Genomic DNA, 57,671 nt, shown 5'->3' with positions numbered 1-57,671 from the left:
CACTTCCTCCAGGAAATAGCCGGCATCGGCGGAGCGTTCGGCGCGCGCGCCTTGGATAAGGCCGAGCGGCATCGCTCTGGCGGCATCGCGCTCTTCCGCGGTGATATGGCCGTTGTCGAACATCTGGCCCAGCACGATATTGCGGCGGACAAGCGCCTGATCAAAGTTTGCTTCGCGGCTGTAGCTTTCGGGTGCCTTGGGCAGAATGGCGAGATAGGCCATTTCGTGCAGCGCCAGATCATCCACATCCTTGTCGAAATAGGCACGCGCGGCGGCCTGCACGCCAAAGGATCGGCGGCCGAGAGGAATTTCGTTGAGGTAAAGCGTGATGATCTCCTCTTTCGAGAGCACGCTTTCAATGCGCGTGGCGAGGATCATCTCGCGCAGCTTTCGGGTGATCGAATATTCGTCCCCGATCATGATATTCTTGGCGAGCTGCTGCGTGATCGTCGATCCGCCCACTGCGCGCTGGCCGGTGCCGATCTTGCTGACGTAATCGATCACCGCGCCGATGAAGCCGCCTGCATCAATCCCGCCATGCGTCCAGAAGGTCTTGTCCTCCGCGCTGGTATAGGCATTGAGCAATTGCGGCGGCAGATCCTTGAACTGCAGCGCCACGCGGCGTTCGCGTTCATACCGGTGCACGATCTCGCCATCTGCCCCACGCACGACCGAAGGCAGGTTGGTCTCGTACTCCAGCAGCACCTCCGCATCGGGCAGGTCGCGTGCCAGCAGGAACCAACCGGCAATCAGCAGCAGCAGCCCTGCACCCGCCGCGAGGACAAGGCGCCGGAACCAGCGGTTCTCGCGCCAATTGCCCTGAAACCAGGCCGCCAGACCGGCAATCGCGCCGCCTGCCTCGCGGCGGATGCGGTAATGCAGCGGCTGGGCGGCGGCGGTATCATCGGTATCGGACATGGCCCGCCTGTAGCACGCGAAAAGCGGTGGTTGCCAGATCGAAAGCACGGCCCATGCTGCGGGCCGGCTACTCCACCGGAACTTCGCGGGTTCGCGCCAACTGCACCCGGATGGCGCGCGCCATCACCTCGGCGAATGCGCGCTGCCCGGCGGGCGACGACAGGCGCTGCGCATCGGCTGCATTGGTGATGAAGCCGGATTCGAACAGCACTGATGGCACGTCCGGCGCGCGCAACACCGCCAGCGCGGCGGATCGCCTGGGCTCCGGATGGAAATCGAGCACGCCTTCTGCCTCGCGCAGGATAACATCGGCAAAGCCTTCCGATGCCGCCGATGTGCGGCGCTGCGCCAGTTCGACAAGAATAGCATTCACATTGGGATTGTCGCCGGACAGGGCCACACCGTTGATGCGATCGGCCTCGTTTTCACGCTCGGCAAACCGGGCGGCCGCCTCGGAGGACGCGCGTTCGGAAAGAGTGTAGACGCTGGCGCCGCTCACGCCCTCGCGGGCGCCGGCAGAATCGGCATGGATCGAAAGGAACAGGTCTGCGCCCAGCGCACGGGCAATCTGCACGCGCTCGGCCAACGCCAGATAGCGGTCATCGTTACGCGTCATCGCCACGCGGATTCCCCCTTCGGCCAGCAACTGGTCGCGCAGCGCACGGGCAAGGCCCAGAACAACGGCCTTCTCCTTGATCGCGGGGCCGGATGCGCCCGGATCATGCCCGCCATGCCCCGGATCGATCACAACGAGCGGGCGGGCAGCATCCTGCGGCCCTTCGATCTCGGGCAGGTCGAGCGCCTTTCCCGCTTCGGGCAGTTCGATGCGGATCACATAGTCGCGGCCCAGATAGGGCACCGGAATGACCTTGCCAAAGACATAGAGGCCCGCAACCGCGATCACCGGCGCGATGAAAAGCAGGGCAATCTGGATGCGATACCAAATCAAGCCGTTATCCGCCCACTATCCCCATATGCGCCCCGTATGCGCCCCGTATGCGCCCCATATGCGCCGTTGCCCATGACCGGGCGCATTACCTGTGCCCCTTGCCGACACAGCCTTGCCGATACCTATGCCGTGTTGAAAGGAAATTTACCAAGCCGCGCAATAAGGTTGCCGTGGCTTTCCCCAAATGCTAGCCCTGCACTTGCCCGAACATTCCGTTTCGGGACACTTCCGAACAGCAGATAATGCAGTTTCGGCAATGAATACAGGTTGATGTCGTGATGAAAAGCAAGAGCCACATGGTCAGCCGGCGGTCGCAAGATCGCCATGCGGCTGCCCCGGCTCTCGCGCAGAAGCAAACCCTGCGCCTTTGCACCCCGGCAGACACATTCCGCAGCGCCCGTGACCGGTTTGCCGGTTGCAGCGCCCACAATCCCTTCCCCTTCGCGCAGCGTATCCCGGCGGCCTGGTCCGCCGGTGGCGATTCGGCGTCTGGGGGAAATCAACAATATCGGCACGCAGTGGATGCGCCCGGCCCCTTGCGGCCCGGTTCCCGCCCTGGATCACGTGCCAGGAGAATTAACTATGGCAACGCGCATGCTTATCGATGCGCGCCACCCGGAAGAAACGCGGGTGGCGGTACTCAAGGGAAACCGGATTGAGGAGTTCGATTTTGAATCTGCTGAACACAAGCAGATCAAGGGCAACATCTATCTCGCCAAGGTAACCCGCGTCGAACCTTCGCTTCAGGCGGCGTTCGTGGATTTTGGCGGCAATCGCCACGGCTTCCTCGCCTTCAGCGAGATCCATCCCGATTATTACCAGATCCCGGCCGAGGATCGCGCCAAGCTGCTGGCCGAAGAACAGGCCGCGGCAGAGGAAGAGGCTGCGCTTCGGGCCGAGGAAGAGGACGAGGAAGACGACTTTTCCGGCGATGACGATCTGGACGGATCGGGCGTCGAGGAAATCGACACTTCCGAAAAGGATGATGTCGCCACGATCGAAGACGGCCAGGTCGCCAATGGCGACGGGGACGAGGATGACGGCGAAAACGGTTCGGACGACGACGCCGGCTCCGAAGGCGAAGAAGCCGAAGCCGGTGACGAGGGGCGCCAGGATCGCGGACGTGGCCGTGGCCGACGCCAGGGCAAGCGCAGCGGCGGCGGCAGCAGCCGCGCCAAGGAAATCGACGATGTGCGCGCCAAGCGCCAGGCGCTGCGCCGCCGTTACAAGATCCAGGACGTCATTCAGCGCCGCCAGGTGCTGCTGGTGCAGGTGGTCAAGGAAGAGCGCGGCAACAAGGGCGCGGCGCTGACGACCTATCTCAGTCTCGCGGGCCGCTATTGCGTGCTCATGCCCAATTCCAGCCACGGCGGCGGCATCAGCCGCAAGATTTCCAGCGGGTCGGACCGCAAGCGCCTGAAGCAGATCGTGGCCGAACTCAATCTGCCTCGCTCGATGGGCCTGATCGTGCGCACGGCGGGCCTTCAGCGCACGAAGACCGAGATCAAGCGCGACTTCGATTACCTCGCCCGTCTGTGGGACGAAATCCGCGAACGCACGCTGGCGTCCTCGGCGCCGGCAATGATCCATTCGGATTCCGACCTTATCAAGCGCGCCATCCGCGACATCTACTCGCGCGAGATCGAGGAAGTGGTGGTGGAAGGCGAAGGCGGCTATCGCGCTGCGCGGGATTTCATGAAGCTGCTGATGCCCAGCCATGTGCGGCGGGTGAAGGCCTATTCCGATCCGGTGCCGCTGTTCCAGCGCTATGGCGCGGAAGATCAGCTGTCCGCCATGTATGATCCGGTGGTGCAGCTGAAAAGCGGCGGCTATCTGGTCATCAATCCCACCGAGGCTCTGGTGTCGATCGACATCAACTCGGGCCGTTCGACCAAGGAACACGGGATCGAGGCGACCGCGCTCAGCACCAACCTCGAAGCCGCGCGGGAAATCGCCCGGCAGCTGCGCCTGCGCGACATGGCGGGGCTTGTGGTGATCGACTTCATCGACATGGAGCATTCCAGCAACACCCGCAAGGTGGAGCGGGCGATGAAGGAGGCGCTCAAGAACGACCGCGCGCGCATCCAGATCGGCCGGATTTCGAGCTTTGGCCTGATGGAAATGAGCCGCCAGCGCCTGCGCACCGGCGTGCTGGAAGCCAGCACCCGCTCGTGCCCGCATTGCGACGGCACGGGCCTTGTCCGCACCGCATCCTCTGCCGGTCTGGCCGCGCTGCGCCTGATCGAGGATGAGGCCGCCAAGGGCAAGGGCACGATCATCACCCTCTACGCCTCGACCGAGGCGACAATCTATCTGCTGAACGCCAAGCGCGCCGATCTGACCGAGATCGAGCACCGCTATGGCGTAACGGTGCAGGTCGTGCCCGAAGGCGAGAACGAGGGCGCCAAGATGCGCGTCGCCTCCTCCGGCCCGCGCCCGGCTGAGCCGCCCAGGTTCGAACCGATCATCGACGAGATCGAGCCGGACGAGGACTTTGCCGAAGACGAGGCAGAGGACGAGGACGAGGAGGACCAGGATCGCGACGCTCGCCGTTCGCGCGATGGTGACGGCGAACGCGGCGAAGGTCGCGCAAAGCGCCGGCGCCGCCGTGGTGGCCGCAATCGCGGGCGTGATCAGGACGATGCCGCCGGGCAGGAAGCCGCCGACGAAGCCCGCGACGAAAGCGATGCGTCCGATGAGGCAACTGCCCCGAATGGCGCTGGCGACGATACGGAAGCCCGCGAAACGCGCCGCAAGCGCCGCCGCCGTGGTGGTCGCGGACGTGGGCGTCGCCGGGATGCCGGCGAAGGCACAGAGACGCAGGAAAGTGCCGAAGGCGAAGCGGTGGGCGAAGTTGACGAAACTCCCGCCGCCGCGGTGGAAGCTGAAAGCACCGGGGAACCTGCCGCTGTCGAGAAGCCCAAGCGCAAGCGGGCACCGCGCAAGAAGGCGGGCGATGCTGAAGCGGGTGCCGAGGAAGCAGCACCTGCAATATCGCAGGAGGCTGCCGCTGTCGAAAATACCGTGGAAGATGCCCCTGTCGAAACCGCAAAGCCCAAACGCACGCGGCGCAAGAAGGCGGACGTAAGCGAAAGCGAGGCGGCTGCGCCTGCGGTTGAGTCGGAAATGGCCGCGGCGGAAGCTCCTGCCGAGCCAGCCAAGCCCAAGCGCACGCGGCGCAAGAAAACAGAGACCGCCGATACCAAGGCGGCCGAGCCCGTCGCAGCGGTGGACGAACCCGCAGCAGAGGCGCAAGCTGCTCCTGTTGCGCAGGATACGGTGCAAGCTGCCAACGATGCCAACGGCTCCGCCGAGGCGAACACCGAAGCTGGCGAACCCCGCCGCGGCTGGTGGCAACGCACCTTCGGCCAGTAAGCAAGGCGCCCAACATCACGAAAAAGGCCGGCTTGGCGCAATGGCAAGCCGGCCTTTCTTTTCGTAAGGCGCGGCGTGAATATTCAGGCTCCGAGACCACCCACGAGCCGGTATTTCAGCTCCAGATATTCGTCCATCCCGTGACGCGATCCCTCGCGCCCCAGTCCCGACTGCTTGACCCCGCCAAACGGCGCGACTTCGGTGCCCAGCAGCCCTTCATTGAGGGCAACCATCCCGTATTCCAGACCATCCATCACCCGCCAGGCGCGGCCGATGTCACGCGTGTAAAGATAGGAGGCAAGCCCGTAATGCGTGGCATTGGCAATGCGCAGGGCCTCCTCCTCGCCCGAAAAGCGCATGACCGATGCAACGGGGCCGAAGATTTCATCCTGCGCAATCTCCATGTCCTGGCGAACGCCGGTCAGCACGGTAGGGGTATAGAACTGCGCGCCCGCATTGTGCCGTCCGCCGCCGCAGGCCAGTTCGGCCCCCTGTTCGCGTGCACGATCCACCATGCCTTCCACGCGTTGCAGCGCGCGGTCGTTGATCAGCGGGCCGATCTGGCTGGCCGGATCGAGGCCATTGCCCACCACCAAAGCGTTGGCGCGCGCGGTGAACCGTTCGACGAAGGTATCGTGGACGCTGTCCTCCACCAGCAGGCGGTTGAGGCCGATGCAGGCCTGCCCCGCATTGCGGAACTTGGCGATCATCGCCCCTTCCACCGCCGCGTCGATATCGGCATCGGCAAACACGATGAAGGGCGCGTTGCCGCCCAGTTCCATGCTGGCGCGCTTGATCGTGCTGCCCGCCTGCGTCAACAGGATGCGGCCCACGGCGGTGGAGCCGGTGAAGCTGATCTTGCGCACGGTGGGGTGCGTGCAGAACACGCGCCCCACCATCGCGGCATCGGCGGATGGCAGGATGCGGAAAATGGCTTCGGGCACGCCCGCGCGCCGCGCCAGCGCTTCCAGCGCCAGAGCGCAAAGTGGTGTGGCTTCCGATGGCTTCACCACCATCGCACAGCCCGCCGCCAGCGCTGGCGCGGTTTTGCGGGTGATCATGGTGAGCGGGAAGTTCCACGGCGTGATCGCAGCGCAGGTGCCCACCGCTTCCTTGGTGACGATCACTTCCTTGCCGGGGCCGAAACTGGGCACGGTTTCGCCATAGGCGCGCTTGGCTTCTTCCGAATACCAATCGACAAAGCTCGCCGCGTAATCGAGTTCGCCGCGCGATTCCGCCAGCGGCTTGCCTGCTTCCAGCGTGCAGATCAGGCTCAGTTCCTCGCGGTGGGCGATGATGAGGTCGAACCAGTCGCGCAGCACCCGGCTGCGGTGCTTGGCCAGCGCCCCTGCCCAATCGCGCCGCGCAGCGTCGGCCTGCTGGATCGCGGCGTCGATCTCGCCTTCGGAATAGGTGCGCACGCGGGCCAGTTCCTCGCCCGTGGCCGGATTGGTCACGGCCATCCCGGCCTCGTCCAGCCCGTGTTCGATCAGGGAAAGGGGAAGCGTGGCCATGGGCAGATCATCCTGTAAGCAAAAGAAGTGGCGCCGATCTGCCCCTTCGCGCCCGCTTTGCCAAGGGACAAGGTTGACATTTTGTCCCCACGGCACCTAGGAGGCCGCGCCCTCTCCGCCGCCGCCCGGGCGCAGCGGATCCCTCGCACGGAGCCCATGTGACCGCGCTTTATGCCCTGCCCGATCACGAAGTGGTCATGGCGCTGCTTCCCCGCATCGGCCAGACCTGCCTTGGCGTGGACGAGGCGGTGGAGCGCATCCGCGCCCTGCCGGGCATGGTGCCGCTGGCAATCGACCATGCGGACGGCCCCGAAAATGCGCGCGTGCTGTGGGGCGATATTGGCGATTACCCGTTCCGCGAATGGCAATATATGTTCACCGTGGAGGCGCTGGCGAAGCAAGGCCGCGTGGGCGAGCATTTCGCCACGCCATTCGCTATCCTGCATGACGATCGCATCCTGCCCGATTCCATCGCGCCGTCGGGCTTCATGTTCCATATCAGCCGTTGTGGTTCCACACTCACCGGCAAGGCGCTGGCCCGCACGCCGCGCCATCTTGTCATCAACCAGGGCGGCCCCTTGCAGCGTGGTTTCTGGGCGACGCTGACGCGCGACTTTACGCAAGGCTTGGAGCCGAGCACGGAGAACCTTGCCGCTTTCCGCAATCTGACGCTGGCGATGATGCGGCGGCGCCTTCCGGAACAGCAGTTTTCGTTCATGAAGTTCATCAGCTGGAACACGCTGTATCTGGATTTCGCCCTGCGCGCCTTTCCGGGCGTGCCTGCGCTGTTTCTCTACCGCGATCCGGTGGAAGTGATCGCCTCTGTGCTCAAGGAAACCAGCGCGGTGCTGTGGGCCAAAGGTCGGCCGCAGGCGGGCTTTCTGGCCGATTGCGACTGGCGCGATACCGCCGCCATGGGCGATGTGGAATATCTCGCCCGCTGCTTTGCCCATTACCTGCGCGTGGCCGAAGCCGCGCAAGGCCCGGTGGCCCATGTGAATTACCGCAACATCAACCCGCCCAATTTTCCGGCCATGCTGGAAAAGGGGCTGCGCTTCACCGCCAGCGCGGATGAGCTGGCACTGATGCTGGAGCAGTTCCAGTTTCACTCCAAGGATGACAGCGATTCCAAGGCTTTCAAGGCGGACAGCGCCGCCAAGCAGGCCGCCATTTCGGATGCGGACAAGGGCCTTGTCGCCCGTTTCTGCGCCGATCCGATGGCGCGGCTGGATACATCGCCTGCCAATCTTTTCCCGCATTCAGCCTGCGTATAAGCTGCGCATGAGACTTGCCGCCGCCCGCCCCGGCCCTACGATACGAACGCATTGATGGAGAACACCGTGACCACCGCCACCGACAAGACGCTCAGCGTCGTCATTCCCAACCACAATTACGGCCGATTTGTGGGTGCTGCCATCGCGAGCGTGGCCGCGCAGACCTATGGCCCGATCCAGCTGATCGTGGTGGACGATGCCAGCACCGACAATTCGGTGGAGGAAATCCACAAGGCGCTTGATGCCGCGACAACGCTGGATGCCACGGTGTTGATCGCGCTGGAGGAAAATGTCGGCAAGCTGGGCGCTTTGAACCGCGCGCTGGAGCACGTGACGGGGCATTATTTCATCATTCTCGACAGCGATGATGTGCTGCTGCCCGAATATGCGGAACGCACCATTGCCGAACTGGAAAAGGCACGCGCGGAGGATTCTTCGATCGCTTTCCTCTATACCGATTGTATGCTCATCAACCAGGCGGGCGAACAGCTGGATCGCGGCAAGTCGGCCGCGTGGGAACCCGCGCTGCTGGAGCGCTATTCCTTCGTGCCCGAACCTGCCACCTGCCTTGCCGCGCCGGTGCTGGAAGCTGCCCCTTATGACGAAGCGATCCGCAAGGGCACCAAGCACCACAAGTGGAAGAAGATCGTGGCGAATGGCTGGAACGGCCGCCATCTGGCCGAACCGCTGTTCTGCTACCGGATGCATGACGCCAATCTTTCAGGCATCGGCAAGCGCGTGACCGCCGAGGTCGAAAGCGGCATTGGCGGCGAGCGCATCCTGTCGGGCTATTGGCCGCTGCAAACCACCGAGCGCTGATTTATATGACAAGCTTTCCGCTGACGCTGGACAATGCGCGCATCTGCGTGGTGGGTCTTGGCTATGTCGGCCTGCCCGTGGCTGTGGCTTTCGGGCAGAAGTTCCCCACGGTGGGCATCGACATCAAGGCGCAGCGCGTGGCCAATCTCAAGGCGGGCCATGACGAGACGAAGGAGGCCACGGCAGAGGAGTTGGCGGCGGCAACGCAGCTGACCTTCACCACCGACTGGGCCGATGCAGCGGATTGCAATGTCTTTATCGTCACCGTGCCCACCCCGCTGAACGATCACAACCACCCCGACCTCTACCCCCTGAAAAGCGCGACCGAGGCGATTGCCCGCGTGTTGAAGCGCGGCGATATCGTGATCTATGAAAGCACGGTCTATCCCGGCTGCACCGACGAGTTCTGCGTGCCGATTCTGGAGGAATTGTCGGGCCTCACCTACAATGCGGATTTCTTCTGCGGCTATTCCCCGGAACGCATCAATCCGGGCGACAAGCTGCGCAAGCTGCCCGATATCAAGAAGATCACCAGCGGCTCGACCCCGGCGGCGGCGGACTTTGTCGATGAATTCTACCGCAGCGTGGTGACGGCAGGCACGCACCGGGCCAGTTCCATCCGCGTGGCGGAAGCGGCCAAGGTGATGGAAAACACCCAGCGCGATCTCAACATTGCGCTGGCGAATGAACTGGCGATGATCTGCAACCGCATCGGCATAGACACGCTCGAAGTGCTGGAAGCGGCGGGCACCAAGTGGAACTTCATGGCGGTGCGCCCCGGCCTTGTCGGCGGGCACTGCATTGGTGTTGATCCCTATTACCTCACCCACAAGGCCGAGGCGATCGGCCACCATCCCGAAGTGATCCTGGCGGGTCGCCGCATCAATGACCGGGTAGGCAAATATGTCGTCAACCAGTTCGTGCGCCTGATGGGCCGCAAGGGCTTGCTGACGGGCGACATCCGCGTGCTGGTGCTGGGTTTTGCCTTCAAGGAAAACTGCCCCGATCACCGCAACACCAAGGTAGCAAGCATTGTTGAGCACCTGAACGAATTCGACATCCCCGCCGATGTCTATGACCCGTGGGTGGACGCCGATGAGTGCGAGCAGGAATACGGCATCCGCCCGATAACCACGCTTGAACCCGGCAAATATGATGGCGTGATCCTGGCCGTGGCGCATGATGATATCGTCGCCATGGGCGCAGAAGGCATCCGGGCGCTGGGCAAGCCGGGCGCGGCTCTATACGATGTAAAGAGCGCGCTGCCCAAGGATGCGGTGGATCAGCGGCTTTAATCTCGCAAAGGAGTCCCTGCGAAGGCAGGGACCTCCCCCCGCAAGACGCCCGACTGCCCGAGATCCCAGCCTTTGCTGGGATTCAGTCCTGCTGCGCTGCCAAGCGCCTCTTGATCAGCGTTTCTTCGGTCAGGTCAAAGCTGTGCTTGTGGTCGACATCGATCGGGCCCCAGGGGTAATCGAGCCAGGACACATCGACCGATACCTTCATTCGGCGGCCAATTGCGTCCATCAGCCCCTGCAATCCGCGCAGCTTCAGCTTGTAAATGATGAACGGCCACACGCCGAACGCCTTCAGGATGCGCATATGGCGCTTGCCGAACTGGCCGCCGCCTTCGAACACTTTCACTGCTTTCAGCGAATTGGGCGTTTTCAGCGCATAGAGGTTGCAGCTCGAAAAGCCGCCATCCTTCAGCCTGTGGAAGGCCAGGCCCGAATTGGCGTAATCCTGCAAGACCACTTCCTCGCGCGTGAAGCCGACCACGGCATCGGCTTGGCTGGCCAGCGCATCGCGCACGAAATCGCGGATGATTTCGGGCGTGTGCAGCGCATTGTCGCCGGTGGTAATGATCATCGGCAGCGGGCTTTCGATCTCGGCCACGGCTTTGAGCACGCTGTCTGCCAGATTGCCGTGCGACTGGACGAACACCACGCGGCCTTCATCCACCCAGCGCTTCATGGCAGGGGTGGCGGTGAGAATATCGGCGCGGTCGACTGAAACGTGGATCTTGGCAAAACAACCGCTGTCCACCAGCGCTTCCAGCACGCGTTCCAGCATCACTTGCCCGTCCAGCGTGACGAGGCACTTGTGCGACAGCCCCTGAATCTTCGCCACCGGGTCATCCACCCCACGGCGGCTGGCGGCCATGACGAGGCAGGAGGCTTGCGTAACGCTCTGGGTCATTTCGGGGCCTTTCCGGCAGGCGTGAAAGCGGCGGCGCGCATCAGATCGCCCGCATCGGCAAGGCTGGCAAAGCGGGTGAGGACATCGCGCAGGGCCGCACGGCCATCGCCTTCCAGCACGCCGATGCAGCATTCGTCGAACTTGGCCCAGTATTCCTCCCAGCTGAACGGCGCGGCCTTGCTGCCCTTTGGCCATTCGTGGACGGATTTCAGGACGCGGCCATCGTTCAGCGTGATGTGGATTTCGGTTGGAAATTCGCCTTCCAGTTTATCTACGGGGTGCCGGTGGATAATCGGGAATAGACTGCGTACATCCTCTCCCCAGACCGCTTCGTCGGTAAAGTCGGCAAGGCTGCACCGCCCACGCGCCAGCACGCAGCCCACCGCATATTCGGCAGAGAACTTGGCCTCCAGCGGGCTTTGCGGATCGGTGTAGAACACATTGTTGAAATGGACGCGCGGCATATGCAGATCGATGCGCGCCACATCGGCGGCGGTAAAGCCATGCGCCGCGCGCAGATCGAGCACCCCGTCCATCGCCCGGTGGATCGCCCCGCAGGTGGGGAAGCGCTTCACGCGGAACTTGTGTTCGGTAATCAGCGGCGGTTCGCCCACGCTTTCCAGCTCGAAACGCAGGTTTTGCCCGTGTTCGATATGCGTGATGGTGTCGCGCAATTGCTCGTAATCCGGCCCCACCATCAAGCGGTTCATGCCGGTACGACCGTCCAGCGTGTCGCGCCCGGCGGTGATCCCCGCGGCGGCCATACGCGCCGCCATGATCCCTCCCTTGGCGGCAAGGCCCGCGTGCACCGGCTTCATCTCGGTGCCGAATTGGCTCATGAAGCCAGAGGACATGGACGTGGCGATGGACAACGCCCGTGCGCAAGCCTCCGCTCCCAGCCCCAGCAGGCGGGAGACAGCAGCAGTCGCGCCCATCACGCCCACCGTGGCGGTGGCGTGCCATCCCCGGTTGCGGTGCGTGGGATTCAGCCCCTGCCCTATGCGTCCCAGGATTTGCAGGCCTACGATATAGGCATCAAGACACGCCGCGCCGGAAAGGTGCTCCTCCTCCGCCACGGCCATGATCGCGGGCAGCAGCACGGTAGTCGGGTGCGCCTTGGGCGGATCGAAATTGTCATCAAAATCCAGCGCATGGGCGATCGTGCCGTTGACCAGAGCGGCCCACGGCGCGGCCAGCGTTTCAGGCCGCCCGAACACGCTGCACGGCCCCGCGCCCCACGGCGCCACGGTGGCAAAGAGCTTGTCCGCCACCGGCTCCACCGCGCCGGGCACCATGACGGCCACCGTGTCCACGAATTCGCGGTGCGCCCAGTCCAGCGCATCGGCAGGCCATTGGGCGGGCACCGTGGCGATCCATTCGCCGTAAATATCGAGCGGATTGGGAGAGGAAAAGTCTGTCACGCGCGCCCCTGTAAACGCGGGGGCCTTTGGGTGCAACTAGGGCGCAATAACCTCGCCATCCCAGCCGATCAGCATCCCCGATTGGTCTGGCCCCACCTGCATCACCACATCGACCAGCGCCTGCGCGGCATCGCGCCGCATCCTGAGCTGGCCGGGCGGCAGGCCCTGCTGAAAGGGTGCGGACAGGCGCGTCTCCACCGTGCCGGGATGCAGCGCCACGATCGCGCCGAGTTTGTGCGTTCGGCCCAGCTCGATCGCCCAGTTCTTGACCAGCATATTGAGCGCCGCCTTGCTGGCCCGGTAGGAATGCCAGCCACCCAGACGGTTATCCGAAATGGAACCAACCCTGGCCGACAGCACCGCAAACACGAAGCGGCGGTCGCGCGGCATCAGCGGCAGGATATGCTTGGCGATCAGCGCGGGGCCGATCGTATTGACGGCAAGGGCCCGCGCCATCGCCGCGGCGTCCATTGCCTTGTAGCTTTTTTCCGGCGGCGTCCCGTCATCCAACGTCAGCGCACCACTTGCCACCAGAACAAGTTCGGGCGGATTATCAGCCATTCTGGCCGCCGCGGCGGCAATGCTGGACTCGTCCGTCAGGTCAAAGGTGAAGGGTGCAACCAGATGATGGCGCGGCACATCCCCGCCTCGCGAACCGGCGCTGACTGGCACCGCGCGATCGGCAAGGACGCGGGTAAAGGCCGCGCCGATCCCCCCACTTGCGCCAAAAACGGCAGCGGAAGCCGGCCAGGTTCCAGTTACAGGCTTGGATAATCCCATCTGGTTGTTCTAGCGACCCCCGCCGGCAGCGCCACAATGGACCTTCTGCCGTATCCTTTCCGGGGGAACTTCCCCGAAAGCGGGGTTGCTGGCAAGGCGTCTCTCACCTAAATGGGCGGGGATTGGAGAAAGCATCGCAATGGCAACCTTCACCCTTCCGAAGAACAGCAAGATCAATGGCAACGGCACGGTTCACAAGGCCGAGGGCGCTGCGCGGGTGAAACGTTTCCGCATCTATCGCTGGAACCCGGATGACGGGCAGAACCCGCGTTACGACACGTTCGAGATCGATCTGGACAATTGCGGGCCGATGGTGCTGGACGCGCTGTTCAAGATCAAGAACGAGATCGACCCCACGCTGACCTTCCGCCGTTCCTGCCGCGAAGGAATCTGCGGTTCGTGTGCGATGAACATGAACGGCAAGAACGGCCTTGCCTGCACCACCGCGATCGAGGATCTGCCGGGCGAAGTGCGCATCACCCCCCTGCCGCATATGCAGGTCATCAAGGATCTGGTGCCCGATTTCACCAATTTCTACGCCCAATATGCCAGCATCCGCCCCTGGCTGCAGACGGTGTCCACCACGCCCAGCGGCAAGGAGCGCCTGCAATCGCCCGAACAGCGCGAAAAGCTCGACGGCCTTTACGAATGCATTCTGTGCGCCTGCTGCTCGACCGCCTGTCCCAGCTATTGGTGGAACAGCGACAAGTTCCTTGGCCCGGCGATCCTGCTTCAGGCCTATCGCTGGCTGGCCGACAGCCGCGACGAGATGACGGGTGAACGGCTGGACGAGCTGGAGGATCCCTTCCGCCTCTATCGCTGCCATACCATCATGAACTGCGCCAATGTCTGCCCCAAGGGCCTGAGTCCCGCGCGCGCCATTGCCGAGATCAAGAAGCTGCAGGCCGAACGGCAGGCCTGACCTGTCGGGCCTGATTTCCCGGTACGAAGCACTGCTGGCATCGGGCGAATTGCGCCCGGATGCAGGGCAACGTGCCGCTGTCGAAGTGCTGGCGCAGGTGCAGGCCGGGCTGGAAAAGCCCGCCGCCACGCCCGGTTTGTTCAAGCGGCTGGTTGGTTCCGCGACGCCGCAAGGGGTGCGCGGCGCCTATCTTTGGGGCGGCGTGGGGCGCGGCAAATCCATGCTGATGGATCTGTTCCACGATACGCTTGCCCTGCCCGCTGCCGCCAAGCGCCGCGTGCATTTCCATGCCTTCATGCAGGAAGTGCACGCGCGGCTGCGCGATGCGCGAAGGGGTGAGACTGGCGACCCCATTCCCCCGGTCGCCGCTGCCATCGCCGCCGGTCTGCGTTGTCTTGCCTTTGACGAGATGGTGGTCAACAATTCGGCCGATGCCATGATCATGAGCCGGCTGTTCCGCGCGCTGATTGTGGATCACGGCGTCACCGTTGTCACAACAAGCAACCGCCCTCCGCAAGACCTCTACAAGGACGGCATCAACCGCGAGTTGTTCCTGCCATTCATTGACCTGATTGGCGAACGGCTGGACGTGGTGGAACTCAACGGCCCTGTCGATTACCGGCTCGACCGGATTGGCGGAATGGCAAGCTGGCACGCACCGCTGGGCGATGCGGCCACGGCGCAACTGCGCGAATTGTTCTTTCGCCTCACCGACTTTGCACCCGAAGATGCCGCCCACGTCCCCAGCGCCGAGCTGGATGTGGGCGGCGGGCGGACACTGCACGTGCCCAAGAGCCTGAAGGGTGTGGCCGTGTTCAGCTTCAAGCGACTATGCGGGGAAGCGCGCGGCGCGGCGGACTACCTCGCCATCGCGCAGGCCTATCACACCGTCATACTGGTCGGCATCCCGCAATTGGGGCCAGATATGCGCAACGAGGCGGCCCGCTTCGTCACGCTGATCGACGCGCTGTACGAAAACCGCGTGAAGCTGTTCGCCAGCGCCGCAGTGGAGCCCGCCGCGCTCTATCCCAAGGGTGACGGCGCGTTCGAGTTTGAACGCACAGTCAGCCGGCTGATGGAAATGCAGAGCGCCGATTACATGGCGCTGGGCCACGGCGAAGACGGCTAGACGACGCCCAAACGCGCCAGCGACTTGTCGAGCATGATAAGCTGCCACAGCAGCCGCGAATGGTCGCTTCGTCCGGAAATATGCGCCTCGGCCAAGCCGCTCAGCACCGTCTTGTCGAACCACCCGGTGCGCGCCAGTGCCGAACCGCTTGCCACGCCGCGCGCTTCGTCCGCCAGCGGCCCGCGCAGCCATTGCGCGATCGGCGTCACAAAGCCTTGTTTGGGCCGGTAGAGGATGTGTTCGGGCAAATGCCGCTCCATTGCCTTCTTCAACAGCCACTTGCCTTGCCGCCCCTTCACCCGCAGTCCTTCGGGCAGGCTGGCGGCAAATTCCACCAGACGGTGATCGAGCAGCGGCTCGCGCGCCTCCAGGCTCACCGCCATGCTGGTGCGATCCACCTTGGTGAGAATATCGCCCGGCAGCCAGAACTTCAGATCGGCATATTGCGCGGCATCGAGGCCCGAACGGGCGGGCGCGTTCTCCATCAGGCGCACCACCGCATCCTCCGCGCGGTAATCGTCAAGGATGCCGCGAAAGGACGCAGAATACAGCGGCAGGCGCACTTCGGGCGGCACGCTGGAGAGTGCGCGAGCGTATCCTTGCGCAGCCGATCCGGCGAGCGCTTGCAGCGTCGATTTGAAGCGCAGCGGACGCGGTGCCCAATCCGCCTTGGGCCATGCCTCGCCCAAGGGGCCGAGCACACCGGAACGCAGCCTGGCTGGCAGCAGTCGCCGCACACGCTCCTCGTGATGGTGGAATACCTGCCGCCGGTATCCCGCCAGCGCCTCGTCCGCGCCATCGCCCGACAAAGCCACCGTTACGCCTTCCCGCGCAAGCTGGCACACGCGCCAGGTTGCCAGCGCGCTGGCATCGGCAAAGGGTTCATCGAACATGGCCGCAAGCTGGTCGATCGCGTCGAACTGGTCGGCGCTGACGGTGCGTGCGGCGTGGTTGGTGCCGAACAGGCGCGCGACTTCGGCGGCATATCCGGTTTCGTCCACTTCCGCGACATCAAAGCCGATGGAACAGGTGTTGACCGGCGCGGCGCTCGCCTCGGCCATCATCGCCACCACGCTGGAGCTGTCCACCCCGCCCGACAGGAAGGCGCCCAGCGGCACATCGGCCACCATGCGGCTGGTCACCGCCTCGCGCAGGTGATGCAGCAGTTCGGCCTCCAGATCGCGCGGCTTGCCGCGGCGCCGCTCCGCAAAGGAGATGTCCCAATATTGCTGCGGCGGCGCAGGCGGGGCATCATGGTGCAGCAATTGCCAGTGGCCCGCCGGCAGCTTGTCCACGCCCCTGAGGATGGAGCGGTGATCGGGGACATAGCCAAAGGCCATGTAATCCTCGATCCCCAGCGGATCGACCTCGCGCCGCAGCAACGGATGGGCAAGCAGGCCTTTCAGCTCGCTGGCAAAGGCCAACGACCCGTCGGACAGCAGCGCGGTGAACAGCGGCTTCACCCCGAACCGGTCGCGCGCCAGAAACAGCGTGCGCTCGGCCTTGTCATATATGGCAAAGGCGAACATCCCGTTGAAGCGGCTCACGCAATCGGTGCCCCAGCGCTGATAGGCGGCCAGAATAACCTCGGTATCGCCCGATGTGCGGAACTCGGCACCCAGCCCTTCCAGCTCGCGCCGCAGTTCGCGGTAATTGTAGATCTCGCCATTGAAGCTGATGACATGGCGATCATCGGCGGAATGCATCGGCTGGGGGGAGCCGGCAAGGTCGATAATGGAAAGGCGGCGATGGCCCAGCCCCACACCGGGAGCCGTCCACACGCCCGATCCATCCGGGCCGCGATGCGCCAGTGCATCGCACATCCGCGCCACGCGGGCGGGATCGACCGGCTTGATTGTGCCGCAATGAAAGAGGCCTGCAATTCCGCACATGGTTCAGCGCCTTAGGGAAGCTGCGCCACGCGGTCCATCCATTCGCCAATGCCAGCGTCGGCGTCGCCCGTCGCCGCCAGGAAACGGCGCAACGCCTCCTCTGCCGGCACGGGGCCGCCTTCAGGGGCGGAAAGAATGAGCGTGATGGTGGGATGCGGGTCGAAAGTCAGCCGGTCGCGGATATTGGACAGTTTCAGCCGCGCCACGCTGCCTGTGGTCAGGTCGCGGTGGCGGTAGAGCGTGAGTGCCAGGCGCTGCGTATCGGAAAACGCCTGCAAGCGGTCGGACAGCCCCATGGCGAAATCGGGGCCGGGCGAATGCCAGCGCCAGTCGGTATCGGGCATCAGCGCCCCTTGCCCGAACGATCCCGCCTCGCGCCCTTCATCCTGCGCGGCATAGAGCGCGTAGAACACATCGACACGCGCCCCTTCGGAATCCTGATAGAAGGCGAGCAGCCGGTGATCCGCGCCGCCTGCACGCGGTTCCCACCACAGGCCGGGCGCGGCTTGCACCTGCTGCCAGCCGGGCACCGCAGGCAAGGTGATCTGCGCGGGGATTTCGGCCTCCACCGTGCGCGCGCTGATCGACCAGGCGGCAATGCCGGCAAACAGCGCGGCAATCACGCCAAGGCACACCGCCCCGCTGGCGCGAAAGCGTTCGATCGGGGCGAGTAGCGGCCAGTCGGCAATCGCCTGCCCATCAATGAAACGGTCATCGCGTGGGCGGTCGAAGAACGGCCAGGCCATCGCCAACAGCAGGCCCATAACCAATGCGAAGAACACCCAGCCGTAGAAGATGTGATCGAAGCCCACGGCAAATTCGATCCCCTGCGACTGCGCGATATAGATCGTGCCCCACGCCCGCACCCCGTTGGCGATGATCGGCAGGATCACGGCGGCTGCCATGAAGCCTGCGCGCCGCCACCAGCTGACAAAGCAGACATGGGCCGCCAGCGTGCCCAGCGCCACCATCGCCACAAGGAACTTCACGCCCGAACAGGCCTCGGCCACTTCGAACAGGCCGATCGGCGTATCGATGAACACCCCGTCGATCACCGCCGGAATCCCGCTGAAGTGCACCAGCGCGATGGTGAGATCGGCGGTAATCATCTGGAGCGCGGGCACCAGCTCGTCGCCAAAGGGGACGAGGAACAGCATATAGGAAATGGGAAACAGCAGCGCCGCCGTTACCCGCACGCCCAGCAGGGTGATGGCGCTTGCCTGCAGCGCCAGCACCAGCGCCAGATGCGTCGCCAGCGCCAGGCCCGTCAGATCGCCCAGCAGCCACAGGAACAGCGCGCCCGCGACGCCGATCAGGCCCGGCCACCAGGCTTGCGGCGTCACCTTTACCAATTCGGGGCTGCGCATATGCACCAGCCAGCCGATGATGAACGGCACGAACAGGATGTGGTTATAGGTCGAACTGTCCCAGAACTGGCGCGCCATATCGGCCACCACATGGGCAAACATCAGCAGCAGGAACGCCCAAGCCAGCGCCAGATGCAGCAGCGGGCGGCGCCAGTGCGGGGCAATCGCCTCGGTCAATCGTGCGCGGCGCGGCAGGGCAAGATCAAGCGGCATTGCGCGCCTCCTGCGGCGGAATATCCAGCAGGCACGGCAGATCGGCCAGCATGGCAGGCCAGGACTGCCGCTCCACCACAAAGCGGCGCGCGGCATCGCCCATGGCGCGGGCAAAGGCGCGATCGGTCAGCAGGGTTTGGATCTGCGCGGCGAAATCCGCATCATCGCCGCCAATGGCAAAATGCTCGCCATTGCGCGCCGGAATGCCGGTGGCGGCCCCCTCGCTCAAAACCACGGGCCGCGCCATCGCCATGGCTTCCAGCACCTTGTTCTGCACGCCGCGCGCAATGGCAAGCGGCGCGACCACGATATCCGCCCCTGCCAGAAAGGGGCGCATATCGGGCACCGCGCCGTGCACGGTGCAGCCGGGCAAGCTGCCCAGCGCCCGCACTTCCGGCGCCGGCGAGCGGCCCGCAATGTGAAACTGCGCGCCCGGCGAAGCGCGCTGAACCAGCGGCAGGATCTGCCGTGCCATGCGGCTGGCAGCGGCAATATTGGGCGGGTAATCCATCTGCCCGGTGAACAGCAGATGCGGCCCTGCCCCCTGCATGGCGGGCGCGGCTTTCACCCGGCCGGGCGCGAAGTGATCGGCATCTATGCCATTGCCCATCACCCGGATGGAACGGGCCTGCGGCGCGCGGGACTCAAAGAGCGCCGCTTCCTGTGCACTGATCAACAGCGTGTGGTTCGCACGGGCGGCAAGCCCCGCCTCCACCTTAGCCAGCAAGCGGGCTTCGCGGGCATGGATCACCGCCATCGGGCCGCGCGTATCGCGGGCATAGGCTTCGAACTTGGCCGAATCGACATCGCACAGATCGACCACCAGCCGCCCTTTCCACGATGGCGGCACGAACTGGCCCATCTGGCCGGAAAAGACATAGACAGCGCCAATGCGACCGCTTGCCAGCTTGCCCTCCACCCAGCGGGACAGGCCGGAATGGGCATAGGCCGCAAGGCTGACCGGCTCACCCTTGACCATCGCTTCAACCCCGGCCAGCGGCAGGGGCTTGCGGCGCGTAACCACGCAGGCCGATGCAGCCAAGGAGGCCACTTCGCCTTCATGCGCGCGGTCTGCCTTCGCATCCACGAAACAGCCGATATGCACCGGCGCAATCTGCGCCAGCGCACGCAGGACATGGGCCGAACGGATGCGGTCGCCGCGATCGGGCGGAAACGGCAACCGGTGCGCCAGAAAAAGGATCTCGTCGCTACCTTGCATCACGCCTTACCCCAACCCGCGCGCGATCAGCGGGCCAAGCCGGTTCGCCAGCGCCAGCGGCAGACGCTTCCACAGGGCAATGCGCGCGGCGTGCTTCGCGCTGGTGGGATCGGCATCGCGCGGCGTATGGCCCGGCGCGGTCCATACACCATAGCTGAGCGGATGCGGCGCAAACCCCCAATTGCGCTTGAAGTGATAGGCGCCGCTGCCTGTCTTGCTGCGCCCGAAATCGAACCGGTCGCAGCCGCGCGCGCGGGCGTGGTTCATCAGCGCAAAATACATCACGTCATTGGCGCGCCAGTGCCGCGCCGCCGCCGTGCCGCCGCCCCAATAGGGCATCACCGCGCCGCCGTGATACAGCGAGAGCACGCTCGAAAGCGGCACGCCATCCTTCCACACGGTCAGGATATCGGCATCCAGCGCGTCCAGCACCGCATCGAACAGGCTGCGCGGAAAAACCGGCGTGCCCAGATTGCGCACGCTTTCGGCATAAACCGCGTAATGCGCCGCCCTGTCCCGCTCTGCCCGTCCCGTCGTCACCTGCATCGCATGGCCCAGCCCGCGCCGCACCTCGGCGCGCTGCTTGCGCGGGATGGCAAGGAGCTGCGCCTCCTCATCGGCGGCAAGCGGCGCGACGAAACCGCAATGGCTTTCGCTGCGCAGATGCCAGCCTGCGGGCACCGGCCCGCCGCGCAATTCCACCGTGGAGCAGGAGAGGCGCTGCGCCAATTCTTCCACCCCGCCCGCCAGCGCCCGTGCGGCGCTGTGATCGCGCGCCAAAATCCCGCCTTCGACCGCAAAACCGCTGGCGGCCAGCATCCGGCCGAACAGCGGGGAGTGAATGGCGTTCAGCGGCAAAAAGCCGGCTATCGATCCGCCACGTTCTGCCAGCAAACCATGCGCGGCGTTGCCCGTGCCGCGCTCCACTGCCAGCAGCCAGGCGGGGCGGTGAAACACGCTGCCGCCCGTTTCCGCCACAAAGGCATCAATCCGCGCCACTTCGGCAGGATCGCGCAGATCCGCCCCCCGCAAGGCCAGCGCCCGTGCCGAGGCCGCATCCGTGGCGAATGGCGCATTCATGCCGCGCGCGCTTGCAGCAGCGCCTTTTCGCGGTGCGCCAGCACATCCATGCGGCCCCAGGCAAATTCGTGGATCAGCTGGCGCAGCTTGGGCGCCATCTTGTCCAGATTGGTGTAATGGCGCAGCCGCGATTTCAGCGGCGCGCCCGCCACGCGCGGCTGGCCGGGATCTATTTCCCACGGGTGGAAATAGAAGATCGCCGGCCGCCCATCAGTGCGGTTCACCTGCCGGATGGCCCAGCGCGAAAAGGCATAAGGCAGCACGCGAAAAAATCCGCCGCCGCCCGCCGCCAGCCGCTTGCCCCCGAACATCGCGGTGGTGACGGGTATCTCCACCAGATCGGCCCAGGGCAGCGGGCGAAAGGCAAAGCGCGGCGCGTCGGCCCATCCGTAATGGTCATGCGCCACCGGCGCGACGCTGCTGGAATAGGCATATCCCTGCTCCACCAGCTCGGCAAAGGCCCAGGGCGTGCGGTGATCGATGGAAAAGCTTGGCGCGCGGTAGCCGGTGACAGGCAAGCCTGTGGCGTCCTCGATCGCCTTGCGGGCGCGTGCGATATCCTCGGCAAATTCCGCCGGGGTCAGCTTGAAGACGCGCGTATGATCCCAGCCGTGGCTTGCGACTTCGTGCCCGCGCGCGGCAACTTCTCGCAGCAAGGGCGCGTGGCGCTGTGCCACCCAGCCCAGCGTGAAGAAGGTGGCGCTGGCCCCCGCCTCGTCAAACAGGTCGAGAATGCCATGGACATTGCGCTCCACCCGGTCATCCAGCCCGGCCCAGTCGCCGCGCTCGATCACATCCTCGAACGCGCCGACCTGGAACCAGTCCTCGACATCGACCGACAGGCCGTTGACGATGCGGCTTTGCGCATCAGCCCGTTCACGGATGGTCACCGCATTCACCGCGAAGCGCTCCTTCAGGCAGCCTTGCTTTCGTCCATTTCGCCTTCGATCCATTCGATCAGCATGGTCAGCGTCTGGCGGATCGTGCGCTCCTGCTCGAAATTGCGCGCTTCGAGCCGGGCAATCTGTTCCTCAAGCGCACGGATTTCGGGCTGGATCGCCTGCGCCACCGCCTCATCCTGCTGATTGGCCATTTCGATTACGGCCTGTTGCAGTTCGGCAATCTGCGCGTCGCGTTCGGCCAGCAAGGTGTCGAGCACCTGCGCGTCAACCCCTGTGGCGGGGGCAGGAACACCATCGGCTTCAACAGCCCGTGCAGCTTCGGGCGCGGGCACCGGCTGGCGCAGCGGCTGCGGGGCAGCCACCGGAAAGGCGCGCTCGCCTGCCATTTCGTCCAGCACCGACTGCAGCATGGCGGCATCGATGCGGCTGCGTTCTTCCACCGCGCCCAGCAACAGCAGGCGGTTGGCAATCTGGTTCACCCGGCGCGGCACGCCGCCGCTCGCTTCGAACAATTCGGCAAAGACGCGCTGGTCGAAGGCGGGGTTGCCTTGCCAGCCGACCTTTTCCAGACGGTGCACGATATAGGGTTCGATCTCGCCCTTCTGCATCGGTTCCAGATGGTGCGCAGCGATCACGCGCTGGCGCAGCTGCTCCAGATCGGGGTGACTTTGCAGCGTCGTGCGGAATTCGGGCTGGCCCAGCAGCAGCGTTTGCAGCAGCGGATGGTTGCCCAGCTGGAAGTTGGAGAGCATCCGCAGCTCCTCCAGCGCGGAAACGGCAAGGTTCTGCGCTTCGTCCACCACCAGCAGGCAGCGCCGGCCTGCCCGCGCCTCGTCATGCAGCAGCGCCTCGATCGCGCCCAGCGCGCTGGCCTTGTCATGCCCTTCGATGTCGAGGCCAAAGGCCTGCGCCACCACGTGCACGATCTCCTCGCCATCCAGCTTGCTGGTGACGATCTGCGCCACGGTCACCTGCGCGGGGTCGATATTGGCCATCATGTGGGCAACCAGCGTGGATTTGCCCGCGCCAACCTCGCCGGTGATGACGATGAAGCCTTCGCCCTGCGCCAGACCATATCCCAGATAGGACAGCGCCTTGCGATGCGTGACCGAGCGGAAATAGAATTCCGGATCGGGGGTAAGCTGGAAGGGCTTTCCGGTCAGGCCATAGAAATCATCAAACATGGATCGGCTCCCTCGGATCCGTCAAAAGGAATAGCGCAGGCCGACAAGGGCGCTGGCATTGGTGTAATCGGGCAAGGCTTCGCGGGTGACGCCATCGACGCCCACGGCTGCGGTGCCGGTCAGGCCGCGGATAAGCTGGCGGTAATAGGCAAGCGCGGCGGAATACCCCATGCCCTGGCCCTGGCTGTCGAACCCGCTATCGAACCAATTGGCATAGGCATTTGCGGAAATGCCCGATGCCTGGTCAAGCTGCTGGCTGGCATAGGCGCCGATCCAGATCGTTTCGTCGAGCAGGCCATCCACATTCGCAAGCGCGCTTCCGGCGGCGGCGATATAACGCCGCTGGTCATACCCTGCTGCCACGCCATAGCTGGTGCGCCCCGTCCCGCGCGCGATCGATCCCACCACGCCCCGGCTGCGGAACACCGCGCTGCGCAGCGAGCCCAGATTGCCCAGCGCGCAGGAACCGCCCTCCAGCGCCGCCACACAGCCGCCCAGATCGCCGGTCAGCAAATTGCGGAAGGCCTGGAATTCGGTCGGCAGGTTGGACAGATTGTCCACCAGCACGCCGCCAAAGCTGTTGATCGTGTCATAGGCGCCAATATTGACGCTGGTGCGCGGATTGGGCGCATAGGAGATAGAGCCGGTATAGCTCATCGAGCCATAGCGCCGGCCCACCGTGGCGGTGAGCGAGGTGCGGCTGCTGGGCCGCCACATCACGCCCGCATCCCAGATCAAGCCATCGGTCTCATAGGCGATAGTGCGCGGGCTGGCTTTGTCAGTCACAAAGCGGCCATCGGGGCCGACCACCGGATCACCATCCCCATCGCGCACCGCATCGCGCGCGGAAACCTGCACATCCTCGTAACCCACACCACCAACAAGCGCCAAGGTGGGGGACAACGGCACGGTCACATCACCGCGCACATAGCGGTCATCCAGCCGCTGATCGAGGTTGGAGACGTCCTGCCGGTTCCAACCGCCGCCCACACCCACGCCAATCGGCAGCACCGTGCCCGGCGCGAAACCAGCGCGCGCGGCGGCCTGCTGGCTGAGGCTGGAATCGAATATATCCACCGGCTGATCGCCCGGCGCCAGCACCACCGCATCGGGCGCTTCCACGCGGGTATAGCCGATGCGGTAGCCGGCGGTCACTTCCAGCTGATCGATATTGGTTTGCAGCGAAGGCCCGGCATAGACCGAATAGACCTGGCTGGTGGAACTGTCGTCCACATCGAACCCACCCAGCGAGGTGGAGCCGCCGCTTTCCACGCGGGTGCGCGCGGCAAGGCCGCCTGCCTCCAGCGTCAGGCGGCGCGGCACCAGCGCCAGCGATGTGCGAGCAATGCCGCTGATGGCGTCGCCATCCTCGACATCGCCATAGCCGATCCGGCGCTCATACCGCAGCGAGAGCGAGCCGGCGCTGTTGCGTCCGGCAAAGCCGGTATCCACCCCGGCCGCAAGCCTTGTATAGGTCACCACATCGTCACCCGGCGAAAGCTCGGCGGTGAGCACCTGCGCCGCTTCGATATAGGGCTGCACATTGACATAGCGCGACGATTGACCACGCGCAGAACCGCTGGTTTCACCGCCAGCCGACACCGCGGCTTGCGCAAAGGCGGGCCCGGGCGCCGCCAGGCTGAGCGCGAAAGAGGTGGCCGCCAACAGGCGGGGGGCGAAGGGTCGGGGCATCCTAGCCTCCATATCCATAGTAAGAGCCGAAGCGGCGCCCGCTGGGACTGAAACGGGCATCGTTCAGAAGCAGCTTGATGTCGGGGCAGCTGGACAGCAGCGTCAGCGCATCTTCCAGCGCGCTCTGCCCGGTCTTGTCGGCACGGGTGACAACCACCGCCTGCCCCACATGATGGGCCAGATCGGCGGCGGGCGAAGCGGCGAGAGCGGGCGGGGAATCGAAAATCAGCACGCGTTCGGGCGCGCCCTGCGTCAGCCGCGCCAACACCTCGCCGGTGCGCGCGCTGGCAAGATATTCGCTGTCGGCGTGGGTCGGGTTGCCGGCGGGCAGCACAGACAGCCCCGCAATGTCGGTGGCGATGACGCAGTCCTCGATGGCAATGGCGGGATTGGCCAGCGCATCCATCAGCCCCGGCCCCTTGGGCAGGCCCAGCAGCGACAGGATCGAGGGCTTGGCCACATCAGCGTCCACCAGCACGACTTCGCAATCGCGCTCGGTCGCCAGTGCCAGCGCCAGATTGGTGGCGCAGAAGGTCTTGCCTTCATTGGGCAGCGGCGAACACACCAGGATGCGCTGCGCAAGATCGGCGTGCGGGCCATCCGCGCCGGCGCGCACCGCTTTGAGCAATTGGCGCTTCACGATGCGGAATTCCTCCAGCAGCGCGGTCACCGGGCCTTCGGGATTGATAAGCCCGTTATAGGCAAGCCTTTCGCGGTCGATCACGCCGCGGCGGCGGGTAAGCTCGATGCGCGGGGCCGGCGGCTCGGCAGCGGCGGCAGGCGGGGCCTCTGCCTGTGGTGCGGCGGCAACTGCGACAGGGTCAGCCGCCGGGTATGCTGGCACAGGTTCGCCCGTCTCCGGCACGGCGCGGCGCGCGCCCTTGTTGTTCAAGGGCCGGTTGACCGGCGGGGCCAGTTCGCGCGGAACGGGTGCGGGGGCGAAGCCGGACTTTCCGATCAGGCCCTCGGCCCGCTCGAACAGCGACTTGCCGCCGGATTCGCCCGCCTCGCCAGGGCTGCCGGGCAGAGGGATCTTGCTGTGTTCGGTCATCTGGTCCCCCTCACGCCATCAGCCCGCGCTGCGCGATTTCGAGGCCCAGCAGAACCACGAAGACAACGCCCAGCCCGCCCGATGCGGCGGCAAAATATTTCATCCGGCGCGCCGCCAGTTCCTTGCCCGCCACCGTCAGCGCATGGCTCACCGTGCCGATCACGGGCAGGTCGAATGTCCGCTCCAACTGGCTGGCGGTGGAGAAGGTCGAGCCGAGCTTGCTGAGCGCGAAGGCTGTGCCCGCGCCCGCGCCCAGGCCCAGAATCAGGACAGCGAACAAGAGCAGCGGCCGGTTGGGCGCGGCAGGCTTGCGCGGGGTGGACGGCGGATCGACCACTTCGAACTGCACCGCGCTGCGCTCGGTCTCCACCTGCCCGCGCAGGCGCAATTGTTCGCGGTCGCGCAGCAATTCTTCATACTGGGTGCGCAGCACTTCGTAATCGCGGCTGATGCGCTGCGCTTCGGCCGAAACGCCCGGTTCGCGCGACTGGCTTGCCATGACCGAGGAGATTTCCGCCCGCAGCGCCGCCGCGCGCGATTGCAACGCCTGCACCGCGGCAAGCCGCTGCGCCCGCATGGTGACAAGCGATGTGTAGGCGGGATTCTGTGTCCCGGATGCGCCGTTATCCGCCGCGGCCCGCTCGCGCAGGGTGGCGATCTGCCGGGTAATGGTGACGACGTCAGGGTGCTGATCGGTGAGGCCCTGCGCGCGGTATTGACTCAGCGTCGCTTCAGCTTGAGCCAGCAAGACACGTGGCCCGCCGCCTTCGGCAGTCAGCAGCGTGCGCGGGGTGCTGGCAATCTGCCCGTCGATCGCGGCCAGCGCACTTTCCGCCGCCGCCAGATCCGCCTCGATACTGCGCAATTCCGCGCGTGAGGCATTCAGGCTTTGCTGAAGCGCGGCCGTGCCGCCAATCAGCTCGGGATGCAGCGCTTCGAATTCCAGCCGGCGCTGCTCGGCCTCTTCCAATTCGCGCTGGCGCTGGGCGAGCTGTTCGTTGATGAAATCGATCGAACTGGCCATGTCACCGCGTGCGCCGCCGAGATTTTCCTCGCGGAAGATGTCGATCATGCGCTGCACGATGGTCTGCGCCAATTGCGCGTTCTCGCTGTCGCTCAGGCTGCGCCGACCGCTGCTGGCGGTGATTTCGAACCTATTTTCGCCTTCGGCGGTAACCTTGATGTCCTTGGTCAAGGCTTCCACCGCGCGTTCCATGTCGCTGGCATTGGTAATTCCGTCGCCCAGCGACGTGGAGCGAACCACCTTCTCCAGATTGACCGAGCTCACCAATGTCTGGCGCACGCGCTCGATCCTGCGCTGGCGGCTGGCGGTGCCGATGCCGATCTGTTCGGCCAGCACATCATCGAGCTGCACGAATATGCGCGCTTCCGAAGCATAGGAATTGGGGATCAGCGCCACGGCCAGCCACCCGGCCAGGCACACCGCCCAGGCAATGCCCAGCGCCAGCCAGCGCCGGTTCCAGACCGACCAGATCGCCGCGCGCACTTCTTCAAGGAGGAGGTTCAACGCCCGTGGCTCCCTGTCAGAACATACTTTCGGGTATGATGATCACATCCCCCGGCATCAGCATCACATTCGCCTCGCTCTGCCCCCGGCGCAGCAGATCGTTGAGGCGCAGGCCATATTCCTGCTGACGCCCGGTGGTGCGATCAAACCGGATCAGGCGTGCGCGGTTGCCCGCGGCAAATTCGGACAGGCCGCCCACGGCGATCATCGCGTCGAGCAGCGTCATATTGGCCCGGTAAGGCAAGGAGGCGGGCTGTTCGGTCGCGCCCACAATGCGCACCTGCTGGCTGAATGTGCCGGCAAACTTGTTGACGATCACCGTCACCAGCGGATCGGCGATGTATTGGCTCAGTTGCAGACGGATATCCTCGGCCAGCATGGTAGGCGTCTTGCCCACGGCGGGCATATCGGCCACCAGCGGCGTGGTGATGCGGCCATCGGGGCGCACCTGCACTTCGGCGCCCAGTTCGTCATTGCGCCAGACATGGATGGTAAGTTCGTCGAGCGGGCCGATCACATATTCCTCGCCCGGCCCTTCCTGCATGGCGACAAAGGTGGCAGGCGCAAGGCGCGGCGCGGCGCCGGGGCTGGCGCATCCCGACAGCACAAGCGATGCGGTGGCACCGGCGGCCAGCAGGGAGGCAATTCTGTTCCTTCGCATTGCGCGCGTCCTCAAAAGTGTTCGGGCAACAGAAGCGGTGACGGGAAAAACCCGCCACGGTTCCACAGCCCGCGGATCCAGCGTGCACACTGGGCAAAAAGGGTGAACATTGCGTTAGCCTTGGCCGCGAAACTCCCTGATTTGCGGGATTTTCGGGGTGCTGTCCCGAAAGGGGACGCTGCCCGGTGAAGAGCTTAAACCAGCATTTCGCGCGCCGGCCCCTGCCCCAGAAAGGCAGAAGGGCTGGCGCTGGCGCCATAGGCCCCGGCGCAGAACACCGCCACCAGATCGCCCACATCGGCGCGGGGCAGCTGCGCTTGCTCCGCCAGCCGGTCGAGCGGGGTGCACAGGCAACCCACCACGCTCGCCTCCTCCTCTGCCAGTGCATCAAAGCGTGTCGCAATGGCGAGCGGATAATTGCGCCGCACCACCGTGCCGAAATTGCCGCTGGCCGCCAATTGGTGGTGCAGCCCCCCGTCGCAGACGAGGAAAACCTGCCCGTGGCTTTCCTTGCGATCAACAATGCGGGTCAGATAAACGCCCGCCTCACCCACCAGAAAGCGGCCCAGTTCTATCGCAATTTCCGTGTCCTGCAGTTCGGGCAGCAGGCTCGCAAACCGCTCTTGCAGCGCCGCACCGACGGCGGCGATATCGAGCGGCTGATCCTTGTCGAAATAGGGGATGCCAAAGCCACCGCCCATGTTGAGATGCACCAACGGCGCACCGATGGCCTGCGTCAGACGCGCGGCCACATCCAGCACATTGCCCTGCATCTCGATCACCGCGCCCGCATCCAGCGCCTGACTGCCGGTATAGATGTGCAAGCCGCGCCATACCGCGCCTGCCGCAATGATCTCGCGCGCCAGCGGCGCAACCGCGCCCTCGTCCACGCCAAAGGGCTTGGCCCCGCCGCCCATTTTCATACCCGATCCGCGCAGCTCGAAATCCGGGTTTACGCGAATGGCAAGGCGCGGGGTCACGCCGAGCGCGGTGCCCAGCGCCAGTGCCCGGCGCGCCTCCCCTGCCGATTCCAGATTGATCGTGACGCCCTGCCGGATCGCGGCGGTCAATTCGGCATCGGTCTTGCCCGGCCCGGCAAAGCTGATCTCGCGCGGGGTGAACCCCGCCGCCCGCGCCATCGCCAGTTCCCCGCCCGATGCAATGTCGAGGCCATCGACCAGGTCGGCCATATGTTCGAGCAGCGGCGCAAAGGGATTGGCCTTCATTGCGTAATGTATCTTCAGCCGCGCGGGCATGGCGGCGCGCAGGGCCGCCATCCGCGCGTCAATCAGCGCGCGCGAATAGACAAACAGCGGCGTCCCGCCCGCTTCCTTCACCAGCGCGCACACCTTGCGCCCGCCAATCGCCAGTTCGCCATCCAGCGCGGCAAAGCCGGGGGGGATCGGGCCCAGCGGCTTCATTGCGCCCCCTCGCCCTGCGCCATCTGCGCCAGCGCGGCGCGGTCGATCTTGCCGTTGGGGCCAAGCGGCATGGCGTCAAGATAGCGGATCATGTGCGGCTGCATGAAGCCGGGCAGATCATGGCGCAGCGCGTTGCGCAAGCCTTCTGCATCGCCGGGGCCGCGCACGAACAGCCAGATCGCCTGCCCCAGCCGATCATCCGCAACGCCCAATGCCGCCGCCTCCACCGCAAGGCCGGTGGCAAGCGCCGCTTCCTCGACCTCCGACGGGCTAATGCGGTTCCCCGCGCTCTTGATCATCGCATCGCGTCGGCCCACGAAATAGAGCAGCCCTGAAGCATCGCACACCACCCGGTCGCCCGACCATACCGCCATCCCGCCATAGCGAGAGACTGCGGGCGCGGGGCGAAAGCGCTCCGCCGTGCGCACAGGATCGTTCCAATAGCCCTGCGCTACCAATGGCCCGCAATGCACCAGTTCACCCTCCTCGCCAGCGGCGGCGATGTCGCCCGCATCGTTCACCACCAGAATCTCGGCAAAGGGGATCGCCTTGCCCATCGAAGTGGGATGGCTGTCGATCAGCGCGGGATCGAGAAAGGTCGAGCGGAAGGCTTCGGTCAGGCCATACATGGCAAACAGCCGCGCCTGCGGGAAGGTGGCGCGCAGACGGCGCACCAGATCAGGCGTCAGCGCGCCGCCGCTATTCGTCAGGCGGCGTAGCGGTGCGACCGATCCGGCCGGCCAATCCGCCTCCAGCACCTGCACCCACAAGGGCGGCACAGCGGCGAGCGTGGTGACGCCATGCCGCGCGCAGGCCTTCACCACATCGCGCGGCAGGAGGTAATCGAGCGGCACGGCGCAGCCGCCCGCCACCCAAGTGGAAAGAAGCTGGTTCTGCCCGTAATCGAAGCTGAGCGGCAGCACGGCCAGTGTCACATCATCCGCCGCCAGCCCCAGATAATGCGCCACGCTGACCGCCCCCAGCCACATATTCGCATGGCTGAGCATCACGCCCTTGGGACGTCCGGTCGATCCGCTGGTGTAGAGGATAGCGGCCAGATCGGCCGGATCGGCGGCAGATGGCGGCAGTTCGCGCCCGTCCGCATACGCAGCGGCCAATGCCGCGGCTTCCTCCACCACGCGGCACCCGGCGGGCAAGTCGCCGCTTTCCAGCGTGGCAAGCCGCGCAGGCGTGCCGATCAGCAGGCGGGCCACGCAATCGGTGAGAATATGGTTTACCTGCGCCCGCTTGAGCAGAGGATTGATAGGCACGTGGACAAGACCCGCGCGCGCCGCTGCCAGCGGCATCAGGCAGGTCACTTCGCCCTTGGCCGCCCATGTCGCCACCCGCGCGCCCGGTTCCAGCCCCAACGCATCCAGCCAGCCCGCAAGCTGCGCGACACGGCTTCTTAAGTCCTTCCAGCTAAGCGTGCCCTCGCGCAAGGTCAGCGCCGCATCGCCATCCGCCCCGCACAATGCGAGGTGATCGAGCGGGCGCGGCACGGGATCGGGCGCGGTGGACACAGGAACTCCATCTGGAGAAGCGGGCTTTGGGCGAAATCGCCTATCACGACACGGTTAACGAACTGCATGGCCTTGGCCTGTGCGGCAAGGGGCCGTTTGCGCGTGTCGAATGGTTCGGCTTGCTGGAACAGGCCCAAGGGCTGTCTGGCCAGCGGCCCTTCATCGCCCTTGCCAGCGATGCGAGCGGCGCGATCGCCCTGCCGCTGATCCGGCGTGGCAAGGAGCTGGACATACTCTCCAACTGGTATGCCTTCACCTGGGCACCTCTGGAAACGGCGGGAGCCAGCCCCGCCTTGCTCGATGCACTGGCCGGCGCCTTGCGCGCCTACAGCATCACTCTCACCAAGCTGGATGCCGCCGATACCGACCGTCTGGAAGCCGCCTTTCGCCGCGCGGGCTTTTTCGTCAGCCGCGACATCTGCGACACCAACCACTTTCTCGCCATCAACGGGCGCAGTTTCGCCGAATACCTCGCCAGCCGCCCCGGCCCCTTGCGCACCACGCTGAAGCGCAAGGCGAAGAAGGTGGAGGTGCGCCTGTCCCGCCACTTCGACGCCGCTGACTGGGCCGCCTACGAGGCAATCTATGCCGCCAGCTGGAAACCGGCCGAAGGCGATCCGGCCTTGCTGCGCGCCTTTGCCAGGCAGGAGAGCGCACGCGGCCATTACCTGTTCGGCATGGCCTTGGCCGATGGCCAGCCGGTGGCCGCGCAGTTCTGGACCGTGGAGGATGGCACGGCCTATATTCACAAGCTGGCGCATCTTCCCGCCGCGGACGCGCTTTCCCCCGGCACCACGCTGACCGCCGCGCTGATGGAGCAGGTGATTGACCGCGACCGTGTGGCGCAAGTCGATTTCGGCACCGGCAATGACAGCTACAAGGCCGACTGGATGGACGCCGCGCGCCCGCGCTTTGCGCTCACTTGCATCCACCCCGCCGCGCCGCGCCACTGGCTGCAACTGGGCAAGGCGCTGATCCGCCACCTTGTATCGCCCCATTCCGATGGTTAGGGGCGCAGCATGACCGACCAAGCGATGATCGAAAACGAATTGCGCGCGCTTTTGCGCGATTGCCTTGGGCTGTCGCAACAGCGCGTGGACGCGTTTGACGCGGATACCGGCCTGTTCGGCCACCTGCCCGAACTCGATTCCATGGCCGTGGCAACCTTGCTGACCGAGATGGAGGATCGCCTCGGCCTCGTGATCGAGGACGACGAGATTGACGGCGAAATGCTCGAAAGTTTCGGCGCATTGCTGGCCTTCGTGACGGCCAAGCGGCAAGCGGGCTGACCGGGCGTGCACTTCGCCAGTTACACCGCGCCCGGCGGGCAGGAGGAACTGGCGCTGACCTTTGGCGATCCGTCCGCCTCCACCCGCCTGCTGGTGCTGCCTGCCTGGTTTGATGAAGCAAACAAGCTGCGCCATTTTTCCGTGGAGCTGATGCGCGCGCTGGAACGGGCCGGGGTCGCCAGCGTGCTGCCCGATCTGCCCGGCTGCAACGAAAGCCTCGCCCCGCTGGCGGCGCACGATCTGGCTAGCTGGCGCAGCGCCGCCCTTGCCGCATCGCAGGCCTATGGGTGCACCCATGTGCTGGCCATACGCGCGGGCGTGAACCTGGCGCCGGATCTGCCCGGCTGGGCCTATGCGCCGCTTGCCGGAAAGGCGGCATTGCGCGCTCTGCTGCGGGCGCGGGTCGTCGCAGCGAAGGAGGCAGGCCGCAGCGAGAGCAGCGAGGCTTTGCTCCAAACCGGCAAAAACGAAGGGCTGGCTTTGGGCGGCTATCACCTGGGCGCGGAAATGGTAGCGGCGCTGGCAAGGGCGGAATTGCCCGCGCATGGCCTGCACACGCTCACCCCGGCAGACTTCGACGCAGCGGGCCTGTGGCTGCGCGCCGAGCCCGATCACGACGGCGCGCAGGCCGAAGCGCTTGCGGCGCGGATCGTGCAGGATGTGCAGGGATGAGCCGGCGGCATTTCGCTTTTCCCTGCGCAGGCGAAACGCTCGCCGCCACGCTGGATGATGCGGCGGGCCGGGTGGGCCTGCTGATCGTAACGGGTGGCAACGAGGTGCGAAGCGGGACATTCAGCGGGCAGGCAAGGCTGGCAGCCCGGATCGCGGCGGCAGGCTATCCGGTGCTGCGGTTCGACCGGCGCGGCGTGGGCGATTCCACCGGCCGCAACAGCGGCTTCACCGGCAGCGCGCCTGATATTGCCGCGGCGATCGCCGCTTTCCGCGCACAGGCTCCGCATATCGAGCGCCTTGTCGTTTTCGGCAATTGCGATGCGGCCAGCGCGCTGCTGCTTGCCGGCGGCGCGGGATGCGATGCGCTGGTGCTGGCCAACCCCTGGACCTTCGATTCGGCAGACGAAGGCCCTGCCCCGCAAGCGGTGCGCGCACGCTATGCTGCGAAGCTGAAATCCCCGCGCGAGGTGCTGCGCCTTCTCCAGGGCGATGTGTCGCTGGCAAAGCTGCTGAATGGCCTGCGCCGCGCTCTCAGTCCCTCTCGGTCCCTTTCGGGCCTGTTGGGGGATATGCAGGCCGGGCACGCCCGCTTTGCGGGCAAGACCGCCATTCTGCTGGCCCCAAGGGACCGCACGGCGCAGGCGTTCATGGCGGCGTGGCCTGCCAGCAAGCGGCTGTGGCAGCTATGCGAAGATGCCGATCACGGATTTAGTGGCGAGACGGCATCCACATGGCTTTTCAGCGCGTTATGCGCCGTTCTTGAGGAAGAGGCTGGCCAGCTCGACATGGGTTGACCAGCGGAACTGGCCCACCGGGCGAACCTGCGCCAACCGATAGCCCGCCGCCGCCAGCAAGGCCCCGTCGCGCGACCAGCTGATGGGATTGCAGCTCACATAGGCGATTTTTGCGACCCCGCTTGCCGCCAGCTGCTCGACCTGCGACCGCGCCCCGGCCCGCGGGGGATCAATCACGACCCCGTCAAACCGCGCCAGCTCTGCGGGTTGCAGCGGATTGCGGAACAGGTCGCGGTGCGCCGCCTCCACGGGCAGGCGGTGGCGGGAAGCGGCCGCCTTGCAGGCCAGCACCGCGTCGCGTGCGGCCTCTGCGGCCAGAACCGGGATGTGCCGGGGCAGCGCAAAAGTGAAGGTGCCCAGCCCTGCAAACAGATCCGCCACCGCGCGGCAATCGCCAAGCCATTCGCGCACCGCGCCGGTCAGGGCATCTTCGCCATCCTGCGTCGCTTGCAGGAAGGCGCCTTGCGGGAACGGCACCGGCACGCCGCCCAGCGTCACGGTGACAGGCTCCGGTTCCCAGAAGGTTTCCGCGCCAAAACCCTGATCGAGCGACAGCCGTGCCAGAGTGTTGTCGCGGCAGAAATCGAGGAGGTCCTCGGTCTGTTCCAGCCCTTCGACAGTCAGATTGCGGATGGTGCAATCCACCCCTTGATCGGCGAGTGCCAGATCAATCTCGGCAGAAAACTTGCCTTTTCTTTTCGAAAGATAATCCCGCAACTTGCCAATAAATGTGAATAGTTCATCGGTGAGCACATGGCATTCGCGCAAATCCACCACCCGATGCGATCCGGCCGCGTGGAAACCGATCAGCGCCCGGCCTCCGCCTCCGTTCACCGCACGCAGCGAGGCCCGGCGGCGCGACCGCGGCGGAGAGAGATGCGTGGGCGCAACCACGGCGGGTTCCATGCCCTGCGCACGGGCGGCGTGGAGCACGCGCCCTTTCACCATCTCCGCAAGCCCGTCATCGTCGACCTGCTGCAATTCGCACCCGCCGCATTGGCCGAATTGGCGGCACGGCGGATCGATATGGTGCGGCCCCCGCGTGATCGTGCCGTCCGCCGTGACCAGATCACCTGGGGCGGTGCCGGAGACGTGGCGGCCCGATGCGGTGACTCCATCGCCCTTGGCGGCAATGCGGATGATTTCTTCAGGCCCGCTCACAGAAAGGCTCTCCACGCCTGCGGCAGGTGCGCCACAAGCGCCCCGGCGGAAAAGGCAGGCCCGGCCAGCCGCGCCGCCTCGGCATGGAGCCAGCACGCCTCCTCCGCCGCGCGCAACGGCGTGTCGGCCTGCGCGGCAAGACGGCTGGCCACAAGGCCCGCCAGAACATCGCCCGTCCCCGCCGTGCTGAGCCAACTGCAGGCCGGCGGCATGAAGGTGAGCGGCACGCCCGGCGCAGCGATCAGCGTATCCGGCCCCTTGGCAAGTACCACCGCGCCCAGCGCTTCGGCCAATTCGACCACCTCCTCGATCCGCCCATCACCCACCACGCCGAACGCCTCGTTCAGCGCCTCGCGCTCACCGTCATGCGGGGTAACGATCAGTGGTGCGCTGCGGCCTTGCAGCATGGGCGGTTCCAGCAGATGCAGCGCATCGGCATCGCAGACGGTGGGGATATCGAGTTCCAGCACATTCGCCAAAAGACCTTGCGCCTCGCTACCCCGGCCAAGGCCAGGCCCGATAAGCACCGCATCGATCCAGCGGTCATGGAACAATTCCTCGGTCGGCACACGGCGCAGCACGATATCGGGCGGGAGCGGGAAAGATTCCCGCCCGCTCGTTTCAATCCGGACATAGCCCGCTCCGCCGCCTTGCGCTGCCCGTGCCGCCAGCACCGCGGCACCAGGCATGGCCCCACCCACCACGCTCAGCAGGCCGCGGCTGTATTTGTGCGCGCCCATCGGCGGGGATGCGAGGTGCGGACGCGTCGAGACCCGCATGGCATCGGCCATCGGGGCAATCCCGATATCGACCAGCCGCCGTGCGCCCATCAATTCCATCGCGGGCATCTGCCAATGCGCGGGCTTCCACGCACCCAGCGCGATCGTCAGGTCGAAAACCGGAAGCGCCGCGTTGAGGCATTCACCGCTGTCGGCATCCACGCCGCTGGGGAGATCAACCGCGACACGCAAGCGATGCGCCCCCGCCAGATCGTTCAGCAACCGCTCCAGCGGCGGTTCAAGCGAACGGGCAAGCCCGCTGCCGAACAGGCAATCGACAAACACCTCACCCGCGGCATGGGTAACGCTTTCCCCGCCCCAGGCTGCACGCGCCGCCCGCGCGGCTGCCGTTTTCGGTTGCATCGGCGCCACCACCTGCACCGCCACCCCCCGCTGGTGCAGCAGGCGCGCAATCACATAGCCATCGCCGCCATTATTGCCCGGCCCGCACAGCACGGTGACGGGCCGTCCGGCCGACAGCCGCCAGACATAATCGGCGGCACCCGCCCCAGCGCGTTCCATCAGGCTGGACACGGTTTCCCCGCCGTCAATCAGCGCCTGCTCCGCCGCCTGCATCTGGGCGACGGTGAGAATCTGGTCAGGGCGCAGCATCGCCTGCCGTTTCGGCGGTTTTGGCGGCAATCGTTGCGGGCAGGATGTAGCGATCGGCCGCTACCGTCACCGCGATTTCCCCATCATAGACGGTGATCTGCGCCGGGTCCGCGCCATCGGCCGCTGCCACACCCGACCCATCGCCTTGCACCGCAAGACGGCGGAACCCGCCATCCTCGTGATGGATGACCAATATCAAGGCGCCGTCCTCCACCGCGCGTTCCACGGTGCAGACAGGGGCCAGTTCCGCAGCACCGCCCGTAGCGCAGGCAATAGTCTCGCCTTGTGCGACAGCTTCTCCATCCACCGCATCTCCACTCGCTGAACAGGCCGCCAGCGCCAACAGGCAGGTGGCGGGAACAAGCGCGCGCATATCAGCGGGTCTTGAGCTGCGAGATATCGCGGATTGCCCCGCGCGCGGCGCTCGTGGTCATCGCGGCATAGGCTTTGAGTGCCACGGAAAGCTTGCGCGGACGTTCCTGCGCCGGTTGCCAGGCGCCATCCCCCTTGGCCTCCATCGCGGCGCGGCGGTGGGCCAGTTCCTCGTCCGAAACCAGCAGATTGATGCTGCGCGCCGGAATGTCGATGGCGATAGTGTCGCCATTTTCCACCAGCGCAATCGCCCCGCCCTCGGCCGCTTCGGGCGAGGCATGGCCGATCGACAGGCCCGACGTCCCGCCCGAAAAGCGCCCGTCGGTGAACAGCGCGCAGGCCTTGCCCAGCCCCTTCGATTTCAGATAGCTGGTGGGATAGAGCATTTCCTGCATCCCCGGCCCACCCTTTGGCCCTTCATAGCGGATCACCACCACATCGCCCGCCGTGATTTGATCGGTCAGGATCGCGGTCACGGCATCGTCCTGGCTTTCGAACACGCGCGCTGTGCCGGTAAACTTCAGGATGCTTTCATCCACGCCCGCGGTTTTCACGATGCAGCCGTCAGCGGCAATATTGCCATACAGCACCGCCAGCCCGCCATCCTTGCTGAAGGCGTGTTCAGCCGATCGGATCACGCCGTTTTCGCGGTCGAGGTCGAGTTCCTTCCACCGGCGATTCTGGCTGAAGGCGACCTGCGTAGGCACCCCGCCCGGCGCGGCGCGATAAAATTCATGCACCTTGGGATTATTGGTGCGGCTGATGTCCCAATCATCCAGCGCGTCACCCATTGTGGGGCTGTGCACAGTGGGAAGCGCGGTATGGATAAGTCCCGCCCGCTCCAGCTGGCCGAGGATCGCCATGATCCCCCCTGCACGGTGGACATCTTCCATGTGCACATCGCTCTTGGCCGGGGCAACCTTGGACAGGCACGGCACGCGGCGGCTCAGCCGGTCGATGTCCTTCATGGTGAAATCCACCCCCGCCTCGTAAGCGGCGGCGAGCAGATGCAGCACGGTGTTGGTCGATCCGCCCATGGCAATATCCAGCGTCATCGCGTTTTCAAACGCGGCAAAGCTGGCGATGGAGCGCGGCAGGACGCTCTCGTCGCCTTCCTCGTAATAGCGCTTGGCCAGCGCCACGGACAGGCGACCGGCGCGTTCGAACAGGCTCTTGCGGTCGGCATGGGTGGCCAGCACCGAGCCGTTGCCGGGCAGCGACAGACCCAGCGCTTCGGTCAGGCAGTTCATTGAATTGGCGGTGAACATCCCGCTGCACGATCCGCAGGTGGGGCAGGCCGAGCGTTCGATCTCTGCCACCTGTTCATCGGTATAGCTGTCATCCGCGGCAGCAACCATGGCATCCACCAGATCGAGCGCGTGTTCCTTGCCGCCAAGGATAACCTTGCCCGCTTCCATCGGCCCGCCGGACACGAAAACGGCCGGAATGTTGATGCGCATCGCGGCCATCAGCATACCGGGCGTGATCTTGTCGCAATTGGAGATGCACACCATCGCATCGGCGCAGTGCGCATTGACCATGTATTCGACGCTGTCGGCGATCAGATCGCGGCTGGGCAGCGAATAAAGCATCCCGTCATGGCCCATGGCAATGCCATCATCCACCGCGATGGTGTTGAATTCCTTGGCCACGCCGCCCGCCGCCTCGATCTCGCGCGCGACCAGCTGGCCCAGATCCTTGAGGTGGACATGGCCCGGCACGAACTGGGTGAAAGAGTTGACCACGGCGATGATCGGTTTGCCGAAATCCTCGTCCTTCATGCCGGTGGCGCGCCACAGGCCGCGTGCGCCGGCCATGTTGCGGCCGTGGGTGGTGGTGCGGGAACGGTAGGCGGGCATTTTCGCTATCTCCTTGCCACCTGCTCTTGTCAGCTTGGGCGAAAGGGTCAAGCGCTTTGCAATTCCACGGTCGAAAGCCGCGCGTGATAGGCCACCCGGCCTAGGCGCTACGGAGGCGCTGGACGCAGGTTTTCGCCATGCGCACCAGCATATCGGCGAGGCCGGGCTGGAACTTTTCGCGCCCCGCAATATCCTGCCGCAGCTCGATGCCGACATAGGGCAGGCCCACCGGCTCGCAATGCCGGTTCATCGTGGCATTGAGCAGCACGCCCGAATACGGCTCCTGATCGCCCACGGTCAGGCCTTCCACCTCCAGCATGGAGATGGCGATGCGCGCGACGCGGTCATCGCTGTTGTAAAGGACGCCAACTTGCCACGGCCGGGGCTTGTCGCAGGTGGCCAGCGCAGGGGTGAAGCTGTGCAGCGAGACGACGAGAGCGGGCTTTGCCTCGGCCAGAAGGAGGGCCAAGGCATCGTGATAGGGATCGAAGAAGCGCGCCAGCCGCGCCTCCCGCTGCTCCGGCGTCAGGACATTGCCGGGAATGGCGTGGCCGTCGCTGCTGGCGGGAACTACGCCAGCACTGTCCCGGTCGCGGTTGAAATCGCACACAAGGCGGCTGACCTGCCCCTGAAAAGCGGCAAAGCCCGGCTGCTGCGCCATGATCGTGCCGATGGCCTCTACGCCGATATCGACCGCAATATGCTCATCCAGCAAGGCTGGCACGATGCCGAGGTCGATATCCTCCGGCACACGGTTGCTGGCGTGATCCGAGACGACGAGGATGCCGCCGGTTTCCGGCTGGCCGACAAGGCGATAGGCTTCGTGATCCATTTGCCTGCGATTAGCGGAGCTTGCCCGTCAGAGTCCACCATTGCGGCCGGAAATGGCGCAGCGCCGCCGCCGCCGCATCGCGCTTGTTCACCGAATCATAGATCGCAAAGCAGGTGGCGCCCGAACCGGACATATCCACTTTCCAGGCATTGGTGACCTTGAGCCGGACAATAACCTCGGAAATCACCGGACACAGCTTTGCGGCAGGGGCAAGCAGGTCGTTGCGCCCCGCCAGCGCAATTTCGCGCGCGGTGCCTGTGGGCAGGGGCCCGCGATCAATCCCGTCCCACGCCTTGAACACAGGCCCGGTGCTGAGCGGCACGCGCGGATTCACCAGCAGCACGGGCTTGCCCGCAATGTCATCGACCACATCCGCCCGCTCGGTCCCCGTGCCCGTGCCGATATGCGTGCGGCTTTCGACACAGGCGGGCACATCCGCGCCAAGCCTTGCCGCGCGCTCGCGCCAATCGTCGGGCAGACCATGCGCCGCCTCGATCAGGCGGAACACCGCGCCCGCATCGGCCGAACCGCCACCCAGCCCCGCCGCCACCGGCAGGTTTTTCTCCAAAGTCACCGCTAGCCCGCCGGGATGCGGCAAAGCGGTGAGTGCCTGCGCCACGATATTGCCGAACGGATCGGTCAGCGCGCCCGCAAACTCGCCCACCACGGTGAGGCTGTCCGCCTCACCGGCGCGCGCGGTGAGTTCATCGCCTGCATCGACAAAGGCGAACAGCGTCTCCAGCTCGTGATAGCCATCCTCCCGCCTGCGCCGCACGTGCAGGGCAAGGTTGATCTTGGCGTAGGCGGTTTCGCGCATCGTCACATATTCGGATAGGTCGGGCCGCCGCCGCCTTCGGGCGTGACCCAATTGATGTTCTGGTTCGGGTCCTTGATGTCGCAGGTCTTGCAGTGGACGCAGTTCTGCGAATTGATCTGGTAGCGCGGCTCGCCCTCCTCCAGCCCCAGCCATTCATACACGCCCGCCGGGCAGTAGCGCGTCGATGGCCCGGCATAGACGCCCAGCTCGCTGGCCTTTTGCAACTCCAAATCGGCCACTTGCAAATGGCACGGCTGATCTTCCGCATGGTTGGTGCCGGACAGGAAAACGGAGGAGAGCCGGTCAAAGGTGATCTTGCCATCGGGCTTGGGATATTTGATTGGCTGGAACAGATCGGCGCGGCCCGTATTGGCGGCATCGGTATGGTGCCCCATTGCGCCGGTGATCTTCAGGCCCAGCGTGCGCAGCCACATATCCCCGCCTGCAAACAGGCTGCCCAGCGCCCCGCCGAACTTTGCCACCAATGGCTGCGCGTTCTGCACCTTCTTGAGTTCGTCCGCGATCCAGCTTGTCCGCACCGCCGCATCATAATCGGCCAGCGTGTCCTTTTCGCGGCCAGCCGCCAGCGCCGCCGCCACACTTTCGGCGGCCAGCATCCCGCTTTTCATCGCCGTATGCGTGCCCTTGATGCGTGGCACATTCACAAAGCCCGCCGCGCAGCCGATCAGCGCCCCGCCGGGGAAAGCGAGCGTGGGGACGCTCTGCCACCCGCCCTCGTTGATCGCCCTGGCGCCGTAAGCGACGCGCTTGCCCCCCTCGATCACCGCGCGGATGGCGGGGTGGGTCTTCCAGCGCTGGAACTCCTCGAACGGGGAGACATAGGGGTTGGCATAATCCAGCGCGGTTACAAAACCCAGCGCAACTTGCCCATCGGCCTGATGATACAGGAAGCCGCCACCCCAGCTGTCGCTTTCGGAAAGCGGCCAGCCTTGCGTGTGGATGACCCGGCCCGGCTCATGCCGGTCGGCAGGAATGTCCCACAACTCCTTGATCCCAAGGCCATAGACCTGCGGCTGACAGTCCGCATCCAGCGCAAAGCGCGCCTTCATCTGCTTGGTCAGATGGCCGCGCGCGCCTTCGGCAAACAGCGTGTATTTGGCGTGCAGTTCCATGCCCGGCTGATAGTCGGGCTTGTGGCTGCCATCGGCCGCCACGCCCATGTCCTGCGTGGCAACGCCCATGACATTGCCCGCCTCGTCGAACAGCACCTCGCTCGCCGGAAAGCCGGGGAAGATCTGCACGCCCAGCCCCTCGGCCTGTTCGGCAAGCCAGCGGGTGAGATTGCCGAGCGATCCGGTGTAAGTGCCCTTGTTGCTCATCAAGGGGGGCATCAGCAGATGCGGCAATTCCCACTTGCCCGCCCGCGTCAGCACCCAGTGGTGGTTTTCGGTCACCGGCACCTTGGCGAGCGCGCAACTGGCGCGCCAATCGGGCAGCAATTCATCCAGACTGCGCGGATCAATCACCGCGCCCGACAGGATATGCGCGCCCACTTCCGCGCCCTTTTCCAGCACGACGATTTCGCAATTGGCGTCGATCTGTTTCAGCCGGATTGCGGCAGCAAGGCCGGCTGGCCCCGCGCCCACGATCACGACATCCACTGGCATCGATTCCCGCGCGCTCATCCCAAAGGCTCCAACAAAAGGCTGTTCATGGCATCAGGGCTTGATCGCTGGCGGCAGGCAGGTCAAGAGCAGGTGCATGGAAAGCCGCCCATCCCCCGGCCCTTCCGCTGATCTGGCGGAGCAGTTCGCCGCCGCGATTGCCTGGTGGCGGCAGGCAGGCGTGGATTGCGACTTTACCGACAGCCCCGTGCGCTGGTTGCAGGAGGTTGATCCCGATGACACGGCGACCCATGCCGAGGTGCTGAAGACTGCGCCTCGCCGCGCGGAACAGCCAGCCCCGCCCCCGCTGCCGCGCATGGGCGGAGAGCGCGCGAACTGGCCAACCAGTTTTGCCGAATTTGCCCCCTGGTGGCTTGCCGAACCCAGCCTCGGCCCGCCCGCCCGCCGGATCGCCCCGCGCGGGGTCGCATCGGCGGCGCTGATGGTTCTGGTGCCCATGCCCGAGGCGGAGGATCACGACAATCTGCTGTCCGGCCGGCACGGCACGCTGATTGCCAATATGCAGCGGGCGATGGGCATTGCGCCTGATGCGATCTGCGTCGCGGCGGCGCTTCCCGCGCATCTGCCGCATCCGGGATGGGACAGCCTGCGAACAGGCGGTCTTGGCGATGTGCTCCTGCATCTGCTCGCTCTCGCCGCGCCGCAGCGCCTGCTGGTGCTGGGCATGGATATCCTGCCGCTGCTTGGCCTTGAAAAGCGGCGGGGTGTGCAGCAATTGCCGCTGAACGACCGGGCGCTGCCCTTGCTTGCCAGCCATGCGCCCGACAATCTTTTGGCCAAAGGCATCGCCCGCGCGCAGCTGTGGCAGCGCTGGCTGGAATGGACGGATACGCGATGAAGATATTCGCCACGGGCGCTGTTGCCCTTGTTGCGGTGCTGGCGGCATCTCCCGCAATGGCGCAAGGATCACGCGACTACTATCTTGCCCACATTGCGCAAACAGATGTGCCGCGCCAGCTGTCTGATGCAGATGCCGCGTGGTACCGCACCCTGTTCCGCGCGATCGATGGCGAGAACTGGGCCGAGGTGCAGCGCCTGTTTGCCGAACGTGCCGACGGCCCGCTGCACGCGGTGGCGCGGGCGCGCTATTACCTCCACGCCCGTTCACCGCGCGTTGAAGCTGACCAGATACGCGCGTGGCTGGAAACGGGGCGCGAATTGCCCATGGCACATCAGCTAGTCCGGCTCGGTTCCACGCGCGGCCTGACCGATCCGCCGCGCCTGCCGGTGGAGAGCCAGGTGCGCCCGGTAGGCAGCTTCCCACGCCGCGCGCGCCCCTCCTCGATCGATGATTCGTCCATGCCCGAGGAGGTGAGCAGCGCGATCCTGAACGCTATCACCAACGACAATCCCGATGGCGCGCGGCTGTTGCTTGACGGGGTCGACGCGGCACTCTCTCCAGAGGCACGGGCTGAATGGCGCACGCGGGTGGCCTGGTCCTATTTCATCGAGAACATGGACCCGCAATCGCTGGCACTGGCGCGCACCGTGGCCGAAGGGCGTGGGCCATGGGTGGCCGAGGGCGAATGGACGCGCGGCCTTGCCGCCTGGCGGCTGAACGATTGCGACGAAGCTTTGACGGCTTTCCGCAGTGCCGCCATGCAGGCCCAGAATGTGGAACTGCGTTCAGCCGCGCTCTATTGGGCCAGCCGTGCGGCCCTGCGATGCCGCCAGCCTGCCTTGTCCAGCAGCTTGCTGGCCGAAGCGGCGGGCGAAGATCAGACGCTCTACGGAATGCTCGCGACCGAACAGCTCGGCCGCCGGCAGAGCGACCGGGTTTCGGCAGCGGATTTCACCGCGCAGGATTGGGAACAGCTCAGCCGCCATGCCAATGTGCGCACATTGGTGGCGCTGGCGGAGATCGGGCAGGATGGGCCGGCCAGCGAAATCCTGCTTTATCAGGCGCGGATCGGCCCGGCCGAGGATTACGCGCCGCTTTCGCGCCTCGCCCGCGAACTGGGTTTCGTGCAGACGCAGCTCAGCATGGCACACAACGCACCCACCGGCGCGCGCGCCGATCCCGCCAGCTATTACCCGGTCGGCAAGTGGGAGCCATTGAACGGCTGGCGGGTCGATCCGGCGCTGGCCTTTGCGCATATCCTCCAGGAATCGAACTTTCGCGCCAGCGCGCGCAGCCCGGCCAATGCGCAAGGTTTGATGCAGATCACCCCCATCACCGTGCGCCAGCACGCCCCGCGCCTTGGCCTCAATGCCGATCAGATCGATATCTTCGAACCGCGCACCAATCTCGCATTCGGCCAGCGCAATCTGGAAATGTTGCAGGAAGACCCCGCCACGCGCGACAAGCTGCCCAAGATCATGGCCGCCTATAATGCGGGCCTCACGCCCGTGCGGCGCTGGGAAAGCGAGATCCGCGATTTCGGTGATCCGCTGCTCTACATGGAAGCCATCCCCTATTGGGAAACGCGCAGCTATGTCGCCATCGTGATGCGCAATTACTGGATGTATGAAAGGCAGGCCAACGCTGCATCGCCCAGCCGCCTTGCACTGGCGCAGAACCGCTGGCCCGCCTTTCCGGGCACAGGATCGGGAGGAAACTGATGGCAATCGACACTTCGCGCGCCTTCAAACCCATCAATATCGCGGTTCTGACCGTGTCGGACACGCGCGGGCCTGACGAGGATACATCGGGCGACATCCTCGCCCAGCGCATCACCGATGCCGGGCACAAGCTGGCCGCGCGCACGATCGTGAAGGACGATGCGGACGTGATCGCGGCGCAATTGCGCGCGTGGATCGCAGACCCCGCCATTGATGCGGTAGTTTCCACCGGGGGAACGGGGCTGACAGGCCGCGATGTGACGCCCGAAGCGCTCGACCGGGTGAAAACGCGCGACATCCCCGGCTTTGGCGAGATCTTCCGCCTGATCAGCTTCAACACAATCGGCACCTCCACCGTGCAATCGCGCGCCTGCGCCGTGGTGGCCGATGGCACCTATATCTTTGCCTTGCCCGGTTCGAACGGTGCGGTGCGCGACGGGTGGGACGGCATCCTTGCCGAGCAACTCGATTCCCGTAACCGACCCTGCAATTTCGTTGAACTGATGCCTCGCCTGCGCGAGGTCTGATTTCCTCCAGGAGCAAATTGGGTGGGAACCCTTTGCCAGTCGCAGGATTGTCGCAATGTGGGCTTAATCGAGAAGCCCCATGGATTTTGACAATCAAGGAAGGGTCTTACGCATGAAAAAATGCGCAATCGGCTTGCTGCTCGCATCCAGCGTACTGGCAAGCCCGGCAATCGCGCGCGATGGCCAGGTTTATCTGGGCATCGAAGGCGGCGTTGTTCACGCCGAAGACACCCGCTTCGACATTGCGGGGACAAATCTCTCGATCGATGCCGAAGCCAAGGACATCGGCTGGGAAGCGGGCGGCGTTATCGGCTATGACTTTGGCCCTGTCCGTCTGGAAGCCGAAGGCAGCTACAAGCGCTTCGGCATTGACACCATCACCGGCCCGGTCGGCCCCATTCCCACTGGGAGCAATTATTTCGCCACTGGCACTTATGACGCCAGCGGCAGCGCGCGCGTGTGGAGCGGAATGGGCAATTTGATGCTGGATTTCGGCGGCAATGACGGGATCGGATTCTCGATCGGCGGCGGCGCAGGCATTGCCGATGTGGACTTCCGCAATGTGTCTGTTCCGGGCCGAGTGGCGCTGGACGACAACGATGTGCGCTTTGCCTGGCAGGGCGTGGCCCGGCTTTATGCCCCGGTCACCAACAATATCGATATCGGCATCAAATATCGCTACTTCAACGTAGAGAACGCGACGCTGAACGACCGCTATAGCATCAACGAGCAGACCGCGACCGGCGCGAATTCGCGCAATGCCCGTTACGATCTGACCACCCATTCGGTGCTGGCGAGCCTGATCTACAACTTCGGTGGCGCTCCGGCCCCGGCTGCTGTGGCTCCGCCGCCGCCGCCGCCTCCGCCCCCGCCGCCCCCGCCGCCCCCGCCGCCGCCTCCCCCGCCGCCGCCGCCGCCGCCGGTGGTGCAGTGCAACCAGGGCCCCTACATCGTGTTCTTCGATTGGGATTCCGCGGCGATCACGGCGGAAGCGGCCACGGTGCTGAACTCGGCCGTCACGGCTTACGGCAATTGCGGCAGCGCCGCGATCATGCTGGCCGGCCACGCCGACCGTTCGGGCTCGGCCCAGTACAATGTCGGCCTGTCGCAGCGCCGCAACGAAGCCGTGCAGCAGTATCTGACCGGTCGCGGCATCCCCGCGGCACGCATCAGCAGCGAAGCCTTCGGCGAAACGCAGAACCGCGTTCCCACCGCCGACGGTGTGCGCGAACTGCAGAACCGCCGCGTGGAAATCACCTACGGTCCGGGTTCGGGCCGCTAAGGGTCGGTTTCATCAACACGAAAACAGGGGCCGGAGGGGAAACCTTCCGGCCCCTTTTCGTGGCGCTCCCTCTCTTTTCCGTCGAACTGGTTGTCAGGCAACCAGCCGCAATGAGGAAGTGGCGCGGCGCGGGCGCAAGGAGATATTGGCAAGTCCCGGCTCCGTCGCCAACCTGTCGACCAATTCGCCCGACAGCGCAAAATCGCTGCCCAGCCGAACAAGCGGATCGGCCATCTCGCCAATCTTGAGCCGCACCAGCACCTCGCCATGTTTGGGCTTACCCGGAACAAGGCAGGCGCGCAGAGCGACAAGTCCCTCTTCGCTTTCCACATCGCATTCCAGCACCATGCGCGCCGCGTCGTGCACTTCAGCTAGGGGGCGCGCGGCGCGCACGGTGAAACGCGGCTGGTCGTCGGGATTCGGCTTGTCCACCTCGACCGTCAGCAGCACGCAGGTGCCATCGGCTGCCCAGCGGATGAAATTCTCCACCAGGCCTTCCTCGAAGCAGGCAGCAGAAAACTGGCCCGTTGCATCCGAGAAGGTCGCGCGGACAAAATCCTTGCCGCGCTTGGTGCGGCCTTTGCTGGCGGTTTCGACAAGAGCAGCCATGACCGCCTGCACACCCTCACCCGAAATTTCCCCACTGGCGAGCGAGGCATAGCTGCGCGCACCGTGCGCGGAGGCCGCCACCTTGTATTCCGCCACCGGATGCGCGGCGAAATAGAAGCCGAAATTCTCCCGCTCCGCCTCCATCTGCTGCGAACGGTTCCATGGCGGGGTTTCGGTCAGGCGCAGGGCCGGTTCGGCATGATCATCCCCGCCAAACAGTCCGCCCTGCCCGCTGGAGCGTTCGCGCGTGGCGGCATCGGACACAGCCAGCAACATATCGGCATTGGCCAGCACCAGCGCGCGGTTGGCCTCGAGGCAATCGAGCGCGCCCGCGCCCGCCAGACCTTCCAGCATCCGCCGGTTCATCGCCCCTGCAGGCGCACGTCGGAACAGATCCTCCAGCGACACAAAGGGGCCGTTCGCCTCCCGTTCGGCCACCACCTGCTCCATCGCCTTTTCGCCGACATTGCGGATGCCTGCCAGCGCATAGCGCACCGCGTGGCCCTCTTCGGTCCGCTCCACGCTGAATTCGGCCTGCGAACGGTTGATGTCGGGCCCCAGCACCGTAATGCCGTTGCGCCGCGCATCGTCCACGAACACGCTGAGCTTTTCGGACTGGTGCATATCGAAGCACATCGAGGCGGCGTAGAATTCCTCCGGATAATGCGTCTTGAACCAGGCGGTCTGGTAGCTGAGCACGGCATAGGCGGCCGCGTGGCTCTTGTTGAAGCCATAGCCGGCGAATTTGTCAATCAAGTCGAACAGGCTGTTCGCCTCGCCCTGAGGGATACCGGAAACCTCGGCGCAGCCATCGATGAAGCGCTGGCGCTGCGCATCCATTTCGGCCTGCACCTTCTTGCCCATGGCGCGGCGCAGCAGGTCGGCATCGCCCAGCGAATAGCCCGCCAGGATCTGCGCGGCCTGCATCACCTGTTCCTGATAGACGAAGATGCCATAGGTTTCGGACAGGATGCCTTCCAGCTTGGGGTGCGGATATTCGATCGGCGCCTCGCCGTTCTTGCGTTTGCCGAACAGCGGGATGTTGTCCATCGGGCCGGGGCGGTAAAGCGAGACGAGCGCGATGATGTCCTCGAACACGGTGGGCCGCACCTGCGCCAGCGTGCGCCGCATCCCTTCCGATTCCAGCTGGAACACGCCCACCGTATCGCCGCGCTTGAGCAGGGCAAACACCTGCTCGTCATCCATCGGCAGCCGGTCGAGATCCACCTCAACGCCGCGCCCGGCCAGCAGATCCACTGCCTTGCGCAGCACCGAAAGGGTTTTCAGGCCAAGGAAGTCGAACTTGACGAGGCCGGTATCCTCCACGTGCTTCATGTCGAACTGCGTCACCGGCATATCTGATCGCGGATCGCGGTACAGAGGCACCAATTGCGCCAAGGGCCGGTCGCCGATCACCACGCCGGCCGCATGGGTGGAGGAATTGCGCGGGAAGCCTTCCAGTTGCAGCGCCAGATCGACCAGCCGCTTCACTTCGTTATCGTTCTCGTATTCCCGCCGGAAATCGGCCGCACCGTTCAGCGTGCGTTCCAGCGTCCACGGATCGGTGGGGTGGTTGGGCACCATCCTGGTGAGCCGATCCACCTGCCCGTAAGGCATTTGCAGGATACGCCCGCAATCGCGCAGCACGGCCCGCGCCTTCATCTTGCCGAAGGTGATGATCTGCGCCACCCTGTCGTGCCCGTATCGCTCCTGCACGTAGCGGATCACCTCCCCGCGCCGCGTTTCGCAGAAATCGATGTCGAAGTCAGGCATCGACACGCGTTCGGGGTTGAGGAAACGTTCGAACAGCAGGCCCAGCTTGATGGGGTCGAGATCGGTAATGGTCAGCGCCCAGGCGACCAGACTGCCCGCGCCCGATCCGCGCCCCGGCCCCACGGGGATGCCTTGCGCCTTGGCCCATTTGATGAAATCGGCAACGATCAGGAAATAGCCGGGAAAACCCATGCGGGTAATCACATCGACTTCAAAGTTCAAACGGTCGGTATAGACCTGCCGTTCCTCCGCGCTCATCGCGCCATAGGGCTCCAGCCGCGCCGCCAGACCACGCGCCGCATCCTCGGCCAGCATCCGCGCCTCGCCCTCCTGATCCCCGGCAAGGCTGGGCAGGATCGGCTTGCGCCGCGGCGGGGAATAGGCGCAGCGCTGCGCCACCACCAGCGTGTTGGCGGTGGCTTCGGGCAGGTCGGCGAACAGTTCCTCCATCATCGCTGCGGACTTGACGAAGCCTTGCGGATTGGAGCGCGGGCGGTCCGCGCTGTCGATATGGGTTGAATGGGCAATGCACAGCATCGCATCATGCGCGGCGTGCATATGCGGTTCGGCAAAATTGGCCGGATTGGTGGCGACAAGCGGAATATCCAGGGCATAGGCCAGATCGATCAAGGCAGGCTCAGCAGCCTCCTCTGTCGCCTCGCCCCGGCGTGTCAGTTCGATATAGAAGCGCTGCGGGAACAGCGCCATCAGCCGAACCGCAAGGTCGCGCGCATCCCCGTGTTTGCCAAGCGCGCACAGGCGCGTCACTCCGCCCTCCGCCCCGCCGGACAATGCGATAAGTCCGCCGGTGCGCCCTTGCAGCGCACCCAGCGATACGTGCGGCTCCATTTCTGGCGGGCGGTCCAGATGGGCGCAGCTGACCAGATGGGACAGGTTCAGCCAGCCTTCCTCATCCTGCGCATACAGCGGCAGGTAATCCACCGGCGCTTCGCCGCCACGCGACACGCCCAGCAGCGCGCCGATGATCGGCTGCACACCGTAATCGGCACAAGCCTTGGCAAACATGGTCGCCCCATACAGGCCATTGCGGTCGCAAATGGCAATGGCGGGGAAGCCGCGCTCCTTGGCAAGCGCGGCAATCGCCTTGGGATCGATCGCACCTTCGAGCATCGAATAGCTGGAAAACACGCGCAAGGGGACGAAGGGAGAAAAGGCCATGGCGCGACACTAGGCCTTGCGGCGCGAAGGGCAATCTATCGGCTACGCTTTCAACAGGCTTTTGCGCCAGAATGCAGGCTTATTCCAGATGTCCTTCGTGCAGCCGCACCACCCGGTCCATCCGCGCCGCCAGCCGCTCGTTATGCGTGGCGACAAGCGCCGCGCTGCCGTGCCCGCGCACCAGTTCAAGGAACTGGTCGAACACCTTGTCCGATGTCTTTTCGTCCAGATTACCCGTCGGCTCGTCAGCCAGCACCAGCTTGGGACTGTTCGCCAGCGCGCGGGCCACGGCGACACGCTGCTGCTCGCCGCCCGAAAGCTGGCTGGGGCGGTGAGTCAAGCGGTGTCCCAGACCAAGTGCTCCCAGCAAATCGCTTGCCCGCACCTGCGCCTCTGGCCGCGCCTTACCGATCAGCAATTGCGGAATGACCACATTTTCCAGTGCCGTGAAATCGGGCAGCAGGTGATGGAACTGGTAGATAAAGCCCAGATGATCGCGCCGAAGCTGCGTGCGCGTGGCCGCATCCACATTGCTGGCATCCACCCCCGCCATGCGGATCGTGCCCGAAAAGCCGCCTTCCAAGAGGCCTACGGCTTGCAGCATGGTGGACTTGCCCGACCCCGAAGGGCCCAGCAAAGCGACGATCTCGCCCGGCATCACATCGAGATCGACGCCGCGCAGCACTTCGATCACCTCGCCGCCCTGCTCGAAACTGCGCGCAAGCCCCTTCAGGGACACGATCGGCTCACTCATAGCGCAGGACCTCCACCGGATCGGTATTGGCCGCGCGCCAGGCCGGATACAGCGTGGCAAGGAAGGCCATCCCCATCGCCATTCCGGCAATCAGCAGCACCTCCACCGGATCAACCCGCGCAGGCAGTTCGGTGAGGAAGCGCACTTCGGGATTCCACAATTCCTGCCCGGACATTGCCTCGATCACGCCCACAATCGGTTGCCGGAAAGCCAGCACCAGCAGGCCCAGCACCACGCCCGCCAGCGTGCCGATCGTTCCCACAACGGAGCCTGTGGTGACGAATATCTTCAGCAGGCTCTGCCGCCGAGCACCCATGGTGCGCATGATGGCGATATCGCGTGTCTTGGATCGCACCAGCATGACCAGCGAGGAGAGAATGTTGAACGCCGCCACCAGCACGATGATGCCCAGCGCAAAGGCCATTGCCACGCGTTCCACCTGCAAGGCTTCAAACAAGGACGCGTTCATTTCCTGCCAGATGGTGACCACCGCCTGCCCTTCCAGCGCGGCGGCGACAGGCGCCATGATCTGCGGCACTTTTTCCGCATCGCTGGTGGTCACTTCGATCGCGCTGATCGCATCGCCCATCAGCAACAATGTCTGCGCATCGGACATCGGCATGATAACCATGCGTTCGTCAAAATCGTAGATGCCGACCTCGAAAATCGCGCTGATCGTGTAGCCGATCTGGCGCGGGACGGTGCCAAAGGGCGTGGTGCGTCCCTGCGGATTGATGATCGTCAGCGTATCGCCCATGCGCGCGCCCATCTTGAGGGCAAGACGCGAGCCGATGGCGATATTGCGTTCGCCATCGCGCAGATCAGCCAGATCGCCCATCACCACGCTGGAGCCGAGACGCGCGATATCCGCCGGCTGGTTTCCGCGCACCAGCACCGCTTCGGCCCGGCCGTTGAGCGTGGCGAGCAGCGGCTGTTCCACCATCGGCACCGCGCGGGTGACACCGGGAGTCTGGCGCACTTCGTTCAGCACGTTTTCCCAATCTTCCAGCCGCCCGCCATAGGCCTGCACCACCGCGTGCCCGTTCAGCCCGGTGATCCGGTCGATCAGTTCGGCGCGAAAGCCGTTCATCACGCTCATCACGATTACCAGCATGGCAACCGACAGCATGACCACGCCGATCGAAATCGACGCGACCAGCGTGATCACCGCCTCGCTGCGGCCGGGCAGCATATAGCGTTTGGCAATCGTCCATTCGAAGGGGGAAAGGATCAAGGTGGCGGGCCTGACTGAAATGGATGGTCCGGAACGGGGTTTGCCGGGGATTTAGGTGGCCCACGGGCGGCTGGCAATAAGTTTGGTGTTAACCATCTTCTTACTCCCCTGCCCTAGTCTTCCTGCATGACGGGGACGATCGGACATCTTGCCGCGACGACAGGGCGCCGGCTGACCACGCGATCCAGCGCGAACAGCGGCAAATTGCTGCTGGCGACCGCTTTTCTGCTTGGCGTGCTGCTGGCGCTTTCGGGATGGCTGGCGCGCGATGCGATCCGCGAAATGCGCGAGGCCGCCCACTGGCAAAGCAAGGCGTTCGAAGTGATCGATGCCATCAACGGCTTGCGCGTCGGCGTTGTGTCAATCCGCCGAGGTGAGCGCGGCTATCTGCTGACCAGCGACCCGACCTATCTGGAACCCTATGTGGAAGGGCGCGTGCAGATCGCGCAGTCCTTTGAAAAGCTGCAACGCGAAACCCGCCCAAACCCCGAACTGGCGATAGAGATGCAGCGCATGGAGGGCGCCATCGAGGCCTATCTTGCGCAAGCCTCCGGGACAGTCGAACTGGAGCGCCAGGGTCGCCATGCCGAGGCCGTCAGTATGGTGCGATCAGGCACTGGACGGCAATTGACGAACAATTTGCTGGGCCAGCTCGACAGGTTCGAGGCATCCGAACGCGAACTGCTGGCCCAGCGAAAGGCCCGTGCCGAACAGGCTGCGGCGCGTTCCGAGAAGGCGCAGATCGCACTCAACGTCACAGGACTGCTGCTGCTTGTGGTTGGCCTGTTCGCCAGCCTCGCGCTGCGCAGGGCGATCGCCAACGAGGAGCAGGCACGCGCTGAACTCAAATGGCTGGCAACGACCGATGAACTGACCGGCCTTGCCAATCGGCGCGAAATGTTTGCCGGACTGGACCGGCTGATCGCCGCCGCACGGCGGCAGAAACGTCCTCTTGCCGTGGCCGTGATCGATATCGACCGGTTCAAGCTGGTGAACGATACGCACGGCCATTCTGCCGGGGACGAGGTGATCCGCTGCGTGGCGCAGATGGGTCTTGCCTTGATGCGCGAACAGGATCTGATGGGGCGGCTTGGCGGAGAGGAATTCCTGATCGCCTTTCCCGATTGCGCGGCCGAGGATGCGGCCGCCGCCTGCGAACGGTTACGCGAAGGAATTGCCGCGCTGCCCATCATCCTGCCGGAAGGCAAAGCGCTGGCTGTCACCATCAGCATCGGCGTTGCCGCATTGCTGCCCGATGATGACCGCACCCGCCTGATCAGCCGGGCGGACGAGGCGCTCTACCGCGCCAAGAAGGGCGGACGCGATCAGGTCAGTCTGGCCGCCTGATCGCGCCGGATGCTCAAGCCGCAACCGGCTGGTGCAGATAGACCGCGCGCTCGTGGCTGAAGGCCTTGAACCCGAAATAGCCGTGATAGCTGCCCATGCCGCTGCCGTTCACCCCGCCAAAGGGCAGGCGGTTTTCGAGATAATGGGAGAATACCCCGTTCACCGTCACCCCGCCTGACGAGGTGCGGGCCAGCACCTTTTCCACATTCGCCTCGTTCGGGCTGAAGACATAGAGCGCCAGCGGCTTGTCGCGCGCGGAGATGTAGTCGATCACCTGATCCAGCGTATCATAGGTCATGACCGGCAGAACGGGGGCGAAGATTTCCTCCTGCAGGATGGTCATCTGCGGGGTCACATCGGTCAGCATGGTGGGGTGGATGGTGAGGTCGGCCTCGTCCATCTGCCCGCCCACCGCCACGGTCGCGCCCTTGGCCACGGCATCGTCCACCATGCCCTTCACGCGGTCGAAATTGCGCTTGTTCACGATCTGGGCAATGGCCGCCTTGTTGATCTGCCCGTCCTCGCCATACAGGTTCTTCTGCACATTGGCGGCAAAGCCATCGACCAGCGCCTGCCTGGCGTCTTCCTTCACGAACACATAGTCCGGGCAGATGCAGGCCTGTCCGCCGTTGAACTGCTTTGCACCGGCCAGCGCGGCCGAAATCGCGCCGATATCAGCGCCATCGTCGATGATGACGGGCGATTTGCCACCCAGTTCCAGCGTCACCGTGGCAAGATGCTTGGCAGCGGCGGCCATCACCACCTTGCCCACGCGCGTGCTGCCGGTAAAGAAGATGTGGTTGAACGGAAGCTCAAGCAGCGCCTCGGCCACATCCACTTCGCCTTCGAACACGGCGACTTCGTTCTCGGTGAACACTTCGCCCACGATCTGCTTGGCGATCTTTGCGACATGGGGGCACAGATCGGTCAGCTTCAGGATGCAGCAATTGCCTGCCGCCACCGCCGCCGCCAGCGGCCCGAAAACCAGACCCAGCGGAAAGTTCCACGGCCCCAGGATCAGGCACACGCCGCGCGCCTCGTACATGATCATCGCCTTGTCGGTTTCGACCTTGCTGGGCTGCACCGGCGTGGGCGCCATCCATTCATCGAGGCTGTCGATATTGAGCTGGATATTGCCGAGGATGTTGAGCACCTCGGTCACGCGGATTTCGCCCTCGGGCTTGCGCGTATCCTTCAGGACAGCGGCGACGATATCGTCGGCATGGGCCTCGATCGCGGCCTTCAGCTTGGCGAGCTTGGCCTTGCGCACTTCAGCGCTGGAGGCTTTCACATCCCACTGGTGCGCCTGTTGCAGGGCAAAAACGCGGGCAATTTCGGGCGCCAGTTCGGCAGCGCTAGGCAGGGCTTCGGTCATTGTCTCTCCCAACAATTCGCTATGGTGCGACCCATGTGTCGATGCAGCAGCGATTGCCGCGCGCGCCCGCCCTGTCAAGCGGACAGAAAGGGCTCAGCCGCCGCGCAGCAGGCTGACACCCCAGTCGCGTTCGAGCAGATAGAGCAACACCCGCGCCGCCTGCCCGCGTTCAGATGACAGGCCGCCGTCATTTTCCATCAACAGGCGTGCATCGTCATTGGCCGCATCGATCAGCCGGGTGACCTGCTCCAGCGTGGCGATGGAGAAGGCTTCCTCCCCCGATTGCCGCGTGCCCAGCAATTCGCCCCCGCCGCGCAATTCCAGATCCTGTTCCGCCAGATAGAATCCGTCCTGCGATTCGCGCATCAGGGCAAGGCGTGCGCGGCCTGTTTCGGACAATTCCTCGCCGCGCAGCAGCAGGCAGGTGCTCTTTTCGCTGCCCCGCCCCACCCGGCCGCGCAACTGGTGCAATTGCGCAAGGCCAAAGCGCTCGGCCTGTTCGATCACCATCAGCGTGGCGTTGGGGACATCCACCCCTACTTCGATCACTGTGGTCGCCACCAGCAGCTTTGCCGCGCCGGAGGAGAAGCGCTCCATGCTCGCGTCCTTGCGTTCGGGCGGCAATTGCCCGTGCACCAGCACCACAGCGTCCCCGAAACGGTGCTGAAGCGCCAGGAAACGCGCCTCGGCAGCGGCGATGTCGTCCTGCTCATTGTCGCGCACCATCGGGCAGACCCAGTAGGCCTGTTGCCCGGTCGCCAGATGCCTTTCCAGCCCGGCCACCACATCCTCCATCCGCGCGGCAGAGATCACGCGGGTATCGATGGGCTGGCGGCCGGGGGGCATTTCGTCGAGGCGGCTGACATCCATCTCGCCATGCTGGGCCAGCACCAGCGTGCGCGGAATGGGCGTGGCGGTCATCGCCAGCGTGTGCGGCGTGACGCGCCCCTTCTGCGTCAGCATCAGCCGCTGGCCCACCCCAAAACGGTGCTGTTCGTCGATCACGACCAGCCCCAGATTGCGGTACTGCACCGTGTCCTGAAAGATCGCGTGAGTGCCGATCACGATATCGATCGAGCCGTCCATCAGCCCCATCAAAATGCTTTCGCGTGCCCGGCCCTTGTCGCGCCCCGTCAGCAGGGTGACTTCCACCCCGGTAGGGGCGGCCAGTTTGCGGATGGTTTCGAAATGCTGGCGGGCAAGGATTTCGGTGGGGGCGAGCAAGGCCGCCTGCGCGCCTGCCTCTACCGCAATCAACATGGATTGCAGCGCCACCACCGTCTTGCCCGCGCCCACATCGCCCTGCAGCAGGCGCAGCATGGGGACGTCCTGCGCCATGTCGCCGGCAATCTCGGCAATCGAACGCGCCTGCGCACCGGTGAGCGAATAGGGCAATTGCAGCCGGTCGCGGCGCGAGCCATCGCCGCGCAAGGGCTGCCCCCGCCGCCGCCGGTTGGCCTGCCGCACCAGCATCAGCGCCAGAGCGTTGGCAAACAGCTCGTCATAAGCCAGCCGGTCGCGCGCCGCCTTGTCCTCTGCCCGGTGCGCGCGCAGCAAGGCCTCGCGCCAGCCGGGCCAGCCTTGCTTTGCCAGCATCGCCGGCTCGATCCATTCGGCCAGATCGGGAAGGCGGCCCAGCACCTGCGCCGCCATCCCTGCCATGCGCGGCTGCGTCAGCCCTTCGGCGAGGGCATAAACCGGCTCTACCAGATTGCCCGCCAGCGCGCTGCTTTCCGCCGCAATATGATCGGGGTGCACGATCTGGCGCATCTCGCCATAACGGTCGAGCCGTCCTGCCACCCAGCGTTTTTCCCCCAGCGGCAATTGCTTGCGCGCAGTGTAGCTGGCCTTGCCGAACCAGGTCAGCGCGCAGATATCGCCCGCACCGTCCTGCGCCAGCACGCGATAGGGCGCGCGCGAACTTGACCCGGCGCGGTGCTCCACCGGGGTGAGGGCAATGACAATCTGCTCACCTTCTGCCGCGTCATCGAGCGCCGTGACTGCGCGCCGCATCACGAAGCGCTGCGGCAAATGATAGGCGATATCGCGCAGCCGCGTGAGGCGCAGCTTCTCCAGCGGCCTTTTCAGCTTCGGCCCCACGCCATCAAGGCTGTCGGTTTCGGCAAACAGCGGGTTGAGGATTTCGGGGCGCATCTGCACCCCATACAATCAGATGCGAAGTTTGCGCCAGTTCTGACGCCCAGTTTGACCCAGCGCATTTGCAAGCCGCAACTGGCTTGGCATTCTGCTCTCGCAAAGCCAGCCAAGGAGAGATGCCATGCTTCTGCCACACGGAACGATTGTCGCGCTTGTCGATGGTGAGCGGTTCGAACTGTACCGCAATGCCGGGAACGAAGCCGAACCCCGGCTGGAAGCAGCCGACACGCCCACGCTGGAAGAGCACAACAAGGGTTCCGGCGGACGCCATTATTCCAGCGCAGGCAATCCGCAGGATTCGCTGCTGTCGGAAGATGCTCACGCCGCTGCTGTGGCGGGCTGGCTGAACAGCCAGGTTCTGGCGCACAAGCTGGAAAATCTGGTGGTGATCGCCGCGCCGCGCACCTTGGGCGAAATGCGCAAGCATTATCACGGAGAGCTCGAAAAGGTTCTGCTGAAGGAACTGGCGAAGGATCTGGTGGGTCGCCAAGGGCCGGATATCATCGCCGCCTTGCGCGGCTGAACCGCATCCCCCCGATGCATGGCCGGAAGGGCGGGCTTGTGGACAGGCCCGCCCTGCATTAACCGGCAACCCCATGCAGCAGCCTGATCTGACCACCCGTCTTGCCCGCCTCAAGTTTCGCGCCTGGCATCGCGGCACGCGCGAGGCGGATTACATGGTTGGCGGCTTTTTCGACCGCTATCACGCCGATTGGGGCGAAGCGGAAATTGCCTGGTTCGAGGCGCTGGTGGACGAAGAGGACGTGGATATCCTGTCCTGGGCGTTTGGCACCGCACCCGCACCGCAGCGCTACCACGGCCCGCTGCTCGATGCCTTCCAGCGCATAGATTACGTCAATATCTGACCTTGGGGCAAACTATTGGACGGGGTGGCGCACCGCCCTGCCTTTCGCTATCGCCGCCGCAGGTTAACCCCCTTCTCCCATCGGGAAGGGGGCATTTGCGTTTGCCTGAAAGTCATTCATGCCCGATTTTTCCCGCATCC

49 protein-coding genes (2 of these 49 cut by a window edge) are annotated in these 57,671 nt (G+C 65.0%); 18 read left to right on the top strand and 31 right to left on the bottom strand.

The features are described 5' to 3' along the window. The 3 genes from WFP44_RS03100 to WFP44_RS03090 all read right to left on the bottom strand — a co-directional run. Positions 1-918: the 5' portion of a penicillin-binding protein 1A gene (locus WFP44_RS03100; RefSeq protein ID WP_336924889.1), read on the bottom strand. Its footprint begins 1,632 nt before the window's first position; the window shows 918 of its 2,550 coding nt (coding positions 1-918); it begins with the start codon at positions 916-918; its stop codon lies beyond the left edge, outside the window. Positions 919-985: 67 nt separating this feature from the next. Continuing rightward, entirely contained in the window at positions 986-1,867 is an 882-nt protein-coding gene (locus tag WFP44_RS03095; RefSeq protein ID WP_336924887.1) for an N-acetylmuramoyl-L-alanine amidase family protein, read from the bottom strand. A 122-nt stretch (positions 1,868-1,989) separates the two neighbouring features. Next, positions 1,990-2,295, bottom strand: coding sequence for a hypothetical protein (locus WFP44_RS03090; protein ID WP_336924886.1), 306 nt, complete (start codon positions 2,293-2,295; stop codon positions 1,990-1,992). Between the two features lie 154 nt (positions 2,296-2,449). Between WFP44_RS03090 and WFP44_RS03085 the strand changes: the two genes are divergently transcribed. Continuing rightward, positions 2,450-5,242 (top strand): Rne/Rng family ribonuclease, encoded by a 2,793-nt coding sequence (locus tag WFP44_RS03085; RefSeq protein ID WP_336924885.1) that lies wholly within the window; start codon positions 2,450-2,452, stop codon positions 5,240-5,242. A gap of 83 nt (positions 5,243-5,325) precedes the next feature. Here WFP44_RS03085 and WFP44_RS03080 read toward each other — a convergent pair whose 3' ends face one another. Further along, positions 5,326-6,756, bottom strand: coding sequence for an NAD-dependent succinate-semialdehyde dehydrogenase (locus tag WFP44_RS03080; RefSeq protein ID WP_336924884.1), 1,431 nt, complete (start codon positions 6,754-6,756; stop codon positions 5,326-5,328). Between the two features lie 158 nt (positions 6,757-6,914). On the opposite strand from WFP44_RS03080, the gene WFP44_RS03075 reads away from it, so the two are divergent. From WFP44_RS03075 to WFP44_RS03065, 3 genes are read left to right on the top strand one after another with little or no spacing between them, the layout of a single operon-like run. Beyond that, a complete protein-coding gene (locus tag WFP44_RS03075; protein ID WP_336924883.1) occupies positions 6,915-8,030 on the top strand; it encodes a hypothetical protein in 1,116 nt (371 codons plus the stop codon). Positions 8,031-8,084: 54 nt separating this feature from the next. Then, entirely contained in the window at positions 8,085-8,849 is a 765-nt protein-coding gene (locus WFP44_RS03070) for a glycosyltransferase family 2 protein (RefSeq protein ID WP_336925037.1), read from the top strand. 5 nt (positions 8,850-8,854) lie between these two features. Next, positions 8,855-10,144, top strand: a complete 1,290-nt coding sequence (locus WFP44_RS03065; RefSeq protein WP_336924882.1) for a nucleotide sugar dehydrogenase — start codon at positions 8,855-8,857, stop codon at positions 10,142-10,144. 82 nt (positions 10,145-10,226) lie between these two features. Here WFP44_RS03065 and WFP44_RS03060 read toward each other — a convergent pair whose 3' ends face one another. The 3 genes from WFP44_RS03060 to WFP44_RS03050 are packed head-to-tail and all read right to left on the bottom strand — an operon-like array spanning position 10,227 to position 13,249. Then, positions 10,227-11,048, bottom strand: coding sequence for a nucleotidyltransferase family protein (locus WFP44_RS03060; protein ID WP_336924881.1), 822 nt, complete (start codon positions 11,046-11,048; stop codon positions 10,227-10,229). Continuing rightward, positions 11,045-12,469: an MmgE/PrpD family protein gene (locus tag WFP44_RS03055; protein ID WP_336924880.1), complete on the bottom strand. Its 1,425-nt coding sequence runs from the start codon at positions 12,467-12,469 to the stop codon at positions 11,045-11,047. Before WFP44_RS03055 ends, WFP44_RS03060 begins: the two co-directional genes overlap by 4 nt. 36 nt (positions 12,470-12,505) lie before the next feature. Next, positions 12,506-13,249 carry an SDR family NAD(P)-dependent oxidoreductase gene (locus WFP44_RS03050; protein ID WP_336924879.1) on the bottom strand — a complete coding sequence of 248 codons (744 nt, stop codon included), beginning with the start codon at positions 13,247-13,249 and terminating at the stop codon, positions 12,506-12,508. 139 nt (positions 13,250-13,388) lie between these two features. Between WFP44_RS03050 and WFP44_RS03045 the strand changes: the two genes are divergently transcribed. Together WFP44_RS03045 and zapE are read left to right on the top strand one after the other, a co-directional pair. Then, a complete protein-coding gene (locus tag WFP44_RS03045) occupies positions 13,389-14,171 on the top strand; it encodes a succinate dehydrogenase iron-sulfur subunit (RefSeq protein WP_336924878.1) in 783 nt (260 codons plus the stop codon). A gap of 1 nt (position 14,172) precedes the next feature. Further along, complete coding sequence (gene zapE / locus WFP44_RS03040; RefSeq protein ID WP_336925036.1) at positions 14,173-15,300, top strand: cell division protein ZapE; 1,128 nt, start codon at positions 14,173-14,175, stop codon at positions 15,298-15,300. Here the strand turns inward: zapE and WFP44_RS03035 are convergent. The 12 genes from WFP44_RS03035 to WFP44_RS02980 all read right to left on the bottom strand — a co-directional run bounded on the left by WFP44_RS03035 (position 15,297) and on the right by WFP44_RS02980 (position 31,033). Continuing rightward, entirely contained in the window at positions 15,297-17,192 is a 1,896-nt protein-coding gene (locus WFP44_RS03035) for an XrtA/PEP-CTERM system amidotransferase (protein WP_336924877.1), read from the bottom strand. The two genes, zapE and WFP44_RS03035, sit on opposite strands and share 4 nt — an antisense overlap. An 11-nt stretch (positions 17,193-17,203) precedes the next feature. After that, a complete protein-coding gene (gene xrtA / locus WFP44_RS03030; protein ID WP_336924876.1) occupies positions 17,204-18,772 on the bottom strand; it encodes an exosortase A in 1,569 nt (522 codons plus the stop codon). Beyond that, positions 18,762-19,991, bottom strand: a complete 1,230-nt coding sequence (locus tag WFP44_RS03025; RefSeq protein ID WP_336925035.1) for a TIGR03087 family PEP-CTERM/XrtA system glycosyltransferase — start codon at positions 19,989-19,991, stop codon at positions 18,762-18,764. Before WFP44_RS03025 ends, xrtA begins: the two co-directional genes overlap by 11 nt. 6 nt (positions 19,992-19,997) lie before the next feature. Continuing rightward, positions 19,998-21,071 (bottom strand): FemAB family XrtA/PEP-CTERM system-associated protein, encoded by a 1,074-nt coding sequence (locus tag WFP44_RS03020; protein WP_336924875.1) that lies wholly within the window; start codon positions 21,069-21,071, stop codon positions 19,998-20,000. Continuing rightward, positions 21,068-21,970, bottom strand: a complete 903-nt coding sequence (locus WFP44_RS03015) for an XrtA system polysaccharide deacetylase (RefSeq protein WP_336924874.1) — start codon at positions 21,968-21,970, stop codon at positions 21,068-21,070. Before WFP44_RS03015 ends, WFP44_RS03020 begins: the two co-directional genes overlap by 4 nt. Before the next feature lie 14 nt (positions 21,971-21,984). After that, positions 21,985-23,157 carry an XrtA/PEP-CTERM system-associated ATPase gene (locus tag WFP44_RS03010; RefSeq protein WP_336924873.1) on the bottom strand — a complete coding sequence of 391 codons (1,173 nt, stop codon included), beginning with the start codon at positions 23,155-23,157 and terminating at the stop codon, positions 21,985-21,987. A 21-nt stretch (positions 23,158-23,178) separates the two neighbouring features. Continuing rightward, positions 23,179-24,849: a preprotein translocase subunit YajC gene (locus tag WFP44_RS03005; protein ID WP_336924872.1), complete on the bottom strand. Its 1,671-nt coding sequence runs from the start codon at positions 24,847-24,849 to the stop codon at positions 23,179-23,181. A gap of 1 nt (position 24,850) precedes the next feature. Then, complete coding sequence (locus tag WFP44_RS03000) at positions 24,851-25,900, bottom strand: P-loop NTPase family protein (RefSeq protein WP_336924871.1); 1,050 nt, start codon at positions 25,898-25,900, stop codon at positions 24,851-24,853. Between the two features lie 10 nt (positions 25,901-25,910). Then, a complete protein-coding gene (locus tag WFP44_RS02995) occupies positions 25,911-27,428 on the bottom strand; it encodes an XrtA system polysaccharide chain length determinant (protein ID WP_336924870.1) in 1,518 nt (505 codons plus the stop codon). A 16-nt stretch (positions 27,429-27,444) separates the two neighbouring features. After that, positions 27,445-28,089, bottom strand: a complete 645-nt coding sequence (locus WFP44_RS02990; protein ID WP_336924869.1) for an XrtA/PEP-CTERM system exopolysaccharide export protein — start codon at positions 28,087-28,089, stop codon at positions 27,445-27,447. Positions 28,090-28,283: 194 nt separating this feature from the next. Beyond that, the gene (locus tag WFP44_RS02985; protein WP_336924868.1) at positions 28,284-29,510 is read right to left on the bottom strand and encodes a pyridoxal-dependent decarboxylase, exosortase A system-associated; all 1,227 of its coding nucleotides are present in this window, start codon (positions 29,508-29,510) and stop codon (positions 28,284-28,286) included. Continuing rightward, complete coding sequence (locus WFP44_RS02980; RefSeq protein ID WP_336924867.1) at positions 29,507-31,033, bottom strand: acyl-CoA ligase (AMP-forming), exosortase A system-associated; 1,527 nt, start codon at positions 31,031-31,033, stop codon at positions 29,507-29,509. The genes WFP44_RS02985 and WFP44_RS02980 overlap by 4 nt, the downstream gene beginning before the upstream one ends. A 26-nt stretch (positions 31,034-31,059) precedes the next feature. Between WFP44_RS02980 and WFP44_RS02975 the strand changes: the two genes are divergently transcribed. The 4 genes from WFP44_RS02975 to WFP44_RS02960 are packed head-to-tail and all read left to right on the top strand — an operon-like array spanning position 31,060 to position 33,788. Next, positions 31,060-32,043, top strand: coding sequence for a GNAT family N-acetyltransferase (locus WFP44_RS02975; protein ID WP_336924866.1), 984 nt, complete (start codon positions 31,060-31,062; stop codon positions 32,041-32,043). Between the two features lie 9 nt (positions 32,044-32,052). Continuing rightward, on the top strand, positions 32,053-32,322 hold the full coding sequence (locus WFP44_RS02970) for an acyl carrier protein (RefSeq protein WP_336924865.1): 270 nt from the start codon (positions 32,053-32,055) through the stop codon (positions 32,320-32,322). A 6-nt stretch (positions 32,323-32,328) separates the two neighbouring features. After that, the gene (locus WFP44_RS02965; protein WP_336924864.1) at positions 32,329-32,994 is read left to right on the top strand and encodes a hypothetical protein; all 666 of its coding nucleotides are present in this window, start codon (positions 32,329-32,331) and stop codon (positions 32,992-32,994) included. Beyond that, complete coding sequence (locus WFP44_RS02960; protein WP_336924863.1) at positions 32,991-33,788, top strand: hydrolase 1, exosortase A system-associated; 798 nt, start codon at positions 32,991-32,993, stop codon at positions 33,786-33,788. The genes WFP44_RS02965 and WFP44_RS02960 overlap by 4 nt, the downstream gene beginning before the upstream one ends. On the opposite strand, the gene WFP44_RS02955 is transcribed toward WFP44_RS02960, so the two are convergent. From WFP44_RS02955 to WFP44_RS02925, 7 genes are all read right to left on the bottom strand, one after another. Then, positions 33,741-34,949, bottom strand: coding sequence for a class I SAM-dependent RNA methyltransferase (locus WFP44_RS02955; protein ID WP_336924862.1), 1,209 nt, complete (start codon positions 34,947-34,949; stop codon positions 33,741-33,743). The genes WFP44_RS02960 and WFP44_RS02955 overlap by 48 nt on opposite strands. Further along, positions 34,946-36,340 carry an NAD(P)H-hydrate dehydratase gene (locus WFP44_RS02950; protein ID WP_336924861.1) on the bottom strand — a complete coding sequence of 465 codons (1,395 nt, stop codon included), beginning with the start codon at positions 36,338-36,340 and terminating at the stop codon, positions 34,946-34,948. Before WFP44_RS02950 ends, WFP44_RS02955 begins: the two co-directional genes overlap by 4 nt. After that, complete coding sequence (locus WFP44_RS02945; protein WP_336924860.1) at positions 36,327-36,713, bottom strand: hypothetical protein; 387 nt, start codon at positions 36,711-36,713, stop codon at positions 36,327-36,329. The genes WFP44_RS02950 and WFP44_RS02945 overlap by 14 nt, the downstream gene beginning before the upstream one ends. 1 nt (position 36,714) lies before the next feature. After that, positions 36,715-38,571 carry a dihydroxy-acid dehydratase gene (gene ilvD, locus WFP44_RS02940; RefSeq protein ID WP_336924859.1) on the bottom strand — a complete coding sequence of 619 codons (1,857 nt, stop codon included), beginning with the start codon at positions 38,569-38,571 and terminating at the stop codon, positions 36,715-36,717. A gap of 100 nt (positions 38,572-38,671) precedes the next feature. Beyond that, on the bottom strand, positions 38,672-39,403 hold the full coding sequence (locus WFP44_RS02935) for an N-formylglutamate amidohydrolase (RefSeq protein WP_336924858.1): 732 nt from the start codon (positions 39,401-39,403) through the stop codon (positions 38,672-38,674). Positions 39,404-39,413: 10 nt separating this feature from the next. Then, entirely contained in the window at positions 39,414-40,220 is an 807-nt protein-coding gene (locus WFP44_RS02930) for a 4-(cytidine 5'-diphospho)-2-C-methyl-D-erythritol kinase (protein WP_336924857.1), read from the bottom strand. Between the two features lie 2 nt (positions 40,221-40,222). Further along, entirely contained in the window at positions 40,223-41,866 is a 1,644-nt protein-coding gene (locus WFP44_RS02925; RefSeq protein ID WP_336924856.1) for an electron transfer flavoprotein-ubiquinone oxidoreductase, read from the bottom strand. 76 nt (positions 41,867-41,942) lie between these two features. Between WFP44_RS02925 and WFP44_RS02920 the strand changes: the two genes are divergently transcribed. The 4 genes from WFP44_RS02920 to WFP44_RS02905 all read left to right on the top strand — a co-directional run bounded on the left by WFP44_RS02920 (position 41,943) and on the right by WFP44_RS02905 (position 46,237). Further along, positions 41,943-42,704 carry a hypothetical protein gene (locus tag WFP44_RS02920; protein ID WP_336924855.1) on the top strand — a complete coding sequence of 254 codons (762 nt, stop codon included), beginning with the start codon at positions 41,943-41,945 and terminating at the stop codon, positions 42,702-42,704. Next, positions 42,701-44,428 (top strand): lytic transglycosylase domain-containing protein, encoded by a 1,728-nt coding sequence (locus WFP44_RS02915; protein WP_336924854.1) that lies wholly within the window; start codon positions 42,701-42,703, stop codon positions 44,426-44,428. The genes WFP44_RS02920 and WFP44_RS02915 overlap by 4 nt, the downstream gene beginning before the upstream one ends. After that, the gene (gene moaB / locus WFP44_RS02910) at positions 44,428-44,955 is read left to right on the top strand and encodes a molybdenum cofactor biosynthesis protein B (protein ID WP_336924853.1); all 528 of its coding nucleotides are present in this window, start codon (positions 44,428-44,430) and stop codon (positions 44,953-44,955) included. Before WFP44_RS02915 ends, moaB begins: the two co-directional genes overlap by 1 nt. 112 nt (positions 44,956-45,067) lie before the next feature. Beyond that, on the top strand, positions 45,068-46,237 hold the full coding sequence (locus tag WFP44_RS02905; protein ID WP_336924852.1) for an OmpA family protein: 1,170 nt from the start codon (positions 45,068-45,070) through the stop codon (positions 46,235-46,237). 93 nt (positions 46,238-46,330) lie between these two features. Here WFP44_RS02905 and dnaE read toward each other — a convergent pair whose 3' ends face one another. The 3 genes from dnaE to WFP44_RS02890 all read right to left on the bottom strand — a co-directional run bounded on the left by dnaE (position 46,331) and on the right by WFP44_RS02890 (position 51,786). After that, positions 46,331-49,798 (bottom strand): DNA polymerase III subunit alpha, encoded by a 3,468-nt coding sequence (gene dnaE / locus WFP44_RS02900; protein WP_336924851.1) that lies wholly within the window; start codon positions 49,796-49,798, stop codon positions 46,331-46,333. A gap of 79 nt (positions 49,799-49,877) precedes the next feature. Further along, positions 49,878-50,552 carry an ABC transporter ATP-binding protein gene (locus tag WFP44_RS02895; protein ID WP_336924849.1) on the bottom strand — a complete coding sequence of 225 codons (675 nt, stop codon included), beginning with the start codon at positions 50,550-50,552 and terminating at the stop codon, positions 49,878-49,880. Continuing rightward, entirely contained in the window at positions 50,545-51,786 is a 1,242-nt protein-coding gene (locus tag WFP44_RS02890) for a lipoprotein-releasing ABC transporter permease subunit (protein ID WP_336924848.1), read from the bottom strand. The genes WFP44_RS02895 and WFP44_RS02890 overlap by 8 nt, the downstream gene beginning before the upstream one ends. Positions 51,787-51,912: 126 nt before the next feature. Here WFP44_RS02890 and WFP44_RS02885 point away from each other — a divergent pair, with 126 nt between their 5' ends. Next, entirely contained in the window at positions 51,913-53,133 is a 1,221-nt protein-coding gene (locus WFP44_RS02885) for a sensor domain-containing diguanylate cyclase (RefSeq protein WP_336924847.1), read from the top strand. Between the two features lie 13 nt (positions 53,134-53,146). On the opposite strand, the gene WFP44_RS02880 is transcribed toward WFP44_RS02885, so the two are convergent. Both WFP44_RS02880 and recG read right to left on the bottom strand, forming a co-directional pair. Continuing rightward, a complete protein-coding gene (locus tag WFP44_RS02880; RefSeq protein WP_336924846.1) occupies positions 53,147-54,508 on the bottom strand; it encodes an aldehyde dehydrogenase family protein in 1,362 nt (453 codons plus the stop codon). Between the two features lie 93 nt (positions 54,509-54,601). After that, positions 54,602-56,662, bottom strand: coding sequence for an ATP-dependent DNA helicase RecG (gene recG / locus WFP44_RS02875; RefSeq protein ID WP_336924845.1), 2,061 nt, complete (start codon positions 56,660-56,662; stop codon positions 54,602-54,604). A gap of 124 nt (positions 56,663-56,786) precedes the next feature. Between recG and WFP44_RS02870 the strand changes: the two genes are divergently transcribed. The 3 genes from WFP44_RS02870 to mfd all read left to right on the top strand — a co-directional run. After that, positions 56,787-57,188 (top strand): baeRF12 domain-containing protein, encoded by a 402-nt coding sequence (locus tag WFP44_RS02870; protein ID WP_336924844.1) that lies wholly within the window; start codon positions 56,787-56,789, stop codon positions 57,186-57,188. Between the two features lie 73 nt (positions 57,189-57,261). Next, positions 57,262-57,531 (top strand): FAD assembly factor SdhE, encoded by a 270-nt coding sequence (locus WFP44_RS02865; RefSeq protein ID WP_336924842.1) that lies wholly within the window; start codon positions 57,262-57,264, stop codon positions 57,529-57,531. Between the two features lie 118 nt (positions 57,532-57,649). Continuing rightward, on the top strand, positions 57,650-57,671 hold the beginning of the coding sequence (gene mfd, locus WFP44_RS02860) for a transcription-repair coupling factor (RefSeq protein ID WP_336924841.1). The gene runs 3,476 nt beyond the window's last position; the window shows 22 of its 3,498 coding nt (coding positions 1-22); the start codon lies at positions 57,650-57,652; its stop codon lies off the right edge, out of view.

Source organism: Alteraurantiacibacter palmitatis (genome assembly GCF_037154115.1).
GTDB classification, from domain to species: domain Bacteria; phylum Pseudomonadota; class Alphaproteobacteria; order Sphingomonadales; family Sphingomonadaceae; genus Alteraurantiacibacter; species Alteraurantiacibacter palmitatis.
This window is presented reverse-complemented; position numbering and strand designations above follow the sequence as displayed.

Excerpts from the sequence above, each read along its gene's own strand:
- WFP44_RS03085 (WP_336924885.1), top strand. The coding sequence starts at position 2,450 with ATGGCAACGCGCATGCTTATCGATGCGCGCCACCCGGAAGAAACGCGG.
- WFP44_RS03080 (WP_336924884.1), bottom strand. The coding sequence starts at position 6,756 with ATGGCCACGCTTCCCCTTTCCCTGATCGAACACGGGCTGGACGAGGCC.
- WFP44_RS03070 (WP_336925037.1), top strand. The coding sequence starts at position 8,085 with ATGGAGAACACCGTGACCACCGCCACCGACAAGACGCTCAGCGTCGTC.
- WFP44_RS03065 (WP_336924882.1), top strand. The coding sequence starts at position 8,855 with ATGACAAGCTTTCCGCTGACGCTGGACAATGCGCGCATCTGCGTGGTG.
- WFP44_RS03060 (WP_336924881.1), bottom strand. The coding sequence starts at position 11,048 with ATGACCCAGAGCGTTACGCAAGCCTCCTGCCTCGTCATGGCCGCCAGC.
- WFP44_RS03050 (WP_336924879.1), bottom strand. The coding sequence starts at position 13,249 with ATGGGATTATCCAAGCCTGTAACTGGAACCTGGCCGGCTTCCGCTGCC.
- WFP44_RS03045 (WP_336924878.1), top strand. The coding sequence starts at position 13,389 with ATGGCAACCTTCACCCTTCCGAAGAACAGCAAGATCAATGGCAACGGC.
- WFP44_RS03035 (WP_336924877.1), bottom strand. The coding sequence starts at position 17,192 with ATGTGCGGAATTGCAGGCCTCTTTCATTGCGGCACAATCAAGCCGGTC.
- xrtA (WP_336924876.1), bottom strand. The coding sequence starts at position 18,772 with ATGCCGCTTGATCTTGCCCTGCCGCGCCGCGCACGATTGACCGAGGCG.
- WFP44_RS03025 (WP_336925035.1), bottom strand. The coding sequence starts at position 19,991 with ATGCAAGGTAGCGACGAGATCCTTTTTCTGGCGCACCGGTTGCCGTTT.
- WFP44_RS03020 (WP_336924875.1), bottom strand. The coding sequence starts at position 21,071 with ATGAATGCGCCATTCGCCACGGATGCGGCCTCGGCACGGGCGCTGGCC.
- WFP44_RS03010 (WP_336924873.1), bottom strand. The coding sequence starts at position 23,157 with ATGTTTGATGATTTCTATGGCCTGACCGGAAAGCCCTTCCAGCTTACC.
- WFP44_RS03005 (WP_336924872.1), bottom strand. The coding sequence starts at position 24,849 with ATGCCCCGACCCTTCGCCCCCCGCCTGTTGGCGGCCACCTCTTTCGCG.
- WFP44_RS03000 (WP_336924871.1), bottom strand. The coding sequence starts at position 25,900 with ATGACCGAACACAGCAAGATCCCTCTGCCCGGCAGCCCTGGCGAGGCG.
- WFP44_RS02990 (WP_336924869.1), bottom strand. The coding sequence starts at position 28,089 with ATGCGAAGGAACAGAATTGCCTCCCTGCTGGCCGCCGGTGCCACCGCA.
- WFP44_RS02985 (WP_336924868.1), bottom strand. The coding sequence starts at position 29,510 with ATGAAGCCGCTGGGCCCGATCCCCCCCGGCTTTGCCGCGCTGGATGGC.
- WFP44_RS02970 (WP_336924865.1), top strand. The coding sequence starts at position 32,053 with ATGACCGACCAAGCGATGATCGAAAACGAATTGCGCGCGCTTTTGCGC.
- WFP44_RS02960 (WP_336924863.1), top strand. The coding sequence starts at position 32,991 with ATGAGCCGGCGGCATTTCGCTTTTCCCTGCGCAGGCGAAACGCTCGCC.
- WFP44_RS02950 (WP_336924861.1), bottom strand. The coding sequence starts at position 36,340 with ATGCTGCGCCCTGACCAGATTCTCACCGTCGCCCAGATGCAGGCGGCG.
- WFP44_RS02945 (WP_336924860.1), bottom strand. The coding sequence starts at position 36,713 with ATGCGCGCGCTTGTTCCCGCCACCTGCCTGTTGGCGCTGGCGGCCTGT.
- ilvD (WP_336924859.1), bottom strand. The coding sequence starts at position 38,571 with ATGCCCGCCTACCGTTCCCGCACCACCACCCACGGCCGCAACATGGCC.
- WFP44_RS02935 (WP_336924858.1), bottom strand. The coding sequence starts at position 39,403 with ATGGATCACGAAGCCTATCGCCTTGTCGGCCAGCCGGAAACCGGCGGC.
- WFP44_RS02930 (WP_336924857.1), bottom strand. The coding sequence starts at position 40,220 with ATGCGCGAAACCGCCTACGCCAAGATCAACCTTGCCCTGCACGTGCGG.
- WFP44_RS02925 (WP_336924856.1), bottom strand. The coding sequence starts at position 41,866 with ATGAGCGCGCGGGAATCGATGCCAGTGGATGTCGTGATCGTGGGCGCG.
- WFP44_RS02920 (WP_336924855.1), top strand. The coding sequence starts at position 41,943 with ATGGAAAGCCGCCCATCCCCCGGCCCTTCCGCTGATCTGGCGGAGCAG.
- WFP44_RS02915 (WP_336924854.1), top strand. The coding sequence starts at position 42,701 with ATGAAGATATTCGCCACGGGCGCTGTTGCCCTTGTTGCGGTGCTGGCG.
- moaB (WP_336924853.1), top strand. The coding sequence starts at position 44,428 with ATGGCAATCGACACTTCGCGCGCCTTCAAACCCATCAATATCGCGGTT.
- WFP44_RS02905 (WP_336924852.1), top strand. The coding sequence starts at position 45,068 with ATGAAAAAATGCGCAATCGGCTTGCTGCTCGCATCCAGCGTACTGGCA.
- dnaE (WP_336924851.1), bottom strand. The coding sequence starts at position 49,798 with ATGGCCTTTTCTCCCTTCGTCCCCTTGCGCGTGTTTTCCAGCTATTCG.
- WFP44_RS02895 (WP_336924849.1), bottom strand. The coding sequence starts at position 50,552 with ATGAGTGAGCCGATCGTGTCCCTGAAGGGGCTTGCGCGCAGTTTCGAG.
- WFP44_RS02885 (WP_336924847.1), top strand. The coding sequence starts at position 51,913 with ATGACGGGGACGATCGGACATCTTGCCGCGACGACAGGGCGCCGGCTG.
- WFP44_RS02880 (WP_336924846.1), bottom strand. The coding sequence starts at position 54,508 with ATGACCGAAGCCCTGCCTAGCGCTGCCGAACTGGCGCCCGAAATTGCC.
- recG (WP_336924845.1), bottom strand. The coding sequence starts at position 56,662 with ATGCGCCCCGAAATCCTCAACCCGCTGTTTGCCGAAACCGACAGCCTT.
- WFP44_RS02870 (WP_336924844.1), top strand. The coding sequence starts at position 56,787 with ATGCTTCTGCCACACGGAACGATTGTCGCGCTTGTCGATGGTGAGCGG.
- WFP44_RS02865 (WP_336924842.1), top strand. The coding sequence starts at position 57,262 with ATGCAGCAGCCTGATCTGACCACCCGTCTTGCCCGCCTCAAGTTTCGC.